Raw genomic sequence first — 56,809 nt, 5'->3', positions numbered from 1 at the left:
TCGTGGGCAGCCGCGGCGGCTACGTCATCGAGAATCTGGCCAATGTGGACAGATTGCATGCCCAGGCCGGCGACCGGACGTTCCTGGTCTGCACGGGATGGACCGGCTTCCAGGGCTCGACGGGACTGTCGTGCCGTGTCGTTGCCCACCTGGACTGAGACCGCAGGAGAAGCCCGCCATGACCTCGCATCCTGTTGCTCCCCCCCACCCCGACGGCAGCGCCTATCGCGCCGCCATGGCCCGCCTGGGCGCCTCGGTGCACATCGTCACCAGCGCGGGCCCCGCGGGCCGCGTGGGCCTGACGGCCTCGGCCGTCTGCAGCGTGACCGACGACCCGCCCATGCTGCTGGTGTGCCTGAACCGGCGCTCGTCGGCCCACGACGCGACGCTGGCCAACGGCGTACTGTGCGTCAACACGTTGGCCGCCGGCCACAAACCCCTGTCGCGCCGGTTCAGCGGCGGCGGGGACATGGACGGCCGGTTCGCGCAAGGCGCGTGGAGCCGCCTGGAAACGGGCTCGCCGGTCCTGGAGGACGCGATGGCCGCGTTCGACTGCCGCATCGTCGACACGACGCGGCAGGGCACGCACACCGTCATGTTATGCGAGGTCCAGGGCTTACGCACGGGAGAGGCGCCGGCCGGCCTGTTCTATTTTTCGCGGACGTATCACGCGTTGGGACCGGCAACCTAGGGACGAAAAAAAACCCTGGCGCCAAACCAGGGTTTCTCGTCACGAAGTGCGTGCGCCTTAGTTGACGGCGTCTTTCAGCGCCTTGCCCGGACGGAACTTCGGCACCTTGGCCTTCTTGATCTTGATGGCTTCGCCGGTGCGCGGGTTACGGCCGGTGCGGGCCGCGCGAGCGCTCACCGCGAAAGTGCCGAAACCGACCAGCGTCACCGTGCCGCCCTTCTTGAGCGTCGTTTTCACCGCTCCCACCAGCGCATCCAGCGAACGGCCGGCAGCCGCCTTGGAAATGTCGGCTTGCTTGGCGATGTGGTCGATAAGCTCGGTCTTGTTCATTAGGCCCCTCACAAGGTCTATCTGTGGAAAAAATTTTTGGTCCCGATGCGAGTCCGCAAGGGGCACCCCCGAAGAGCGACGTACCCCGCCGGGACTGCTCTTACGGGTACGAAACGCAGACGGCTATTTAATCCTCGGGCAGAAAGTCGTGTCAAGGGAAACCCGCTGGAAAACCGCGTAAAACCTCATGTTTCCGCATGTGACGAAAAAAAGAGGGCACTTGCGTGCCCTCTTCCATGCCCCGGACCTCGGGATCAGTGCTTCATGACGGGATCCGTGGCCGCTCCGCCTTCGGCGGCCACATGGGCCTCGACCTTGCCCTCGGCCTTCGCGGCCTCTTCCTCGGGCAATGGCTCGGGCAGCCGCTCCAGCGCGAGTTCGAGCACCCGGTCGATCCAGCGGACCGGCACGATCTCGAGGTGGTTCTTGACCGTATCCGGAATCTCCGCCAGGTCCTTGGCGTTCTCCTCCGGAATCAGCACGGTCTTGATACCGCCGCGGTGCGCCGCCAGCAGCTTCTCTTTCAGGCCGCCGATGGGCAGGACTTCGCCGCGCAACGTGATCTCGCCGGTCATCGCCACGTCGGCGCGCACCGGAATGCCCGTCAACGAGGAAACGATGGCCGTGGTGATCGCCGCGCCCGCGGACGGACCGTCCTTGGGCGTGGCGCCCTCGGGCACGTGCACGTGCATGTCCTTCTTCTCGAACACGGCGTGATCGATGCCCAGACGGCGGGCGCGCGAACGCACCACCGAGCGCGCGGCCTCGACCGACTCCTTCATGACGTCGCCCAGCGAACCGGTGCGCTGGATGGCGCCCTTGCCCGGCATGACCGCCACTTCGATCGTCAGCAGGTCGCCGCCCACCTCGGTCCATGCCAGACCGGTCACCTGGCCGATCTGGTTCTCCTTCTCGGCCACGCCGAAGGTGTAACGGCGCACGCCCAGATAGTCGTTCAGGTTGTCCGCCGTGACGACCACTTGCCGCTTGTCGCCCTTGAGCAGCAGGCCCTTGACCACCTTGCGGCAGATCTTGCTGACCTCTCGCTCCAGCGCGCGCACGCCCGCTTCCCGGGTGTAGTAGCGCACGATGTCGCGCAGGGCCGATTCCTCGACCTTGAGCTCTTCGGCCTTCAGCCCGTTGTTCTTCATCTGCTTGGGCAGCAGATGCTGCATGGCGATGTGCACCTTCTCGTCTTCGGTGTAACCCGACAGGCGGATGACCTCCATCCGGTCCAGCAACGCCGGCGGAATGTTCAGCGTGTTGCTGGTCGCCACGAACATCACGTCGGACAGGTCGAAATCGACCTCGACATAGTGGTCCTGGAAGGTGTGGTTCTGTTCCGGATCCAGCACCTCGAGCAGCGCCGACGCCGGATCGCCACGGAAATCCATGCCCATCTTGTCGACTTCGTCGAGCAGGAAAAGCGGATTGCGCGCGCCGACCTTGGAGAGGTTCTGCAGGATCTTGCCCGGCATCGAACCGATATAGGTACGGCGGTGGCCGCGGATCTCGGACTCGTCGCGCACGCCGCCCAGCGCCATCCGCACGAACTTGCGGTTGGTCGCCTTGGCGATCGACTGGCCGAGCGAGGTCTTGCCGACCCCCGGAGGGCCGACCAGGCACAGGATCGGCGCCTTGACCTTGTCCACGCGCTGTTGCACCGCAAGGTATTCAAGAATGCGTTCCTTGACCTTCTCGAGCCCGTAGTGGTCGTCGTTGAGCACCTCTTCCGCGTGCGGCAGGGAATTGTTGACCTTGCTCTTCTTCTTCCACGGCAGGCCGACCAGCGTGTCGATGTAGTTGCGCACCACGGTAGCCTCGGCCGACATGGGCGACATCAGCTTGAGCTTCTTGAGCTCGGCATCGGCCTTCTTCTTGGCCTCCTTGGGCATGTGGGCGGCGATGATCTTCTTCTCGAGTTCCTCGAAGTCGGCACCGTCCTCGCCTTCGCCCAGTTCCTTCTGGATGGCCTTGACCTGCTCGTTCAGGTAGTACTCGCGCTGGCTTTTCTCCATCTGCTTCTTGACGCGACCGCGAATGCGCTTCTCGACCTGGAGAATGTCGATCTCGGTCTCGAGCTGGGCCAGCAGCGCTTCCAGGCGCTCGGAGGTGGAGAACACCTCGAGCATCTTCTGCTTCTGTTCCAGCTTGAGCGGCAGGTGCGCCGCGATGGTGTCGGCCAGCCGGCCAGGCTCGTCGATGCCCGACAGCGAAGTCAGGATCTCCGGCGGGATCTTCTTGTTCAGTTTGACGTACTGGTCGAACTGCGACACGATCGCGCGCCGCAGGGCCTCGGTTTCCGAGCCCTGGCCCCGGTCGGGATCGATGGGCACCAGTTCGCAGGCGAAATGCGCGCCCAGGTCGTCGATGCGCGTGATACGGGCGCGCTGGGCTCCCTCGACCAGCACCTTGACGGTGCCGTCGGGCAGCTTGAGCATCTGCAGGATGCTGGCCAGGCAGCCGATCTCGTAGATGTCGTCGGCCGAGGGCTCATCCTTGGCGGCCGACTTCTGGGCCACCAGCATGATGCTCTTGCCGGCTTCCATCGCGGCTTCCAGCGCCTTGATGGACTTGGGCCGGCCCACGAACAGCGGGATGACCATGTGCGGAAATACGACCACGTCGCGCAGCGGAAGCAGCGGCAACTCGATCGGTTCGGGAGGGAGTATCTGGCTCGCAGACATGATTCGTCCTCGAATTTGAATGCAATCAGGATGAGGGCGTAAGCGTGGATTTCAAGCGTCGGCGGGCAACGTGGTCTGCTGGAACTGCCGGGCGCATGCCCTTTTCCCGCACAGCACGCCCGGGAAAAGCGTATGAACCCGAAGAGAGGCGCAGAGTCATCATTCGCCCACAGGCCATTGATTTACACGCCATGGCCCAATGTAGCATAGGTGGGGTCCCCCCCTACGCCCTTCGGGCGCCCCCCAGGGGGCGATGCGGGTGGACCGGCAAAGCCGGATCCACCGCATCCTGGGGTAACAACGGGCTGGCGGAGACTGGCGATACTGCCAAACGCCTGGCTGGATTGGAAAAGAACAACGGCCTTGCGCGCAAACAAGGCCGTTTTCTTTTCCTGATCGTTCCCCAGACCCAGGGCACAGCGGATCCGGCTTTGCCGGTCCGCCAGTGCCGCCCCCTGGGGGGCGCGCGTCAGCGCGTAGGGGGGGCCCTACTTATTGGCGACCTTGGGCTTGTCGCCGTAGATCAGGAGGGGGATGCCTTCGCCGGTGATGGCGTTTTCGTCCAGGACGACCTTGACGACGTTGCCCTGGGTGGGCAGTTCGTACATGGTGTCGAGCAGCGCGGCTTCGATGATGGAGCGCAGGCCGCGGGCGCCGGTCTTGCGCTTGAGCGCCTTCTGGGCGATGGCCAGGAGAGCCTGGGGCCGCACGTCCAGTTCGGCGCCTTCCATGGCCAGCAGCTTCTGGAACTGCTTGACCAGGGCGTTCTTGGGCTCGACCAGGATCTGGATCAGGGCCTCCTCGTTCAGCTCGTCCAGCGTCGCCACCACGGGCAGGCGGCCGACCAGTTCGGGGATGAGGCCGAACTTGATCAGGTCCTCGGGCTCGACTTCGCCGAACAGCGCGCTGACCGAGCGCTCCGACTCCGCCTTGACCGAGGCGCCGAAGCCGATGCCGGACTTTTCGGTGCGGCCGCGGATGACTTTCTCCAGCCCGTCGAACGCGCCGCCGCAGATGAACAGGATGTTGGTCGTGTCGATCTGCACGAAATCCTGGTTCGGGTGCTTGCGGCCGCCCTGCGGGGGAACGGAGGCGACGGTACCCTCGATCAGCTTGAGCAGGGCCTGCTGCACACCTTCGCCCGACACGTCGCGGGTGATGGACGGATTGTCGGCCTTGCGCGAGATCTTGTCGATCTCGTCGATGTAGACGATGCCGCGCTGGGCCTTTTCCACATCGTAGTTGCAGTTCTGCAGCAGCTTCTGGATGATGTTCTCGACGTCCTCGCCCACGTAGCCGGCCTCGGTCAACGTGGTGGCGTCGGCGATCACGAACGGCACGTTCAGCAGGCGGGCCAGCGTCTGGGCCAGCAGCGTCTTGCCCGAACCGGTGGGGCCGATCAGCAGGATGTTGCTCTTGGACAACTCGACGTCGTCCGTCTTGCCGCCGGCATGACGGATGCGCTTGTAGTGGTTGTACACCGCCACCGACAGGATCCGCTTGGCCCGGGTCTGGCCGATCACGTATTGGTCGAGGATCTCCTTGATCTCGGCCGGCGTGGGCAGTTCGGACTTGGCGCCGGTCTTGACGTCGGCGGCCACTTCGTCACGGATGATGTCGTTGCACAGGTCGATGCACTCATCGCAAATGAACACCGACGGTCCGGCGATCAGCTTGCGAACCTCATGCTGGCTCTTGCCGCAAAACGAGCAATAGAGCAGCTTCTCGTTCGACCCTTTCTTTTCCGACATGCTCAACCCTGTTCGGTACGACTGCTGAAGACTTTGTCGATCAAGCCATACGATAGCGCATCGGCCGCCGACATGAAATTGTCGCGCTCGGTGTCCACCGCGATGCGTTCGATCGGCTGGCCGGTGTTCTCGGCCAGGATCCGGTTCAGGCGCTCGCGCAGGTACAGGATCTCGCGCGCGTGGATTTCGATATCCGTCGCCTGGCCCTGGGCGCCGCCCGAGGGCTGGTGGATCATGATGCGGGAATTGGGCAGCGAGATCCGCTTGCCCTTGGCGCCGGCGGCCAGCAGGAAAGCGCCCATGCTGGCGGCCAGGCCGGTGCAGAGCGTGGCCACGTCGGGCTTGACGAACTGCATGGTGTCATAGATGGCCATGCCCGCGTACACCGACCCGCCGGGCGAGTTGATGTACAGCGAGATGTCCTTCTCGGGATTTTCCGACTCCAGGAACAGGAGCTGGGCCACGATCAGGTTGGCGGTGGCATCGGCCACCGGGCCCACCAGGAAGATGATCCGCTCTTTCAGCAGACGCGAGTAGATGTCGTACGCACGCTCGCCCCGGCCGGACTGTTCGATCACCATCGGCACGTAGCCGAGGGCCTTGGGGCCGAGAGACTCGGCCCCGTACATGGATGCGTAGAAATCTACGAAGCGTTGCATTAGGCAGTTCCCATCAATTCATCGAAGGAGACTTGCTCGTCCTTGACCTTGGCCTTGGACAGCACGTGCTGGACGACGTTGTCCTCGAGCACGATGGCCTCGATTTCGGCCAGGCGAGCCTTGTCCGTCAGATAGTAGCGCACGACTTCCTCGGGCTTCTCGTAGCTCTGGGCGAAGTCCTCGATGCGGGCGCGGATCTGGTCGGGCTTGGCCTTGAGGTTCTCGGCCTTGACCAGCTCCGAAACCAGCAGGCCCAGGCGCACGCGGCGCTCGGATTCCGAGGCGAAGGCCTCGGCCGGGATCGGCAGCTTGTCGGCGTTGGGCACGCCGCGCTGGCGCAGGTCCTCGCGGGCCGCTTCGATGCGGCGCTCGGTGTCGTCGTTGACCAGGGCCTTGGGAATGTCGAAGGTCGCGGCCTTGGCCAGCGCATCCATCACGCTCGACTTGGTGCGGGCCTGGGTGCGGCTGCGCACTTCGCGCTCGAGGTTGGCGCGGATGTCGGCACGCAGCTTCTCGACGTCGCCTTCGGCCTGGCCCAGTTGCTTGGCGAACTCGGCATCGACCTGGGGCAGCACGCCCTCTTCCACCTTCTTGACGGTGATGGTGAACTCGGCGGTCTTGCCGGCGACTTCGGCCGAACCGTAGTCGGCGGGGAACGTCAGCGGGAACACCTTGGTCTCGCCGGCCTTCATGCCGCGCGCGGCCGCTTCGAACTCGGGCAGCATGCGGCCCTGGCCGAGCACGAACGGGAAGTCCTCGGCGGTACCGCCCTGGAACGCGACGCCGTCGATGGTGCCGGCAAAGTCCAGCGTCACGCGGTCGTCGTCGCCCGCGGCCCGGCCTTCGCGCTCTTCGAACGTCACGCGCTGCTTGCGCAGGATGTCCACCGTGCGATCGACCTCGGCATCACCCACTTCGCTCTTGGCGCTGGTGACTTCCAGGGCGGTCAGGTCGGGAATGGCGACTTCCGGGTAGACCTCGAACGTGGCGCTGAAGGCCACCACGTCGTCGGCCACGCCTTCGGTCTTGGGCTCGACGGACGGCGAACCCGCCAGGCGCAGCTTGGACTCGGCCACGACCTTTTCCAGGGCGTCGCCGATCTTGGCGTTCAGCACTTCCATGCGCACTTCGGGACCGTAGGTACGGGCCAGCATGGGCAGCGGGACCTTGCCGGGACGGAAGCCCGGCATCTTGGCGGTGCGGGCCAGGCGCTTGAGGCGCGTCTCGACTTCTTTTTCGATGTCGGCCACCGGCACGGAAAGATCAACGCGGCGCTCAAGCCCCGACAGGGTTTCAACCACAGGCTGCATGCAAAAACCTATATTGAGTATGTGTAATCGACAGAACCGGACACCCGCGCCGCGAGAGGCACCGCAACCAGAGATCGATCCGGGCATTCGCGAATTGTGCCACAGCCCCCGTGCGGCGCCGCAGCGCCGCGCGGGGGCTCCGGAAGCCGCCTTGCCGGCTGCGGCCGGACACCACCAGGGTTGTTCAAACTTGTGGTGCGACCGAGAGGAATCGAACCTCCACAGGATTTCTCCCGACAGGACCTAAACCTGTTGCGTCTACCAATTTCGCCACGGTCGCACATCAGAAACCGGATTGTAACCCGAGTCTCCGAAAAGGCCCGGCGCCCCCCGCCTCCCGCCCGGGGGCGACGGCCCCGCCGGCCCGCCAACCATTGTTTTCGCTCGGCGCGCACGTAGCGGCCCCGGCGGGGCGCCCGTTTACCGTTATTGATCATCCTCACCAAAACGTTGGGATAGATTGCCATTGCAATCCCGCAACGCATTCTTACCCGCAATGATAGAAACCCATACGCCAGAAGTCGCCGTCCTGCTCGGGGAGACCGGCCGCGATTACGAAATCGCGGACGAGCTGATGCGTGCCGGCTTCAGCGTCTACGTCTGCACCAGCTCGCAGGAAGTGCATGCGCTGCTGCGAGCGGGCAAGAACCCGGTGGTGCTTGCCGACGCGGCGCGGGCGGCGGCGTTCGACAGCTATTCGCTGACCCGGCTCGTCTACATCCCGCCCGATCCCGGCCAGGCCGCCGACAAGCCCCATGTGGAAGTCCGCGTGCTGGGCGCCGATCCGAGCGCCGAGCTGCTGCCCATCCTGCGCGCCATGCGGCGCCATCTCGCCCTGGCCGCGCCGCGCCTGGCCGAACCGCCGCCCGAGACGCCCACGCCGGCGCTGTGGCTCCTGTCCACGCCCCCGCGCCGCCTGACGAGCCCCGAAGGCCGCAGCCTGCCGCTGACCCTGACCGAATGGCAGTTCATCAGCCATCTTTTCGGCGAGCGCAACCGTACCCTGACCTTCGCCCAATGGCAGGCCGTCTCGGCCAAGGACGGCGCCCGCCAGTTGCACAACGTCGCGGTCCTGGTCAGCCGGCTGCGCCGCAAGGCCCAGCGGCACGGCATCACCCTGCCCCTGGAGGCCGTCCGGGGCGTGGGCTACTCCTTCACGCAGCCCTGCGGGGACCTGGCGTCGGGAACCAGGCAGGCCGGCTAGCCGCTACGCGACCGCTGCCCCCCCCGGAGGGCGCTTGTTGCCTTGGGGCGGCCCCACGGCAAAATGCCCGCCCCGAGGTTACAATCGCGGCCATGAATCCACGCCTCGGGCTGCTGCAGCCCTATCCCTTCGAAAAACTGCGCGCGCTGTATGCCGATGTCGTGCCGCCCGCCAGCCTGCGTCCCGTCAGCCTGTCCATCGGCGAGCCCAAGCACGCCACGCCGGCTTTCATCGAGGACGCCATCCGGCAGAACCTGTCCGGGCTGTCGGGCTACCCCCCCACCAAGGGCTCGCCCGCGCTGCGCGCCGCCATCGCCGGCTGGCTGGAACGGCGCTACGGGCTGCCCGCGATCGATCCCGACACGCAGGTGCTGCCCGTGCTGGGCTCGCGCGAGGCCTTGTTCGCCTTCGCGCAGGTGGTGATCGACGGCGCGCGGCAGCCCCGCGTGCTGTGTCCCAACCCGTTCTACCAGATCTACGAAGGCGCCGCGCTGCTGGCCGGCGCCCGTCCCACCTTCGTCAACGCCGACCCGGCGCGCAACTTCGGCTGCGACTGGGCCTCGGTCTCGCCCGCCGAATGGGGAGAGACCCGGCTGGTCTACGTCTGCTCGCCCGGCAATCCGGCGGGCAACGTCATGGACCTGGACGAATGGAAGTACCTGTTCGAGCAGGCCGACAAGTACGGCTTCATCATCGCCTCGGACGAGTGCTATTCCGAGATCTACCTGGACGAGGCCGAGCCGCCGCTGGGCGCGCTCGAGGCGGCCCACCGCCTGGGCCGCGGCGACTTCCACAATATCGTGGTGTTCTCCAGCCTGTCCAAGCGCTCGAACGTGCCCGGCATGCGCTCCGGCTTCGTGGCGGGCGACGCCAGGCTGCTGGCCAGGTTCCTGCTGTACCGCACCTACCATGGCAGCGCGATGAGCGACGTGGTCTCGGCGGCCAGCATCGCGGCCTGGAACGACGAGGAACACGTGCGCGAGAACCGGCGCATGTACCGCGAGAAATTCGACGCTGTCCTGCCCATCCTGCAGGAGGCGATGGATATCCAGCGCCCGCAGGCCTCGTTCTACCTCTGGCCGCGCACGCCCATCGACGACGCCGAGTTCACCCGCGGCCTGCTGGCGCAAGAAAACGTCACGGCCCTGCCGGGCAGCTACCTCGCGCGCGAGACCCCCGCCGGCAACCCCGGGGCCAACCGCGTACGCCTGGCGCTGGTGGCGCCGCTGGACGAATGCGTCGAGGCGGCCCACCGCCTGGCCCGCTACGCCCGCTCGCTGCCGACCAGCCGCATCGCATGAACGACTAGAACACCCATACCGCATGTAAACACACCCCACCCAGGGCACAGCGGATCCGGTTCCGCCGGTCCGCCAGTGCCGCCCCCTCGGGGGACGCGCGCAAGCGCGTAGGGGGGTCCTTCTATTGGATATCCGACCATGAGCCAAGACCTCAAGACCGTCATCGAACAAGCCTGGGAAGACCGCGCCTCGCTGTCGCCCTCTTCTGCCCCCGCCGCCGTCCGCGAAGCCGTCGAGCACGTCCTTGCCGGGCTGGACAAGGGCGAACTGCGCGTGGCCGAGAAGCAGAACGGCGACTGGACCGTCCACCAGTGGATCAAGAAGGCCGTGCTGCTGTCCTTCCGCCTGGAAGACAACGTCGTGATGGGCACCGGCCCGGGCAGCGCCCTGCAGTTCTACGACAAGGTACCCAGCAAGTTCGCCGGCTACAGCGCCGAGGACTTCAAGCAAGGCGGCTTCCGCGTCGTGCCGCCCGCCGCCGCCCGCCGCGGCTCGTTCATCGCCCGCAACGCCGTGCTGATGCCCTCTTACGTGAACATCGGCGCCTACGTCGACGAAGGCACCATGGTCGATACCTGGGCCACCGTGGGCTCGTGCGCGCAGATCGGCAAGAACGTGCACCTGTCGGGCGGCGTGGGCATCGGCGGCGTGCTCGAACCGCTGCAGGCCAACCCCACCATCATCGAAGACAACTGCTTCATCGGCGCCCGTTCGGAAGTCGTCGAAGGCGTGATCATCGAGGAAAACTCGGTCCTGTCCATGGGTGTGTTCATCGGCCAGAGCACCAAGATCTACAACCGCGAAACCGGTGAGATCACCTACGGCCGCGTGCCCTCGGGCTCGGTGGTCGTGCCCGGCAGCCTGCCCTCGGCCGACGGCAAGTACAGCCTGAACTGCGCCGTGATCGTCAAGCGCGTCGATGCGCAAACCCGCGTCAAGACCAGCATCAACGACCTGCTGCGCGCCTGACCCCGGACTTTCCAACGCACTCGCCATGACCACTTCCGTCCTGTCCCTGGTTGAAGAACTGATCCGCCGTCCCTCGGTCACGCCCGAGGACGAAGGCTGCCAGGCCTTGCTGGCCCAACGCCTGGCGGCGCTCGGCTTCGCCTGCGAAACCATCGCGGGCGGCGGGGTGGTCAACCTGTGGGCGCGGCGCGGCGCCGAAGGGCCGCTGGTGGTCTTCGCCGGCCACACCGACGTGGTGCCGCCCGGCCCGCGCGAGCAATGGCATACCGACCCGTTCGTGCCCACGCAGGTCGACGGGAACCTGTACGGCCGCGGCGCGGCCGACATGAAAAGCTCGATCGCCGCCTTCGTGGTTGCGGCCGAGGAATTCATCGCGCACAACCCCGACCATCCCGGCTCGATCGGCCTCCTGATCACCTCCGACGAGGAAGGGCCGGCCACCGACGGTACCGTCAAGGTCTGCGAGCAGCTCGTGGCCCGGGGCGAGCGCCTGGACTACTGCATCGTGGGCGAACCCACGTCGTCCGTGCAACTGGGCGACACCATCAAGAACGGCCGCCGCGGATCGCTGTCCGGGCGGCTCGTGGTCAAGGGCATCCAGGGCCACGTCGCCTATCCGGAAAAAGCGCGCAACCCCATCCACCAGTGCGCGGGCGCGCTGGCCGAGCTGGCAGCCACCGAATGGGACCGGGGCAACGAATACTTCCCGCCCACCACCTTCCAGATTTCCAACTTCCACAGCGGCACGGGCGCCACCAACGTCGTGCCGGGCGAAGCGGTCATCGACTTCAATTTCCGCTTTTCCACCGCCAGCACCGCCGACGACCTGAAAACCCGCGTGCTCGCCGTCCTTGATCGCCACCAGCTCGAATACACGGTGGACTGGACCCTGAGCGGCCTGCCTTTCCTGACGCCGCGCGGAACGCTGTGCAGCGCGCTGGGCGACGCCATCGCCGCCGAGCTCGGCATCGAGGCCGAGCTGTCCACCACCGGCGGCACCTCCGACGGCCGCTTCATCGCCCGGATCTGCCCGCAGGTCGTGGAGTTCGGCCCGGTCAACGCCACCATCCACAAGGTCAACGAACACATCGCCGTGGATAGCCTGGAGCCGCTGAAGAACGTCTACCGCCGGACGCTGGAAGCGCTGCTGAGGTGATGCTTCCTCCTAGGCGCTTACGCGCGCGCCCCCGCGGGCGGCGCCGGCGGACCGGCAAGGCCGGATCCCCCGCGCCCTGAATCAGGATACCGATATGCCCACTGCCGATTTCCATTCCCTGCGCACCGTCCGCGACCTGATCCGCTATGCCGTGAGCCGCTTCAATGCCGCCGGCATCGCGCTGGGCCACGGCACGCTCGACGTCTACGACGAAGCCGTCTACCTGGTCCTGCACACGCTGCATCTGCCCATCGACCGGCTCGAGCCCTTCGTCGATGCCGCCGTGCTCGATGGCGAGCGCGAGGCCGTGCTGGCCATCATCGACCGCCGCATCGACGAGCGCCTGCCCGCTCCCTACCTGACCAACGAAGCGTGGCTGCGCGGCCGCCGTTTCTACGTCGACGAGCGGGTCATCGTGCCGCGCTCCTACATCGCCGAGCTGCTGGACGACGGCCTCGCGCCCTGGATCGACGACCCCTACGCCGTGGAATGGGCGCTGGACATGTGCACCGGTTCCGGCTGCCTGGCGATCGCGGCGGCGGAGACGTTCCCGCACGCGCAGGTGGACGCGGTGGACATCTCGAAGGACGCGCTGGACGTGGCCCGCATCAACGTCGACGACTACGGTCTGCAGGATCGCATCGCGCTGCATCAGTCGAATCTGTTCGAGGCGCTGCCGCCCGCGCAGTACGACCTGATCCTGTGCAACCCGCCCTACGTCAATACCGATTCCATGAATGCGCTGCCGGCGGAGTACCGGCACGAGCCCAGTCTGGCGCTGGCCGGGGGCGCGGACGGGATGGACCTGATCCGTCCGCTGCTGGCCCAGGCGGCTGAATTCCTGCAGCCCGACGGGATCCTGGTGCTGGAGCTGGGCCACGAGAAAGCTTATTTCGAGCAGGCCTTTCCCCATATCGACCCCGTATGGCTGAGCACCTCCGGCGGCGACGACAAAGTGTTGCTGCTCAGGCAGGACCAATTAGTATGAAGGCCCCTCCCTACGCGCTGACGCGCGCCCCCTATGGTGGACCCCCAGCCGCTACGCGGCAGCCCCCCATGGGGGCTGGGACCCGCCTTGGGGCGGCCCGGCGCCGGGTCCCGGGGGCGAAACTGGCGGACTGGCGGAGCCAGATCCGCGGTTTCCTGGGGTACAACCCGACGGCTGAAGAACGGCGATTTTGCCGAGCTGCACTGGAGAGCGTGCAAACAAGGCGGTTCCCGCGGTGATACGAGCATCAGGCATTACGCTTCGGCGCGGCACCAAGGTGCTGCTGGACGGCGCCGACTTCGTGGTCCATCCCGGCGAGCGCGTCGGCATCGTGGGCCCCAACGGCGCGGGCAAGTCCACGCTGTTCGCGCTGTTGAACGGCCAACTGGAATCTGACGCGGGCAACCTCGACATCCCGGCCGGTTGGCGCATCGCGTCGATCGCGCAGGAAATCCACGACACCGGCCGCGAGGCGCTGGACTTCGTCATCGACGGCGACACGCGCCTGCGCCGCCTGCAGGCCGAGCGCGCCGCGGTCGACGTCGACCGCGATGGCCTGCGCCTGGCCGAACTGGAAGCGGAACTGGCCGACGCCGGCGCGTTCTCGGCGCAGTCGCGCGCCGAGCAACTGCTGGTCGGCCTGGGGTTCTCGCAAGAAGAATTCCGCCAGCCGGTGGCGAGCTTCTCGGGCGGCTGGCGCATGCGCCTGAACCTGGCGCGCGCGCTGATGGCGCCGTCCGATCTCCTGCTGCTGGACGAGCCCACCAACCACCTGGACCTGGACGCCATGCTGTGGCTGGAACGCTGGCTGGCGTCCTACCCCGGCACCGTGCTGGTGATCTCGCACGATACCGAGTTCCTGGACGCGGTGGCCCGGACCATCCTGCATTTCGACCAGGGCAAGCTGGTGCGCTATAAGGGCGGCTACGAGGACTTCCTGACGCAGCGCGCCGAGCGCCTGCGGCAGAACCAGATCGCCTACGACAAGCAACAGCGCGAAGCTGCCCACCTGCAAAGCTTCATCGACCGCTTCAAGGCCAAGGCCAGCAAGGCCAAGCAGGCCCAGAGCCGGGTCAAGGCGCTGGCGCGGATGCAGGTATTGGCGCCCATGCGCGCGGCGGCGGGCATCGACATCAGCATCCCCTCGCCCGACCACATGCCCGATCCGCTGCTGTCGCTGGACGGCGTGCGCGCCGGCTATCCGGACGCGCCCATCCTGGACGGCGTCAAGCTGTCGGTGCGCGCCGGCGCGCGGGTGGGCATCCTGGGCGCCAACGGCGCGGGCAAGAGTACGCTGGTCAAGACCCTGGCGGGCGAAATCGAGCCGCTGGGCGGCGAGCGCAAGGAAGCCCGCGGGCTGGCCGTCGGCTACTTCGCCCAGCACCAGCTCGACATGCTGGATGCCGAGGCGACGCCGCTGCTGCACCTGGCCCGCCTCGCCCCCGAGGCGCGCGAACAGGACCTGCGCAACTACCTGGGCGGCTTCGGCTTCTCGGGCGACTTCGCGCTGGCCAAGGTGGGCCCCATGTCGGGCGGCGAGAAGGCCCGCCTGGCGCTGGCGCTGGTGGTCTGGAAAAAACCCAACCTGTTGCTGCTGGACGAACCCAGCAACCACCTGGACGTCGACACGCGCGAGGCACTGACCGAGGCGCTGGCCGAGTTCGAAGGCACCATGCTGCTGGTCTCGCACGACCGGCATCTGTTGCGGACCACCGTCGACAGCTTCTGGATCGTCGCCGACGGCGGCGTGCACGAATTCGACGGCGACCTGGAAGACTACCGCGACTGGCTGGCCAACCGCCAGGGCGGCAACGCGTCCGCCTCGTCCGCCACCGCTGCCTCCGCCGAAGGCGGCGTCGACCGCAAGACCCAGCGGCGGCTGGAAGCCGAGAGCCGGCAGCGCCTGTCCACCCTGCGCAAGCCGTTGGAGACCCGGCTCAGGAAGCTGGAAGAGGACATGCAGAAGCTGGAGGCGCGCAAGCGCGAACTGGACCAGCTCATCGCCGATCCCGGCTTGTACGAGGATGCCCGCCGGGACGAATGCCGCCGCGTGCTGGCCGAACACGGCGACCTGCAGAAGCGGCTGGGCGAGATCGAGGAGGCCTGGCTGGGCGTGCAGGAAGAACTCGACGCCATCCAGGCCTGAGGCGTCCGCGCGGACGCCTGAACGGAACGGCCCTAGACGTTCATCACGCTGACGGCGCGCGTGTTCAGGTACGCCTCGACCGCTTCCGGACCGCCTTCGGAGCCGAAGCCCGAATCCTTGATCCCGCCGAACGGCATCTCGGCCGTCGGAACGGCCGGCATGTTGACGAACAGCATGCCGACCTCGACCTTGCGGGCAATCAGGTCGGCGTTCTTCAGCGAGCTCGTGAAAGCGTAGCCGGCCAGGCCGTACGACAGCCGGTTGGCTTCGGCAATCGCCTCGTCCAGCGTGTTGAAGGAGCGGATGGCGGCAACAGGGCCGAAGGGTTCGTCGTTGAAGATGCGGGCATCGAGCGGCACGTCGGCCAGGACGGTCGGCTCCCAGAAATTGCCGACTTCGCCGATGCGCTTGCCGCCGGCCAGCACCTGGGCGCCCCTCTGGACCGCGTCGTCCAGGAAGCCGGACATGGCGACCAGGCGGCGGGGATTGGCCAAGGGACCCATCTGCGTGCCCTCGGCCAGGCCGTCGGCGACGCGCAGGCCCTTCGCCCACTTCGCCAGCTCGGCGGCAAATTCGGCGCGCACGCTTTCATGGACCAGGAAACGCGTCGGCGAGATGCAGACCTGGCCGGCATTGCGGAACTTGGCGCCGCCCGCGGACTTCACCGCCAGGGCGACGTCCGCGTCCTCGCAGACGATGACCGGCGCATGGCCGCCCAGCTCCATGGTCACGCGCTTCATGTGCTGGCCCGCCAGCCCGGCGAGCTGCTTGCCGACCGCGGTCGAACCCGTGAACGTGATCTTGCGGATGGCCGGATGCGGGATCAGGAAACCCGAGATCTCGGCCGGGTCGCCATACACCAGCCCCAGGACGCCAGGCGGCAGGCCGGCATCCTGGAAGGCGCGGATCAAGGCGGCCGGCGCGGCGGGGGTTTCCTCGGGCGCCTTGACCACCACCGAGCAGCCCGCGGCCAGTGCCGGCGCCAGCTTGCGCACCACCTGGTTGATCGGGAAGTTCCACGGCGTGAACGCCGCCACCGGCCCGACCGGGTCCTTGAGCACCATCTGGCGCTGCGCCAGGCTGCCGCGCGAGGGCACGATGCGGCCGTACACCCGGAAGCCCTCCTCGGCGAACCACTCGATGATGTCGGCGGCAGCTAGCGTCTCGCCCTTGGCTTCGGCCAGCGGCTTGCCGTTCTCCTGGGTCATCAGCGGCGCGATCTCGCCCGCGCGCTCGCGCATCAGCCCGGCGGCCTTGCGCATGATCTCGCTGCGCTTGGCGGCGGTCATGCCGTTCCAGGTGGCGAAGCCGCGCTGCGCCGCCTCGACGGCCTGCTCCAGGTCGGCCCGGCTGGCGTGGGCCACGCGGCCGATTTCCCTGCCGGTCGCGGGGTTGACCACGGCAAGGGTCTTGCCATCGGCGGCATCCCTCCACTTGCCGTCGATGAAGAGCTGGGTATCCGTATACGTCGTAGCCTGTGCCATCTCGATGGGTTCCTTTTGCGTGTCGCGGCAATACCGCCGTCCTGCGCCGATGGACGCAGGCGTACCTTCAAAGCATAAAGCGCAATGTCCGACGCGCCATAAATATCTTTACATTAAGATTCTTAATGATAAGATAACTGCACGTTCCACCCTTCCACAGGACATGCATCGTGCAAGCCAGGATCACCCGCCTAGAAGGCACCCCTTACCAGCAGCAACGCGCCTTTTCGCCCGCCGTCGTCTCGGAAGGCGGCCGCACCATCTGGCTGGCGGGGCAGACCACCACCGAGGACGCGCAGGGCCGCGACATCTCCGGCCAGTTCGAAGCCCAGGTGCGGGCCTGCTTCTCGCTGATCCAGGGAACCCTGGCCCGCTGCGACGCGGACCTGCGCAACCTGGTCTGGATGACCGTGTTCATCGACGATCCCCGGCACGGCGACCGCTTCGTCGACATCCGCGCCGAGCTGCTCGGCAGCACCGGCTTTCCCGCCAGTACCCTGATCACGGTGTCGCATTTCGCCCGTCCGGGCATCGTGGTCGAAATCCAGGCCATTGCCGTGGTCTGATCCCCCTCCCGCCCCTGCGCCACCCAGGAGACTTCCATGCCACGCCGCGCCTTGCTCGCTTTCTGCATCAGCTCGCTTTGCCTCGCCGCTCACGCGGACACCTATCCCAGCAGGAACGTCACGCTGGTCGTCACCAGCGGCCCCGGCTCCTCGGCCGACATCCTGTCCCGCATCATCGGCGTGGATCTGTCCCGCCGCCTGGGACACACCGTCGTCGTCGACAACCGGCCGGGCGCGGGCGGCAACATCGCCGGCGAACTGGTCGCCAAGGCGCCCGCCGACGGCCATACGCTGCTGCTGGCCTCGATCAGCACGCACGGCATCAACCCCTGGCTGTATGCCCGCATGCCCTTCGATCCCGTCAAGGACTTCAAGCCCATCGGCACGGTGGCCTCCAATCCCAACGTGCTGGTGGTGGCGGCCAGGTCGCCCATACGCTCCATTCCCGATCTTCTCGCCGCGGCCCGCAAGACACCGGACCTGGCGTACTCGTCCGGCGGCAGCGGCACCTCGCAGCACCTGGCGGGCGAAATGTTCGCGTCGCGGGCCGGCATCAAGCTGATGCACGTGCCCTACAAGAGCGCGCCACAAAGCATGAACGCGGTGCTGGCGGGCGACGTGGCCATGACCTTTCTGAGCGTTCCCGTCGCCGCCGGCCAGATCCAGGCCGGCCAATTGCGCGCGCTGGGCCTGACCTCGGCCCGGCGGCTGGCCAGCCTGCCTGACGTTCCCTCCATCGCCGAACAAGGCCTGCCGGGCTTCGACGTCTCGGCCTGGTTCGGTCTCGTGGCGCCGGCGGGCACGCCGCAGCCCGTGGTCGACCAGCTCAACCGCGCGTTGCAGGAAACCCTGCGCGAGCCGTCGGTGCGCGAGAAACTCGAGGGCCAGGGCATGGAAATCCTGGGCGGCACGCCCGAGGAGTTCGCGCGCCTGATACGCAGCGAGATCGACCGCTGGGGGCCGGTAGTACGCGCCTCCGGCGCCGCCGTCAACTGAGGCCGCCATGGCGATCGATACCCTGCGCGTGGCCGTGTTCGACGGCGGATGGAACCTGCCCCTGTGGGCCGGCATCGACCAGGGCTTCTTCGCAAGCCATGGGGTGCCCATCGAACTGCGTTATGTCGGCGGTTCGGCCGAACTGGTCGAGCGCCTGCTGCGCGACGAAGTCCAGGTCGCCATCGCCGGCATCGACAATCTCGTGGCCTACCAGGAGGGCCATGCCCGCATCCCCGGCACCCGCCCCGACCTGGTGGCCTTCCTGGGCGGCGACCGGGGCTTTCTGAGCCTGGTCGCCGGGCCCGGCATCCGAAGCTACGACGAGCTGCGCGGCCATACCTTGTCGGTGGACGCCCTTTCCACCGGATTCGCCTTCGTGCTGCGCGAACTGCTGGCCACGCACGGCATCTTGCCCGGCGAGGTCGAGATCGTGCCCGCCGGCGGCACCAGCCAGCGCCACGCGGCATTGCTGGCGGGCCGGCATGCGGCCACGCTGCTGCGCACCCCGTACGAATTGCTGGCGCAGGAAGCCGGCTGCCGTATCCTGCCGGGCGCGCACTGGCTGGACGACTACATGGGATCGGCCGCCTTCTGCCAACGCGCCTGGGCGGCCACGTCGGGCGAAACGCTCCGGGCATTCACGCGCGCCTACCGCGCCTCGCTGGACTGGCTGACCAGGCCGGACGCGGGCCCGCGCGCCGCCGCCCTGCTGCGCAGGCACGCGCCCGGCCTCGATCCGACCCTGAGCGAGCGCGCCCTGGACGTGTTGCTGGCCCCCGCCACCGGCCTCATCCGCGATCTGCGGCCCAGCATGACCGGCATCGCCACCGTGCTGGCGCTGCGCAACCGCCACGCTGGCCAGGCCGCGGCGCTAAGCGACCCCGCCCGCTATGTGGACCTGAGCTACCTGCCGCCGGCGTGAACCGGCCGCGCGGCTCGTGATAGAGTTCGACGCAATCGAAACGGCGTCGAGAATCAGTCCCTTGCCCCCTGCGTCCCCCCCTCCTCCGCGGCGCGACTCCGTCCAGCAACTGCTGGACGACTGGAAGCGCGAACGCCCCGATCTCGATCCCTGGCCACTGGGCATCATCGGCCGCCTGTCGCGCCTGTCCACGCACATGGTGCGGCATGCCGAGGAATGGCTGGCGCCCATGGGGCTGAGCTGGGAGACCTTCAGCCTGATCGTCACCCTGCGCCGCTGCGGCCCGGAATACGCGCTCAAGCCTTCGGACCTGATCAAGGTGTCGCTGCTGACCTCGGGCGCCGTCACCAACCGCATCGACCGCGTACAGGAGCGCGGCCTGGTGGTGCGCGAACCGGACCCCAACGATCGCCGCGGCGTGATCGTGCGGCTCACGCCCGAAGGCAAGGCGCTGGCCGACGAGGCCATCGCCCGCCACTTCGAGGCGATGGCGGAACTGCTGCGGCCCCTCGGCCGCCAGGAGGCGGACAAGCTGGCCGCCATGCTGGGCACGCTGCTGTTCGCCATCGAGGCGGGCGACTAGGGCCTCAAGCCCGCACCTCCGCCGCCTGGGCGGCCAGCAGCAGTTGCGCCGCCACCGAGACCGCGATGATGCCCGGCAGCTTGCCCTCGACCGCCGGCAGCCCGACCGGACACACCAGCGATTCGATGCTTGCCTCGGCCATGCCCCGCGCGCGCAGGCGCCGCTCGAAGGTCACGCGCTTGGTGGCCGAGCCGATCAGCCCGCAATAAGCGGCATCGCCGCGCGCGAGCACCGCGCGCACGATGTCGAAGTCCAGCGCGTGGCTGTGGGTCATGACCAGGTGCATGGCGCCGGGCGCGGCATCGGCGACCTCGGCCGCGAGGTCGTCGGCATGCACGGTTTCGACCTGTCCTGGCAGCGGCAGGGGAAAGACGTTCTCGCGGGTATCCAGCCACCGGATCCGGAACGGCAGCGGCAGCATCACGTGCACCAGCGCCCGCGCCACGTGTCCGGCTCCATACAGCCAGAGCTGGTGCGGCCGTGCCTCCAGCCCTTGCAGCAGCGGCAGGACATCGCCAGCGTCCGCCAGCACCGAGAAGCGCAGGTCGACGCTGCCGCCGCAGCATTGGCCCAGCGAGGGACCGAGCGCGAAGCGGCGCGTGCGCGCGGCCACGGAGCCCTCCTCGGCCTCCCGCAGCAGCGACCGCGCATGCGCGATGGCCTCGTATTCCAGGTGGCCGCCGCCTATGGTGCCGGCGAAGTCTTCGGCGCCGACCAGCAGCGCCGCGTCGGTGCCGCGCGGAACGCTGCCGCGCGCCTCCAGCACGCGGACCAGGCACACCGACCGGCCGCGCGCCGCGCGGGCGAAGTCGGCCAGCCCCTGGGGCAGCAGCGCGGCGGGAGTCATTGCTCCACGGCCCGCAGCACGGCCTCGGGCGTGGCGGGCGCCGACAGGGGCACGAGCGGACCACGCCCCTGTTCCCGCCGGGCCGCCGCCACCGCGTCGCGTATGGCGAAGAAGGCGGCGAAGCCCAGCATGAAAGGCGGCTCGCCCACGGCCTTGGAGCCGTAGACATTGTCCTCGCGGTTGGGCTCGGGCCAGAGTTCGACATGGAAGTCGGCGGGCACGTCGCCCGAAGTCGGGATCTTGTAGGTGGAGGGCGCATGCGTGGCCAGCGCGCCGTCCGGCTTCCAGACCAGTTCCTCCGAAGTCAGCCAGCCCACGCCCTGCACGAACCCGCCTTCGATCTGGCCGAGGTCGATCGCCGGGTTGATGGAGCGGCCCACGTCGTGCAGGATATCCACGCGCAGCACGCGCGTCTCGCCGGTCAGGGTGTCGACCGCGACCTCGGTGGCCGCCGCGCCGTAGGCGAAGTAGTAGAACGGACGGCCGCGCATGGTCTTGTGATCGTAGTGGATCTTGGGCGTAGCGTAGTAGCCGTCCGACCACAGCGACACGCGGGCGGCGTAGGCCGCCTTGGCCACGGCCGCGAAATCCAGCTCGGCGCCCGGCACGAGCACCTTGCCGCCGCGTATCGATACCTGGCCCACGTCCAGGCCGCGCGTGCCGGCCACATGGGCGCGCAGGCGGTCGCGCACTTCGCGCGCGGCGAACTCGGCCGCCCTGCCGTTCAGGTCGGTGCCGCTGGAGGCGGCGGTGGCCGAGGCATTGGGCACCCGGCCAGTGTCGGTGGCGGTGATCCGCACCCACGCCAGCGGCACGCCCAGGGTATCGGCCACGACCTGGCACACCTTGGTATGCAGCCCCTGCCCCATCTCGGTCCCGCCGTGGTTCACCGTGACGGAGCCGTCGGTATAGACGTTCACCAGCGCGCCGGCCTGATTGAACATCGTGGCCGTGAACGAGATGCCGAATTTCACGGGCGTCAGGGCCAGGCCGCGCTTGATCACCGGGCTGGCGGCATTCCAGCGCGCGATGGCCTCGCGCCGCCTGGCGTAGCCGCAATCGGCCGCCAGCCGCTCGATCAGTTCGGGCAGGATGTTGTCGGTGACCCGCATGCCGTAGGGCGTGCGGTCACGCGGCGCATCGCCGTACAGGTTGATCCGGCGCACGGCCAGCGGGTCCAGGCCGAGATGGCGCGCGATGTCGTCCAGGGCGGCCTCGATCATGCCCACGCCCTGCGGGCCGCCGAAGCCGCGGAACGCCGTATGGGACTGGGTATGGGTCTTGCAGCGATAGCTGTGGATGGCGGCGGCCGGCAGGTAGTAGGCGTTGTCGGCATGGAAGATGGCCCGGTCGGCGATCGGCCCCGACAGGTCGGCCGAGAAGCCGCAGGCCGCCGCCTGCGTCAGGTCGATGGCCAGGACGCGCCCCTGGCCGTCGAAGCCCACCGTCCAGCGTCCGAGGAAGGGATGGCGCTTGCCGGTGATCAGGAAGTCATCGTCGCGGTCGAGCCGCATCTTGCACGGCGCGCCGGCGATGCGCGCCGCCACCGCCGCCCACACCGCGATGTGGCCGGCCTGGGTTTCCTTGCCGCCGAATCCGCCTCCCATGCGGCGGCATTCGACCTGCACCGAATGGGCCGGCACGCCCAGTGCGTCGGCCACCCAGTGCTGTACCTCGCCCGGATGCTGGGTCGACGACAGCACCTTCATCGTGCCGTCCTCGCCCGGCATGGCCAGCGCGATCTGCCCTTCCAGGTAGAACTGCTCCTGTCCGCCCACCGCGAACTCGCCGTGCAGCCGGTGCGGCGCGGCGGCCATCGCAGCCTCGACGTCGCCCTCGACCAGGTGCACGGGAGGCAGCACCCAGGACTCGGCTTCCAGCGCCTGGGCTATCGTCAGGATGGCCGGCAGCGGCTCGACCTCCATCCGTACCGCTCGCGCGGCCACGCGCGCCGCCTTGGCGCCCGTGGCGATGACCAGCGCCACCGGCTGGCCCAGGTATTCGATCAGGTCCGCGGGCAGGATGGGTTCGTCGTGTCCCGCGCCCACCACGTTGGCCGCGGGCAGGTCGGCGGCAGTCACGACGCGGCGCACGCCGGGCATCGCCAGGGCGGCCGAGGCGTCTACGTTCATCAGCCGCCCGTGCGCGACCTTGGACAGCACGGGGGCGACGAACAGGGTGCCGCGCGGCTCGGGCACGTCATCCACGTACAGCGCGCGGCCGCTGACGTGCAGGTGCGCCGCCTCGTGCGGCGCGGCGACGCCGCAGGCCTGCGGCTCGGCCTCGATGTTCAGGATGCCGGGATGATCGGGTGCGTTCATGGTTGTATCGCCGCAAGTTCGCCCAGGCGCGTGGCCGGCGCCTGCCGCGCCAGTTGCAGGCAGGACCGCAGCAGCAGGTTGGCGGCGGCCTGGCGCCGGTAGGCCGCGTTGGCGCGCAGGTCGTCCAGGGGATCGAATTCATCGTGCATGGCCTGCCAGGCCGCCCGCATGCCGGCGCTGTCCCGCAGGGTCGCGGCGGGCACGTCCACCCGCAGGCCCAGCAGCGCCTGCTCGGTCCGCACGGCACGGCTGGATACCGCGGCCATGCCGCCCACGCCCACGCCGGCGGCGACGATGCGGCCCCGTTCCACGCGCAGCGCCGTGGCCACGGCCACGGCGCTGATGTCCTGCTCCACCCGCTTGGACAGCTTCCATGCATGGACCGAGACGTCGGCGCCGAGCAGGGGCACGCGCACGGCACGGATGAACTCCCCCGGACGCAGGTCGTTCTTCTGGTAGCCGTGATAGAAATCGGTCAGCGGCAGGATCCGCTCCTGGCCCTGCCGGTGCAGCACGACCGAGCCGCCCAGCGCGATCAGCAGCGGCGCGGTGTCGCCGATGGGCGAGCCGTTCGCGACGTTGCCGACCAGCGTGGCGCTGTTGCGTACCGGCACCGACGCGAAGCGGTCGAAGTAATCGATACAGGCGGCAAAGTGCGGCGCCAGCGCCCGCCAGGCGTCCTCGACGGTGACGGCCGCGCCGATCTCCAGGCACGGGAGCTCGCGCCCCCAGCGCGACGATGCCAGCGCATCCCGGCCGATGCGATCGATCGCGGCCAGCCCGGACACGCCGCCTATCCACAACACGTCGCCCAAGGCGCGATGATGCTTGGTGACCCACAGACCGACGTCGGTCGCGCCGGCCACGATGCGGCTGTCCGGATGGGTCGCGCGCAGCGCCGCCAGTTGCGCCAGCGTGCGCGGCGCCAGGAAGCGCCCGCGCGCATGGCCGTCGAACCCTCCGGCTGCTTCCCCCGGCGTCCAGGCCTGCGGTCCGGGCGCCACCCGGACCAGCCGCTCGCGCATCGCGTCGGCCGTCTCGCCCTGCCAGTCCGGCCCGCACATCGCCTGTGCCGCATCCAGGATGGGCCGGTACCCCGTGCACCGGCACAGGTTGCCCGACAGGGCCCGCACCGCGTCCTCGCGGCCGACTGCCGCATCGTCCGCCAAGCGCCGGCCCTCGTACATCGCATACAGCGACATCACGATGCCCGGGGTGCAGAAGCCGCATTGCGAACCATGGTGCGTCACCATGGCCGTCTGCACGGGATGCAGCGCATCCGGTTCGCCGATGTCGCCGGCGGTCGCCAGCAGCTTGCCGTCCAGCGCCGCCACCGGCTGGATGCAGGCGTTGATGGCGCGCACGCGAGGGTTGCCGGCGCCGTCCAGATCGGTCACCGCCACGGTGCAGGCGCCGCAGTCGCCCTCGGCGCAGCCTTCCTTGGCGGCATGGCAGCCCGCCTCCTCCCTCAGCCACTCCAGCACCGTGAAGGCGGGAGGCAGGCCTTCCAGTTCGACCAGCTTGCGGCCATGCCAGAAACGCACGGGGCGCACCCGCAGCTCGGGCGGCGTATCGGGGGAGGAAGGATCGGAAGCCATGTCGCTCTGCCAGGAGTACGCCCGCCGCGCCCGTCATGGGACGCCGGGACCATATCCGAAACATACGCGCCCTGGCCGGGGTTGTCATCTTCGGTGGAAGATGAGCATTATTCATTATTGTGAATGAACTCCCGGAGCCGCCATGCCCGCCTCCCCGCCCGCCGCAGCCTCCGGCGGCACCGGCCTGTCCCGCCTCAGCCTGACCGACATCCAGGCCTTCGTCACGCTGCTGGATACGCTGCACGTCTCGCGCGCCGCGATACGGCTGGGCATGGGCCAGCCCCAGCTGTCGGGCCGCCTGGCCCGGCTGCGCCGCCTGACCGGCGACCTGCTGTTCGTGCGCGGACCGGGCGGCGTCGTGCCCACCGCCACCGCCCTGTCGCTGGAAGCGCCCGCGCGGGAAATGCTGGCGCAGGCCGAGCACTTCCTGGCGCCGCCCGACGAGTTCGACCCGCGCAAGGCGCACGGCACCCTGCACCTGGCCGCGCCGGACTATCTCGATCCCATGCTGTTGCCGCGGCTGGCGGGCCGGCTGCGCGCGGCCGCGCCCGCCCTGGCGCTGAGCGTGCATCCGCTGACGGACGACCTGGACTACGCGCAGAAACTGGGCGACGGCCGCCTGGACCTGGTGATCGCCAACTGGCCCGACCCGCCGGCGCAGTTGCACCGGTTGCCGCTGATGGAGGACGAACTGGTGGTGATGATGGGCAGCCACCATCCCCTGGCGCGCCGCAGCCTGACCGCGCAGGCCTACCTGCAGGCGCGCCACGCGGCGCCGACCGCGATGCGGCCAGGCCTGCGCAGCACGGTCGACGCCATGCTCGCGCGGCAGGGGCACGCGCGCCACATCGCGCTCGAGTGCCCCGTGTTCAGCCTGATTCCCTATGTGCTGACGCAGACCGACCTGCTGCTGACCACCGGCAGGCGCTTCACCGACTTCTTCGCCAGCTCGCTGCCGGTCACGGTGATGCCGCTGCCCATCCCGTTGCCGTCATTGCAGTACTACCTGCTGTGGCACCCGCGCGCCCGTCGCGACGGGCCCGTGCGCTGGCTGCGCGAGCAGATCGCCGCCAGCGTGCGCGCCCCGGCCGTCAGCTCCCCCGATACGTACTCCAGCTCCAGGGGCTGACCAGCAGCGGCACGTGGTAGTGCTGGCCGGGCTGGGCGATGCCGAAGTCGAGCGCGACGCGGTCGACGAAGCGGGGTTCGGGCAACGCCAGGCCTCGCGCGGCGAAATAATCGCCGGCCTCGAACACCAGGCGATAGGCGGCGGCGACGAGCTCGTCGCCTTCGAGCAGGGCGCCGTCGACGCGCCCGTCGGCATTGGTGGACAGTTGCCGGAGCAGGACCGCCTGGCCGTCATCCATGCGGAAGAGTTCTATCCTCATGCCCGCGGCCGGGCAGCCATGGGCGGTATCGAGAACGTGGGTGGTCAGCTTTCCCATGGGGATCCTTTGGTGGAACGCGATGGCGCGGCAAGCGCCATCCGGCGCGCCGACAAAAGTGTATATAGTTTCGCTAGCGGCCACATCCCCGCGCACGGCCCCGCCGCCCGGCATGGGAGAATGTCCATGCGTGTCCGTTCCGTTTCCACTCCTGATTCGTTGCCCGCGCCATGACAGCATACCCCCGCGACATGATCGGCTACGGCCGCCATCTTCCCGACGCACGCTGGCCCAATCGCGCCCGCGTCGCCGTGCAATTCGTCCTGAACTACGAGGAAGGCGCCGAGAACCACGTCCTGCACGGCGACCCCGCCTCCGAGCAGTTCCTGTCCGAGATCGTGGGCGCGGCCGCCTACCCGGCCCGGCACATGAGCATGGACTCCATCTACGAATACGGCTCGCGCGCGGGGGTCTGGCGCATCCTGAACGAGTTCGAGCGGCGGCGCCTGCCGCTCACGGTGTTCGGCTGCGCCATGGCGCTCGAGCGCAACCTGGAGGCCACGGCGGCGTTCCTGGAACATGGCCACGAAATCGCCTGTCACGGCTGGCGCTGGATCCACTACCAGAACGTGGACGAAGCCACCGAGCGCGAGCACATGCACCGCGGCACGGAGATCCTGCGCAGGCTGACCGACGGCGCCTGGCCCCTGGGGTGGTACACGGGGCGCGACAGTCCCAACACGCGCCGCCTGCTGGTCGAGCAAGGCGACTACCTGTACGACAGCGACTACTACGGCGACGACCTGCCCTTCTGGACCGAAGTCGAAACCTCGTCCGGCGCGCGCAAGCCCCACCTGATCGTCCCCTACACGCTGGACGCCAACGACATGCGCTTCGCGACGCCGCAGGGGTTCAACACCGCCGGCCATTTCTTCGACTACCTGCGCGATACCTTCGACGTGCTGTACACGGAAGGCGCCGACAAGCCGCGCATGATGTCGGTGGGCATGCATTGCCGGCTGCTGGGCCGGCCCGGCCGCTTCACCGCCCTGCAGCGCTTCCTGGATCACGTCGAGAAGCACCAGGACGTCTGGGTGTGCCGCCGCGTCGACATCGCCCGCCACTGGAAGCAAGAACATCCGTACACGCCGGCTGCCGGCTCCGCCTCCTGATCCCGCCATGACCTCCTCGCTCACGCTCGACGTCCTGAATACCGCCGACCCCGTCCGCTTCGTCCAGTTCCTGGACGGGCTGTACGAGCACAGCCCCTGGGTGCTGGAGCGGACCGCCGCGCGGCGGCCGTTCGCCTCGGCCGCCGCGCTCAAGTACGCGCTGGCGCAGACCGTGCGGCAGGCCAGCCGGGACGAACAGCTGGCGCTGATCCGTGCCCATCCCGAGTTGGCCGGCCGCGCCGCCGTGGCGGGCCAGCTGACCGAGGATTCGGCCGGCGAACAGGCGCGCGCCGGACTCACCCAGTGTTCGCCCGAGGAGTTCGAACTGCTGCAGCAATTGAACGCGGCCTACAACAGCCGCTTCGGATTCCCGTTCATCATCGCCGTGCGGGGGCCCACCGGCGCCGGCCTGAGCCGCTACGACATCATCGCCGCCCTGGAACGCCGGCTGCGCCACGCGCCCGACCAGGAGTTCGCCGAAGCCCTGCGGCAAATCGACCGGATCGCCGAGATCCGTCTGGCGGACCGGCTCTCGCTCGCCCGGCCCTATGGCGATGCCGTCATGGACTGGGCCGAGACGCTGGCCAGCTACTCCGATTCCCCCGACCATCTGACCTGCACCTACCTGTCCGCCGCCCACCGCGCGGTGGCGGCCCGCCTCCAGAGCTGGATGCTGGAAGCCGGGTTCGACTCCGTCTACCAGGACGCGGCCGGCAACGTCGTGGGCCGCTACCGTGCCGCTCCCACCGTGGCCGAGCCGCAGCTGGTGGCCACCGGCAGCCATTACGACACGGTCCGCAACGGCGGAAAATACGACGGCCGCCTGGGAGTCCTGCTGCCCATCGCCGTCGTGGCCGACCTGAAACGGCGCAACCGCCGCCTGCCCTTCGACCTGGACGTGGTGGCCTTCGCCGAGGAGGAAGGCGTGCGCTACGGCAGCACCTTCCTGGGTTCGTCGGCCTACATCGGCCGCTTCGACCCCAGCGTGCTGGATGCGCTGGACGCCTCCGACATCAGCATGCGCGAGGCCATGCAGCTCGCGGGCCTCGATCCGGAACAACTGGGCAAGGCGGCGGCCGAGGCGGCGCGCCTGCGGCACTACTTCGAGATCCACATCGAACAGGGGCCGGTGCTGCTGGAACGCAACCTGCCGGTGGGCGTGGTCACCTCCATCGCCGGCAGCGTGCGGCGGCTCATGACCCTGGGCGGCGTCGCCAGCCACGCCGGCACCACACCCATGGACATGCGCCGCGACGCCGCCTGCGCCGCGGCCGAGATCGTGCTGGCGGTGGAACGGCGCTGCGCGCAGGTGCCGTCGCTGGTCGGCACGGTGGGGATATTGAACGTGCCCCACGGCTCGATAAACGTCATTCCCGGCGCCTGCACCCTGTCGCTGGACCTGCGCGCCGCCGACAACGCCGTGCGCGACGCGGCGCTGGCCGACATCGAGCGGGAGATATCGGCCATCTGCTCGCGGCGCGGCATCACGGTCACGACCGAGGAACTGATGCGCGCCGCCGCCGCGCCCTGCGCCCGGGAGCAGATGGCCATGTGGTCGCGCGCCATCGCCGAACGCGGCCTGCCCGCCTTCGAACTGCCGTCGGGCGCCGGCCACGATGCGATGAAGCTGGCCGAGGCCACGTCCATCACCATGCTGTTCACCCGCTGCGGCAACGGCGGCATCAGCCACAACCCGCTGGAGACCATGACGGCCGACGATGCCCAGCTGGCCGGCGAACTGATGCTGGACTTTCTGGAACAGATGGCGGCGGCCCTCAGCCGCTGACCAGGCGCGCCAACACCGGCGCACCGTCGACGAACACCATCAGCTCGCCCGGTTCGAAGCGGCGCCAGACTTCGTTCGTGGTCAGGGGCTCGGTCACGATGACCGCGACCCGGTCGTCAGGCGTGGTCACCTGGGCGAAATCCACGCTGACCTCGTCGTCCGACAGGCTGGCGGTGGCGAAGGGGTGCTGGCGCACCAGGTAGTGCAGGCGCGTGGAGCAATGGACGTACAGCGCCTCGCCGTCCGACAGCATGAAATTGAAGGTGCCGTGCTGGGCGACCCCGGCGCTCAGCTCGCCCAGCGCATCGGCCAGGGCCTCGACGCCCGGGTGGCAGGCGAAGCGCGCCCGCAGGGATTGCAGCATCCAGCAGAAGGCCCGCTCGCTGTCCGTGTCGCCCACCGGCCGGTAGGGGCCGTCCAGCGTGGGAAGATAGTTCACCAGGTCGCCGTTGTGCGCGAACACCCAGTAGCGCCCCCACAGTTCGCGTACGAACGGATGGCAGTTCTCCAGCGCGACGCGCCCCACCGTCGCCTTGCGGATGTGCGCGATCACGTTCCGCGACTTGATCGGATAGTGCCGGATCAGGTCCGCCACCGGAGACAGCAGAGCCGGTTCGTGGTCCACGAAGTGGCGCACTCCCGCTCCCTCGAAGAAGGCGATGCCCCAGCCGTCGACGTGCTCGCCGGTGCGGCCGGCCCGTGTGGCGAAGCCGGTGAAGCTGAACACGATGTCGGTCGGCGTGTTGCCGTTCATGCCTAGCAATTGGCACATGGGGAACCTTCGCGGTGCAGGAAAGCAGGCATGGATCCTGCTTTTGATACGGGTGGAAACCGATGCGCCCCAATCTGGGGAAACGCCGCACCAATGCGGGTTTACCTCGCATTGTTGAGGCGCAAAACCGGGATGTATTCTCCCCACAAAACCCAGGACGGCACAACCGTCCCCACTCACCTGAGGAAACCCCCAGCATGAAGACGACACTTCGCACTCCGGGTCGCCGTGCCGTGCTCGCCGGCCTGGCGCTGTCCCTGGCCACGGCATGGGCCGCTCCCGCCGCCCACGCCCAGGATACCAAGATACGCTTCCAGCTCGACTGGCGGTTCGAGGGGCCGAGTGCGATTTTCCTGGTCGCGGCCAAGAAGGGGTATTTCAAGCAGGAGAAGCTGGACGTGACCATCGACGCCGGCAGCGGCTCGGGCGCGGCGGTGAACCGGGTGGCCTCGGGTTCGTACGAAATGGGTTTCGCCGACCTGGCGGCGCTGATGGAATTCCAGGGTAACAATCCCGGCGCTCCCAACCAGCCCACCGGCGTCATGATGATCTACAACAACACGCCGGCGGCGGTGTTCTCGCTCAAGAAAAGCGGCATCAAGACACCCAAGGACCTCGAAGGCAGGAAGCTCGGCTCCCCCTCGTTCGACGGCGGCCGCCGCTCCTTCCCCATCTTCGCCCAGGCCAACAAGATCGACGACGCCAAGGTCACCTGGGTCAGCATGGACCCCGCCCTGCGCGAGACCATGCTGGCGCGCGGCGACGTCGACGCCATCACCGGCTTCTACTTCACCTCGCTGCTGAACCTGAACGCGCGCGGCGTCAAGGACCAGGACATCGCCATCATGTCCTATCCCGAATACGGCGTGAAGCTGTACGGCAACGCCATCATCGCCGACCGCAACTTCGCCAGGAACCACCCCGAGGCCGTCAAGGGCTTCCTGCGCGCGGTGGCCAAGGCCACGCGCGACGTGCTGGCCGACCCCGCCGCCTCGATCGCCACCGTCAAGGAACGCGACGGCATCATCGATGCACCGCTGGAGCTCAAGCGCCTGCGGCTGGCGATCCAGACCGCCATCGACACGCCCGACGCGCGCGCCGACGGATTCGGCGATATCGACCCCGCCCGCATGGCGCTGATGGCCGCCCAGGTCACCCGCACCTACGGCACCAAGACCTCGGTCAATCCCGAGGCGGCGTTCGACCGTTCGTTCCTGCCGGAGAAATCGTTGACGGCTTCCGTGCTTCGCGGCAAGTGACATGGCGGCCTTCGTCGATTTCCAGCGGGTCTCGCTGGCCTACACCGCCGCGCTGGAGCGGGCGGGCGAATACGCGGTCGAGGACATCAGCCTCTCGATGGACAAGGGCGAGTTCGTCGCCATCGTCGGCCCTTCGGGTTGCGGCAAGTCCACCTTCATGAAGCTGACGACCGGCCTGAAATCGCCCACCCGCGGCACCGTGACCGTGGGCGGCGCCAAGGTCACCGGGCCCCTCAAGATCGTGGGCATGGCGTTCCAGGCCCCCAACCTGCTGCCCTGGCGCACCACGCTCGACAACATCCTGCTGCCGCTGGAGATCGTCGAGCCCTATCGTTCCAGCTTCCGGGCCCGCCGCGCCGAATACACCGAACGCGCGCGGGCGCTGCTGGCGACCGTCGGGCTGGACGGCTACGAGCACAAGTTTCCCTGGGAGCTGTCGGGCGGCATGCAGCAGCGCGCGTCGCTGTGCCGGGCGCTCATCCACGAACCCGAGATGCTCATGCTGGACGAGCCCTTCGGCGCGCTGGACGCGTTCACGCGCGAGGAGTTGTGGTGCGTGCTGCGCGATCTCTGGAGCGCCCGCCGCTTCAACGTGGTGCTGGTCACCCACGACCTGCGCGAAGCCGTGTTCCTGGCCGACACGGTGTACGTGATGAGCAAGCGCCCCGGCCGCATCCTGTCCCGCCGGGACATCGAGCTGCCGCGCCCCCGGGAACTCGAGACCACCTATTCCGACGACTTCAACGCCCTGGTGCTCGAACTGCGCACCCAGATCGGACATTGAGCCTCCACCCGCCGACTCGCCCGATGAACAACAAATTCGCCGAACGTCTTGCCCCGATCGCCTTGCTGGTCGCCGTCATCATCCTCTGGGAAATCATCTGCCGGGTCTTCGAGGTCTCGGAATTCATCTTTCCCAGCCCCTCCCAGATCCTGCAGGCCACCATCGACTACGCGCCCGTGATCGCGATGCATGCCTGGCGCACCTTCTGGGTCACGATGGCGGGCTTCGGCATCTCCATCGCGGTGGGCGTGGTCCTGGGCTTCGTCATCGGCAGCTCGCGGCTCGCCTACACGGCCGTCTATCCCCTGATGACGGCCTTCAACGCGTTGCCCAAGGCGGCGTTCGTGCCCGTGCTGGTGGTGTGGTTCGGCATCGGTATCGGCCCCGCCGTGCTGACGGCCTTCCTGATCTCGTTCTTTCCCATCATGGTCAACATCGCCACCGGGCTCGCCACGCTCGAACCCGAACTCGAGGACGTGCTGCGGGTGCTGGGCGCCAAGCGCATGGACGTGCTGCTCAAGGTCGGACTTCCCCGGTCGCTGCCGTATTTCTATGCGTCGCTGAAGGTCGCGATCACGCTGGCCTTCGTCGGCTCGACGGTGTCCGAGATGGCCGCCTCGAACGAGGGGATCGGCTACCTGCTGGTATCGGCCGGCTCGGCCATGAAAATGCCGCTGGCCTTCTCCGGCCTGATGGTGATAGGCGTGATGGCCATGGCCATGTACGAGCTGTTCGCGCTGGTGGAAAAACGCACCACGGCCTGGGCCCACCGGGGCAACCAGGGCACTTGAGGCCATGCCGGCGGCCCCGTCTCCGAATTGAGACGTGCTGTAAGTATCGCTACATAATCCGGCCGATGCGGAGGGCGCGCGCACGGACGTGCATACTATGAGGGTTCGCTCCCTTCGACCTCGAACCAGGTGCACCTCCCGAGTCCCGCGTCCGGCAAGGACATTCCGGCCGCGCGCGCGAGCGGGTCCACCCGCCCGCCGCACGCCATCCAGCCCCACGGCTTCCTGCTCGTGCTCGACCGTGCCCGCGGCACGATCCTGCAGGCCAGCGCATCCGTACGGCAACACCTGAACGCACCGCCCGCCGAGCTGCTGGGCCAGAGGCTGGCCTACCTGGTGCACCCCGCCGACGGCCGCTTCCACGAACGGCTGCGCGCGGCGACCCAGGCCGAACGCATTCCCCACCATCTGGGCACCGTGGCTTTCATCGCCGTGGGCGGCCGCTTCGACCTGGTGGTCCACCGGCACGGCGAGTCCATCGTGGCCGAGTTCGAACCCGCGGCGCCGCAGGTCCGGCCGTCCGACCTGGGGGGGTTCGTCGACCAGGCGCAGCGCTGCCAGACCGCCGACGAGCTATGCGAGCTGGCGGTCGAACGGATCCGCAGGATGACCGGCTTCGGGCGCGTGGTTTCCCTGGAACTCGACCCCGACGGCCACGGCCGTGTCAATGCCGAACGCCGCGGCCGCGGCTATGCCTCGCTGCTGGGCCGGCATTTTCCGGCCGTGGGGCAGCCGCTCCAGGCTCGCGCCGACGCCCGGGCCCAAGGCCTGAACTACATTCCCGACACCGGCAGCGAACCTTCGCCGCTGGAACCGGCCCGCCACCCCGCCACGGGCGCGTGCACGGACCTGAGCCTGGCGAGCCTGCGCGCGGCACCACCCACACTGCTGCATTGCCTGGAAGACGTAGGAGCCCGCGCGGCGATGTCGCTGCCGCTGATGTCGCAGGGCCGGCTCTGGGGCATGATCGCGTGCCACCATGCCCAGCCCCGGACCATGCCGCAGGCCGTACGCTCCCAATGCGACCTGCTCGCGCAGGTCGTCGCGCTGCAGATCGAGGCTCGCCAGGCCCAGGCCGAGGCGGACCGGCGGCACGAATTGCAGCGCCTGACGGGCATGCTGCTGGCCGCGATGTCGCGGCACGACAGCGTGCCCGCCGGGCTGGCCAGCGTACCGGAGGCCCTGCTCGAGTTCGCGGACGCCACCGGCGCGGCCATCGTGCATGGCAACGAATGCCAGACCTTCGGCCAGGCTCCCAGCCGCCGGGTCGTGCAGGCCCTGTCGGCCCGGCTTGCGCGCACGGGCGGCACGGGGCTCTTCCATACAGCCAGCCTGCCCGGCGAGGCCCCCGAGTTCGCTTCGCTGCGGGACGTGGCCTGCGGCGTGCTGGCGCTGCCGATCTCGGAACTGCATGCCAACTACGTGCTCTGGTTCCGGCCGGAATGGACGCGCGGCCGCGCCCGTCCCTGGCAGGCGTGCGAGCTGGAAAGCGCGGCGGAACTGCGCACCGCCATCACCGGCATCGTGCTGCGCAAGGCCGAGGAGCTGGCAGGCCTGGCCGACGAACTCGGCCGCATCAACCAGGAACTCGAGGCCTTCTCGTACAGCGTGTCGCACGACCTGCGCGCGCCGTTGCGCCATATCGCGGGCTACGCCGACCTGCTGCGCGAATACGAGGGGCCTCGCCTGTCTGACCGGGGCGCGCGCTACCTCGACAACATCGGCGATTCGGCCCGCTTCGCCGGCAGGCTGGTCGACGCGCTGCTGACCTTCTCGCAGATGGGCCGCTCGGCCCTGCGGCCCTCGCAAATCGATCTGTCGCAGGCGCTCGAGCAGATACGCCGGGAACTCGCCCCCGACCTGGACGGCCGACAGGTGGACTGGATCATGGGCGAGCTGCCGTCCGTCCACGCAGACGCCGCCTACATGCACCTGGCGCTGCGCAATCTGTTGTCCAACGCCATCAAGTACACGCGCGGCCGCGATCCCGCGGTCATCGAGATCGGCGCCTGGCCTCGGCATGGGGGCCATGTCATCTACGTGCGCGACAATGGTGTGGGTTTCGACATGAAATATGTCGGCAAACTATTCGGCGTATTCCAGCGGCTGCATCGCATGGAAGAATTCGAGGGCACCGGCATAGGCCTGGCCAACGTCCGCCGCATCGTCGAACGCCACGGCGGCCGCGTGTGGGCCGAAGGCACTCCCGGCCAGGGGGCGACCTTCTACGTGTTCCTGCCCGGCGCCCAACCCCCTGCCGCAACCGCGGCCGCCATGAAGGAGTGAGATCCCCGTCATGCTCAAGCCCATTCTGTTGGTCGAAGACAGTCCCCAGGACCTCGAATTGACCCTGATCGCGCTCGAGAGAAGCCAGCTCGCCAACGACGTGGTGGTGGCGCGCGATGGCGAGGAGGCGGCCGATTACCTGTGCCGCCGCGGGCACCATCAGGACAGGCCGGTCGGCAACCCCGCGGTCATCCTGCTGGATCTGAAGCTGCCCAAGATGGATGGACTGGAACTGCTCCAGTTCATACGCGGGGATCGCGGGCTACAGAACGTTCCCGTGGTCATGCTGACCTCGTCCAGCGAGGAAAGCGACCTCGTTCGCGCCTATGACCTGGGCGTCAACGCCTACGTGGTCAAACCGGTGAATTTTCCGGATTTCGTGCGCGCGATCGGGGAACTGGGCGTATTCTGGGCAGTGTTGAACGAGCCCCCTCCAGGCTCTCTGCGACGCACCGCCGCCCGCAGCAACCGCGATTCCCGGAGCCAGCCAACGTGAACCCGTCTCCCATGCGCGTCCTGCTTGCCGAGGACGATCCTCACGACGCGGAACTGACACTGGAACGCCTGTCGAGCTCGGGGCTCGATGTGGAGAGCGTCATCGTCAACAACGAAGCCGACTTCACCCGGGCCCTGGACGCCGGCAACTTCGATCTCGTGCTGTCCGACTTCCACATGCCGGGCTTTCCCGGCAGCGAGGCGCTGCGGATCGCGCGCAGCCACCCCACGGCCCTGCCCTTTATCTTCGTCTCGGGTGTCCTGGGAGAGGAACACGCGGTCGACATGCTCAAAGAAGGCGCGACCGACTACGTGCTCAAGCAACGCCTGGAGCGCCTGCCCATCGTCGTGAGGCGGGCGCTGGATGAAGCCCGGGAGCGGCGGTCCCGGCACGATGCCGAGCGCCGGCTGCGCGAGAGCGAAACCTATTTCGGCCAGTTGATAGATGCGCTGCGGGACTACTCGGTGGCCACGCTGTCGCTGGAAGGTACGATAGAGAGCTGGAACCGCGCGTCGGAATGGCTGTTCGGCTATCCGGCCGAAGAGGTGATCGGGCGCCCGGGCGACATGTTCAATCTCCCGCCCGAGCCAGGCCAGCCCGAGCCCGTGCCGCTACGCCAGCAGCTCGCCGACATCGGCACCGGCAACAGCCTGGCCGAGGAACGATGGCTGATGCGCAAGAACGGCGCCACGTTCTATGCCTCGGTCGTGACGACCGCCATTTTCGGCAATGGCGGCGCCGTGCGCGGCTTCTCGCGCATCGTGCGCGACATGACCGACAGCCGGGTCGCGGCCGATCTGCTGCAGGTGGCCAAGGAACAGGCCGAGGCCGCCAACCGCGCCAAGGACCGCTTCCTGGCCGTGCTGTCGCACGAGCTGCGCACGCCGCTGGGCCCGATCTACGCGGCGGCGCAGGCGCTGGACCTGCGCCAGGACCTGTCCCCCGAATGCCGCCGCAGCGTCGAACTCATCAAGCGCAACGTCGAGGTCGAGGCACGCCTGATCGACGACCTGCTCGACATCTCCAAGATCGTCAACGACAAGCTCAGCCTGCGCCTCGAACCCACCGACCTGGTCGGCATCCTGAACGGGATCGCCGAGATCTTCCGCGAGGAAGCGGCCGCGCGGCACATCGAGCTGCACTACACGCCGCTGCCCTATCCGGTCATCGTGCAGGCCGACCCGGCCCGCTTGCAGCAGATCGTCTGGAACCTGCTGAAGAACGCCATCAAGTTCACGCCGCGCGGCGGCGAAATACGCGTGACCGTGTATCAGCCGATACCCGGCAAGATCGCCGTCGACGTCTCGGACACCGGCATCGGGATTCCCCCGCAGGCGCTCAAGCGCATCTTCGACGCCTTCGACCAGGGCGAGGAAGATGCCGCCCAGTCGCGCGGCGGCCTGGGGCTGGGGCTGGCCATCGCCAGTTCCCTGGCGCAGCGCCATGGCGGCACCCTGAGCGTGCGCAGCGACGGCCAGGGCAAGGGCACGACCTTCACGCTGACGCTGGACGATCCGGCCAGCGGGGCTCCGGACGCCCCGGTCGAGCAAGCGCAGCCAGTCTCCGCGCCGCTGGTCCGCCCCGCCAGCATCCTGCTGGTGGAGGACAACGTCGATACCGCCGAAGCCATGCAGTTCCTGCTGAGCGAATACGGCTACGAGGTCGAGGTCGCGGAAAACGTGGCGGCAGCCTGCCGCTGCGTCGACGCCAAGCGCTACGACGTCCTGGTCAGCGACATGGGGCTGCCCGATGGCGATGGCATCGACGTGCTGCGGCACTATGCCCCTCAGGCCGACCAGATCGCGGTCGCGCTCACGGGCTACGGCATGGAGTCCGACGTGCGCCGCTGCCTGGATGCCGGGTTCGCCTTTCACCTGACCAAGCCGCTGGATATCGATCAGTTGATCCGCGTCCTGCAACGCGAACCTCAGGGTTGATGCGCCGGCCCCTCCGGTTTTTAAGAATAGGCTAAAATCGGGCGCAAATTATTTACTAATTTGCATAAATCGCCCGGCCTCCCATGGACCGCTTCAAGCAGATCGAATCCTTCGTCTCGGCCGTCGTGCGCGGAAGCCTGTCGGCCGCGGCACGCAGCGAAGGAGTCGCTCCCGCCGTCATCGGCAGGCGCATCGACGCGCTGGAAGCCAGGCTGGGCGTCAAGCTGCTGATCCGTACCACGCGCAAGATCTCGCTCAGCGCCGAGGGCACGGAATTCTTCGAGGAATGCCAGCAGATCCTGCAGTCGCTCGAGAACGCCGAAAACAGCGTGGCGGCGGGCGGCGAACATCCCAAGGGGCACTTCCGCGTCACGGCCCCGGGCGGATTCGGCCGGCGCCACGTGGCGCCCCTGCTGCCCCGGCTGCTGGACGCCTATCCCGGCATCACGGTGACGCTGGACCTGAGCGACCGGCTGGTGGACCTGGTCAACGAAGGCTATGACTGCGCCATCCGGATCGGCGATCTGGCCGACTCCAGCATGGTCAGCGTGCGCCTGGCCGACAACCGCCGGATGGTGGTCGCCTCGCCCGCCTACCTGCGCCGGCACGGCACGCCCGAACACCCCGCCGACCTGGCGCGCCACAACTGCCTGTCCTTCGGCACCGGCGTCAACCAGGCACGCGGCTGGCTCTTCACCATCGATGGCAAGACGACGCCGCAGCGCATATCGGGTACGCTGGAATGCACCGACGGCGCCGTGCTCCATGCCTGGACTCTGGACGGGCGGGGACTGGCATGGCGATCGCTGTGGGAAATCGAGGACGACCTGAAGGAAGGCCGTCTGGTGACGGTGCTGGACCAGTTCGCCGCGCCCCCCAACGCCATCTATGCCGTGTATCCTCAGCGCAAGCACCTGCCGCTGCGCGTCCGGGTATTCATCGACATGCTGCGGCAGAGCTACGCCAAGCGCCTGCCTTAGGGCAGACGCCGCCCAGGCCGCTGCGGCCGGCCCAGAACAAAGACCAGCCATGACCAAACGCATTCCGCTTACCCTCGACTCCATACGCTGCTCGACCTGCGGGCTGGGGCAGTTCTGCCTGCCTGTCGGCATGGCCGCCGAGGATGCCGGGCGAATGGACGAACTGGTGCAGCAGCGCGTGCGGCTCGCCCGGGGCGAATCCCTCTTTCGCTTCGAGGACGGCCTGGACGCCGTCTATGGCATCCGCTTCGGCACCCTGAAGACCTATCTGGAACTGGCGGACGGCCGCCAGCAGATCACCGGCTTTCACCTGCCCGGCGAAATCGTCGGGCTGGACGGACTGGGCCGCAACAGCCATGCTTCGACCGCCATCGCGCTGGAAGACAGCGAGGTCTGCGTGATCCCGGTGCGCGACCTGTCCTCGCTGGCCAACCACCTGCCCTCGCTGCAACGCCAGCTCATGCGGCTGATGAGTCGCGAGATCGAACAAGACCAGCAGATGCTGCTGTCCCTGGGTACCATGCGCGCCGAGGAACGGCTGGCCGTCTTCCTGGTCAGCCTGTCGGAGCGCCTGGCCGCGCGCGGCTATTCCTCGTCCGCGTTCGTGCTGCGTATGAGCCGCGAGGAAATCGGCAACTTCCTGGGACTGACCCTCGAGACCGTCAGCCGTCTGTTCTCGCGTTTCGCCAAGTCCGGCGTGCTGCGCATCCAGCAGAAGCAGGTCGAGATCGTGGACATGGCGGCGCTGCGGCGCCTGGCCGGCCCCCATTGCTAGCAGGATACCGATGACCACCTCTCCCCAGGCGGGCGCCAACGCCCCCATGTTCGCCCAGGCCCGCGCGCTGGACCCGCAACGGCATGCCCACCTGCGGCTCGACCGCCAGGCCGGCTACGCCTTCTCGCGCGGCCAGACCGCCGTGCCGCTGGTGGCGACGGAGTTCGCGATGGCGGCGCGGGACCTGCCCATCGTGTTCGCCGGCGAAGAACAGATGCCCATGGCGGTACTGGGCCTGCGCAGCGCGCAGAACCTCCTGGTGGATGCCGCCGGGCGGTGGCGGCCCAACCGCTACATTCCCGCCCATTTGCGGCGCTATCCGTTCATCCTGCAGGAAGACCCGGCCAGCCAGCGCTACGCGCTGTGCGTGGACGAGGATGCCGCCCACCTGCGCAGTGCCGCCGACGACGCCCAGCCCCTGTTCGAGGATGGCCAACCCTCTCCTGTCGTCGGGGAAATGCTGCAATTCCTGGGGGAACTCCAGGCCGGGCTCGCGATGACCCGCGACTACGTCGCGGCCCTGCGGGCCGAGAACCTGCTGATCCCGCGCCAGGTGGCCGTGGACCTGCAAGGCGGCGAGCGCGTCACGCTGGACGGCTTCCTGGTGGTGGACGAGACCCGCTTCGACCAGTTGCCCGACGCCACGGTCACCGCGTGGATGCGCAAGGGCTGGCTGGCCATGACCTACTTCCATCTGCAATCGCGGCTGAACTGGGGCCACCTGGTCGCGCTGGCGCAATAGCCGCGCGGCCGTTCATGCCGCCTCGGGACACGCCGGCGGCGTCGGGCCGGCCCCCACCTTGCGCAGGCTGGCGCCTATGTGCAGGTCGGCGATCTGCCGGCGCAGCCAGGTATTGGCGCTGTCGTGGTGGTAGCGCGCATGCCAGAACTGGCGGATGTGGGTATGCGGGGTCTGGAAGGGCAGCCGCGACCAGGTCGCTCCGGCGGCATCGTCGGTAATGGCCTGGGCGATGACCTCGGGCACCGTGACGATCAGGTCCGTCTGCGCCAGGATCTTGGGCAGCACCAGGTAGTTGGGCACGCGCAGCGCCACTTCGCGCCGGTGCCCCTGCTTGCCCAGCTCCTTCTCTATCTGCAGGTCGGTCTTGTTGGCCGTGACCACCAGGTGCCGCGCCGCGAGGTACTCGTCCAGCGTGATCGCCTCGCCCGCCTTGAGGAAACCGCTGCCCATCACGCACACGTGCTGGTCGACGAACAGGCCCTGCTGGTAGAAACCGCTTTGCAGCTCCTGCAGGTTGCCGACGGCGAGATCGGCGTCGCCGCTTTCCAGGGCCGCCCGGTAGTGTTCCCTGCTCAGGCTGCTGACCTCCAGGCTGATGCCCGGCGCGGACGACTTGAAGCGCGCCACGAGCTGCGGCAACACCAGGAACTGGGAAAAATCGGACATCAGGAGCGTGAAGCTGCGCTGGCTGGAGCCCGGATCGAATCCGCTGGCCTGCTCGAAGCCATTGCGCACCAGTTCCAACGCCCGCAGCACGCTGCCCGCCAGCTCGGACGCGTACGAAGTGGGCTCCATGCCGCCCTGCGTGCGAACGAACAGCGGGTCGTTGCATTGGTTGCGCAAGCGCAGCAGGGCATTGCTCATGGACGGCTGGGACAGTCCGACGCGTTCCCCCGCGCGAGTCACGTTGCGCTCGAGATAGAGCGCCTCGAATACCAGCAGGAGATTCAGGTCGAGCTTGTTGATGTCCATGGCAGCATGACTATATCCGCCGGGTCCCGAATAGACAATGCACGGCCAGGCGGCCCTACTGGCCGAACTCCAGCGCCACCTTGGAGCGCTTGGCGATGGCGTCCCAGCGCGCCAGTTCGGACTGGTTCACCCGCGCGAATTCCACCGAATCCAGCGGCCGCGGCTCGAACGCGGCCGCTTCCAGCCTGGCCGTCATGTCGGGTTGGCGCAGCCCTTCGGCGATGTCCCGCCCCAATTGCTCGACGATGGCCGCCGGCATCTTCGCCGGGCCATAGATGCCCAGCCAGCTGGTGACGACGAAGTCCTGCACGCCCGCCTCGGCCATGGTGGGCACGTCGGGCAACTGCTTGATGCGATACGAACTGGTCACCGCCAGCGCGCGCAGCTTGCCGCTCTTGAGCAGGGGCATCACCGGCGGCAGGTTGGAGAAGCAGAAATCGAGATTGCCGTTCACCGTATCGACCAGCGCTTCGTTGCTGCCCTTGTAGGGGACGTGCATGAGGTCGATTCCCGCGGTCGAGGCGAACAGTTCGCTGGTCAGGTGCACCGAGGTGCCCAGTCCGTTCGAACCGTAGCTGAGCGGCTTGGACGAACGCTTGGCATACGCGATCAGCTCGCGCACCGAGGTGGCGGGATGTTGCTGCGGCACGACCAGGATGTTGACGAATTCCGCGACCTGGGCAATGGGCACGAAGGACCGCACCACGTCCAGGGGCAGGTTGCGCACCGTGACGGGCGGAATCACGTTGCCGCCCAGGCCGCCGGTGATGAGCGTGTAGCCGTCGGGTGGCAGGCCGGCGACGTACTGCTGGCCGATGATGCCGCTGGCCCCGGCGCGGTTCTCGATGACCACGGGCTGGCCGTACTTGCGGGTCAGCACCTCGCCCACCAGGCGGGCGGCGACGTCGGTCACGCCCCCCGGCGGATACTGCACCACGATGCGCACGGGACGGGAAGGATATTTGTCCTGGGCGTGCAGCGCCCGCGCCCACGGCAGGGCCACCACGCCGCCCGCCGCCTTCAATGCTGTTCGACGATCCATAGTGCCTCGATACGATACGAAGAGAACGACGCGGCGCGGGATGGATTTTCCGCCGCCATTTATACTATAAATAAATACTACTTATTGACGCCCCGGACAGGAATTCATGCAAACCCTAGGACGGCTAGCGGATGAACTGCCGCACGTAGTCCTCGCCCAGTCCGACTTCCCGATAGTGGCGCCTGCACATCTCGATCTTGCTGAACACATCCTCGTAGCCGATCTGCATGCCGCGCTCGTCCAGATAGACCATGGCGCCGCTGACGTTGAAGAAGGTGATCATTTCGTCGTCCTTGCCATCCGCGTCCACCGTCAGGGTATGGATCTCGCCCGGCGGCTCGAACACGAAGCGGCCGGCCGAGGCCACCCAATCGTGTTCCAGGTAGCGCCAGGATCCCTTGATGACGTAGCCGAACACCGGCGCGGGATGGATGTGCCGGCTCAGGACGCCCGAGCGCCGTACCCGCAGCAGGTTGCACCAGCCGCCCCCCAGGGTGTTGAAGAACAGCGGACGGAACCAGACGTTGGGCGCCTGCGGCACCCATACGCGCTCGTCGTCGGGGATGGCGTCGATCGCGATCTCGGGCAGGATGCCCGGCAACTGGGCCAGGGGTTGGGCAAACACGGTTCCGGTCATGCGGGGTCTCCTTGCCGGCCGCCGCCGGCATCGTCGGGGCGCGCCGGCGCGCGCAGGAAGTCGAAGTCGCAGCCGTGCTCGGCCTGCATCACGTGCCGCTGGTACAGCCATCGGTAGCCGCGCTGCGCGGCCGGCCGCGCGGACGTCCATGCGGCGCGGCGGCGTTCCAGCTCGGCCTCGTCCACCAGCAGGTCGATCGCGCGGCGCGCAACCGACAGGCGGATCAGGTCGCCGTTCCTGACCAGGGCCAGCGGACCGCCTGCCGCGGCTTCCGGCGAAACGTGCAGCACCACCGTGCCGTACGCGGTACCGCTCATCCGCGCGTCCGAGATGCGCACCATGTCGCGCACGCCCTGTCGCGCCAGCTTGGCCGGGATGGGGATGTAGCCCGCTTCGGGCATGGCCGCCGCCAGCGGTCCGGCGTTGCGCAGCACCAGCACGTCGTCGGGCCGCACGTCCAGGTCCTCGGCATCGAGCCGCTCGGCCATGTCTTCCAGCGTATCGAACACCACCGCCCTGCCGGTGTGCTCGAACAGCGCCTCGTCCGCCGCGGCGCGCTTGATCAGCGCGCCATTGGGCGCGAGCGAGCCGGACAGGGCCAGCAGCCCGCCCTCGGGCTTGAGCGGTTCGGCGCGCGGCCGGATCACCGCGCGGTCCACCCAGGCGTCGCCCTGCTCGTCCAGCAGTTCGCCTACCGTGCGGCCGGTCACGGTCAGGCAGTCCAGGTGCAGCAGGTCGCGCAACTCGCGCAGGATGGCCTGCACGCCGCCGGCCGCGTACAGGTCTTCCATGTAGTGCGAGCCCGTGGGCTTGAGGTCGACCAGTACCGGCGTCTCTTCCGACAACCGGTTCAGCCGCGCGGCGTCCACCGGCAGCCCGAGCCTCCCGGCGATCGCCGTCAGGTGCAGGACCGCATTGGTCGAACCGCTGATCGCCAGCAGCACGCGCAGCGCGTTGTCCACCGACTTGCCGGTCACGATGGCATCGGGCCTCAGGCCTTCCCGCGCCAGGCGGACCGCCTGCGCGCCCGTGGCCTCGGCGGCCCGCAGGCGGTCGGCGTGGACCGCCGGGATCGCCGCCGTATGCGGCAGCATCATGCCCAGCGCCTCGGCCACGCAGGCCATGGTGCTGGCCGTACCCATGACCGCGCAAGTCCCTGCCGTGGTCGCCAGATTGCCTTCGATCGCGCCGATCTCGTGCGCGTCGATGGCACCCGCGCGATAGCGGCCCCAGTGGCGCCGGCAGTCGGTACAGGCGCCCAGGCGCTCGCCCCGGTGGCGCCCGGTCATCATGGCCCCCCCCACCAACTGGATGGCGGGACATCCGGCCGACAGCGCCCCCATCAGCTGCGCGGGTACCGTCTTGTCGCAGCCCCCCACCAGCACCACCGCATCCATGGGCTGGGCGCGGATCATCTCCTCGACGTCCATCGACATCAGGTTGCGGAACATCATGCTGGTCGGATGCAGGAACGGCTCGCCCAGCGAGATGCTGGGGAATTCCATGGGTAGCCCGCCCGCCGCCAGCACGCCCCGCCTGACCGCCTGGACCAGCTCGGGAAAATGCCGGTGGCAGTTGTTGAAATCGCCGCCCGGATGCGCGATGCCGATGACGGGCCGTGCCAGCGCCTCGCGCGTGTGCCCCATGGACAGGGCGAACGAGCGACGCAGGAAGCGCGCGAATTCGGTGTCGCCGTAGTGGGTCAGGCCCCGGTCCAGGCCCCTGGGCGGATCGTCATGCATGGGCCGCTCCCATGCCATCGCGCACGGCCGGGTTCACCATGGCGCGCGGCTGTCGTCCCGCCAGGGCATCGAGCAGATTGGCCACCGCCAGTTCCATCATCGCGCGCCGCGTCTCCACCGTCGCGCTGCCCGCATGCGCCTGCAGCACCACATTGGGCATCGCGCACAGCGGACTGGCCGGGTCCAGCGGTTCGCGCTCCATCACGTCCAGTCCCGCGCCCGCGATGCGGCCTTCCTGCAGCGCGCGGATCAGCGCGGCCTCGTCCACCACCGGTCCACGCGACGTATTGACCAGATAGGCCGAACGCTTCATCGCCGCGAATTCGCGCATGCCTACCGAGCCGCGCGTCTCGGCGGACAGGGGGACATGCACGCTCAGGAAATCGGCCTCGGCCAGCAGTTCATCGCGCGAACGGTAGGCCGCCAGCCCCAGTTCCTCGGATGGCGTGTCGCGGTTGCGATTGTGATAGACCACCCGCATGTCGAAGGCCTGCGCGCGCCGCGCCACCATGCGGCCGATGCGCCCCATGCCCAGCAGCCCCAACGTCTTGCCCGCCAGGTCAGCGGTCAGCGGCGCGGGTCCCTTCAGCCAATCGCCCCGGCGCACGTAGGCATCCCCCTGCACCATATCCCGCGCCAGGCAGATCACGAACCCCATGGTGAGATCGGCCACCGCGCGATCGAGCACGCCTGGCGTATTGCAGACCAGCACGCCGCCGCGCGTGGCGCGTGGCACGTCGATGTTGTCGTAGCCCACGGCGAAGTTGGACACCACCGATACGGCCGGCAACGCGTCCAGCGCATCGGCGTTCATCGGGGTGCGTACCGTGCACAGCACACCGCGCGCCGCCTCGCGGTCGGCGGCGGACACGGCCTGGTCCAGGCGCTGGCCGATGGGGACGTCGACGATCCGGCAGGCCGCCTCGATGGCCGAACGCAGGTCGGGCGGCACGGGTGCGCTGACGATGACAGTAGGTAGGGATTGCGGCATGGCACTTCTCCGGATCAGACGGACGAACGAATGCCGTGCTCGCGCGCGCACGCGCGGACACGAGTGAAAATGGAACGGCAGGGATGGAACGAGCGGGCGTAGCCGGCCCGGGTCAACGCGCGGGCTTTTCCTGGATGGCGCTGCGCAGGCGCGTTTCGGTGTTCTCGACGTGGACCCGCGCGCATTGCCGCGCCGCTTCCGGATCGCCCTTCTCGATGGCGGCCAGCAACCGGGCATGCTCTTTCTGCGCCAGGGCGCCGCGCCCCGATACCTTGGCCGACCGGCTGCGCGAGACCTCCAGGTTCTTGCGCAGCAGGACCGCCAGGAAATCGAAGAACATGATGTAGTTGCGATTGCGGGTCGCACGCGCCACCGCCCGGTGAAAACGCAGGTCCGCGTCCACCCCGCGCGCGATCTCGCCGCTGTCGATGGCCTTGCCCATCTCCGACAGCGCGGCACGCATCTCGGCCAGGTCCTCGGACGTGCGGCGCTCGGCGGCCAGCGCCGCCGCTTCGATCTCGAACCCCCGGCGCAACTCGACGATGCCCAGGGTCTGCTCGACGTCCTCCTCGCTGGCCGCATGCATGCGCAGCACCGACAGGGGCGTATTCGCGATCACCGCCAGGCCACGGCCTTGCTTGCTGCTGACGATGCCTTCGGCCTTCAGGCGCGAGACGGCCTCTCGCAGCACGGTGCGGGATACGCCCAGCCGGTCGGCGATCACCTGCTCGGGCGGCAGGACTTCGCCAAGCTGGTATTGCCCGCCGGTGATCTCGTCCATCAGCATCCGTGTGATGCGCTCGGTCAGGTTGGGTTCGGCGCGCGCGGGCTCTGGCGTGTCTTTGAGCAGGGCCATGGGAGTCTCCTTTGTACGATAATAGCATTAGACTCCCTCCTCCCATTCGAAGCAGAACCCCTGGCGGCGCAATGCCGGGCCAACGCCGCCATAGGCATCGGCGGCGTAGCGGCTGGATACCGCATCCGACCAGCTCTGCGCGCCTTCGCGCCCCAGGCCGCGCGAATAGGCGTCCATGTCCGCGTCCAAGGCATCGATGGCCCCCGCCACCCGGTCGCGGTCATAGGCTTCCGCATGCCAGCTCGCTTCCAGCGCCATGCGGGGCTTGCGGACCTCGGACGCCGTGTTCAGGTATCCCAGGCACACCCCGGCCAGCGGCGCGACCAGGCGCGGCAGGCGCAGCAGTTCGATGACTTCGAGCATGCCGCGGCGCACGCCGCCGATCGGGCAGACCCCCAGCCCGGCGGCGCGCGCGGCCGCCATCATCGTGCCCATCAGGATGCCCGTGTCCAGCGCGCCGATCAGCACGCTGTTGACGTTGTCCAGGACGGCCTGGCGGCGGCCATGGCGGCCGGCCGCCAGCTCGGTCTTGTAGAAATCCATCAGCAGCACGACGAACACCGGCGCGCGCGCTATCCAGGCCTGGTTGCCGCTGCAGCGCGCCAGCGCTGCCTTGGTCCGCGGGTCCCGCACCGCGACCCAGGACACGTTCTGCGCATTGTTCCAGGTGGGTGCCCGGCGGGTGGCCTCGAACACGGCGGCCAACGTGTCGTCGCCCACCGGGCGGTCGGAAAAATCGCGCTCGCTCCGGTGCGCGCAAAGATGTTCCAGCACGGGATTCATGGTGTTCTCCATGGATATGATTATAGTATAATCATATTTAATCTTGCCACCGATGTTTTTCTTCAGGAGCCGTTCCGCCATGCCGCATGCCGATTTCATCCACATTCCCGTGCCCCAGGGCAAGTCCCCCATCAGCCGCGCGGTTGGCGTTCCGCCCGGCGCCATCACCTACTACCTCAGCGGGCAGATGCCCACCGTGGTGGATCCCGCCGCTCCCGCCGACAGCCGCCAGGCCTATGGCGATACGCGCACGCAGACGCGCACCACGCTCGAACGGCTCGACGGCATCCTGCGCGACCTGGGCATGTCCATGCGCAACGTGGTCCACGTCCGCGCCTGCCTGGTCGCCGATCCCGACAAGGGCAACCGGATGGACTTCGAGGGTTTCAACGCCGGCTATGCCGACTTCTTCGCCAGCCAGCCGGACGGGCATCCGGCGCGCATGGTGTACCAGGTGGCTGGACTGGTGAATCCCGGATGGCTGCTGGAAATCGAGGCCATGGTCGCCCGCTGAGCGCGTGGCCGGCCGGTAGGCCGGCCATCGCGGGCCGCTCAGGCCAGGGTGTAGGCCGTCTTCACGGTGGTGTAGAACTCGGCCGCATAGGTCCCCTGCTCGCGCGGTCCATAGCTCGATCCCTTGCGGCCGCCGAACGGCGCATGCGGATCCACCCCGGCCGTCGGGCAGTTCACCATCACCATGCCGGCCTGGGCATGCCGCTTGAAGTGCGTGGCATGCTTGAGCGAGGTCGTGCAGATCCCTGCCGACAGGCCGAACTCGGTATCGTTGGCCAGGGCCAGCGCCTCGTCATAGTCCGCCACGGGAATCACCGCCGCGACCGGTCCGAAGATTTCCTCGCGGCAGATGCGCATGTCGTTGGAACAATCGGTGAACAGCGCCGGCTCCAGGTAGTAGCCCTCCCTGGCGCGCGCCACCCGCCGGCCGCCCTGGGCCAGCGTGGCGCCTTCGTCGCGGCCGATGCGCAGGTATTCCTCGTCCTGCTGCAACTGGCGCGCATCCACCACCGGCCCGATGTCGGTGCCGGGCGCCAGCGCGTCGTCCACGCGCAGCGCGGCCATGCGTTCCTTCATCGCCCGCACGAAGCGCTCGTGGATGCCGCGCTGGACGATCAGCCGGCTTGACGCGGTGCAGCGCTGTCCGGTCGAGAAAAAAGACCCCTGGACGGCGCACTCGACGGCCTGGCCCAGATCGGCATCGTCCAGCACGACCAGCGGATTCTTGCCGCCCATTTCCATCTGCACCTTGGCCAGCCGCCGCGTGGCGGCCTGCGCCACCTGCCTGCCGGTCGCCACCGACCCGGTGAAGCTCAGCGCGTCGATGCGCGCGTCGTCCAGCATGGCCTGTCCGACCACGGCGCCGCGTCCCATGACGAGATTGAAGACCCCCTCGGGCAGGCCGGCGCGGCTGATGATCTCCGCCAGCGCCCACGCGCTGCCGGGCACCAGGTCAGCCGGCTTGAAGACCACCGTGTTGCCGTACGCCAGTGCCGGGGCGATCTTCCAGGCGGGGATGGCCAGCGGAAAATTCCATGGCGTGATCAGCCCCACGACGCCCACGGGTTCGCGCGTGACCTCCACGTCCACGCCGGTCCTGGCCTGGGGCAGCCGGTCGCCCCGCACCCGCAGCGCCTCGCCGGCGAAGAAGCGGAAGATGGCGGCCGCGCGCACCGTCTCGCCCACGGCCTCGGGCAGGGTCTTGCCCTCCTCGCGGGCCAGCAGCCGCCCCAGTTCGTCCTTGCGCCGCAGGAGCTCGACGCCGATCGCATCCAGGCATTCGGCGCGCTGCGTGGCGCTGGCCAGGCCCCATCGGTGGGCCGCGTCGCGCGCCGCGGTGATCGCCAGGTCCACCTGCGCCGGGGTGGCGTGCGCGTATTCGCCGACCAGGTCGGCCACGTCGGAAGGATTGATGTCGCGCGTGGCGCCGTCGCCTTCCAGCCATTGTCCCGCTATGTAGTTCGCATGCATGTCTTCGATTCTTCCGTGGCTGGCGCCGCTCAGGGCAGCATGACCTCGATCAGTCGCGGTCCGCGTTCGGCCATGGCGCGCCGGAACGAGCGCCGCAATTCGCTTACCGTCGTGGCGCGTTCGGCATGGACGCCGAAACCCGCGGCCATGCCCAGCCAGTCCAGGTCGGGGCGCGAGAGCTGCAGCAGGTCCCGCACCGGCGGCGAAGCGAGTTCATAGCCGTTGCGGCGCATCTCGTCGATCAGGATGTTGTAGCGGCGGTTGGACGCGATGAGGATGGTCACGTCGGCGTTCTCGCGCGCCATCGACCACAGGGCCTGTACCGTGTAAAGCGCGCTGCCGTCCGATTGCAGGCCCACGACCTTGCGGTCCGGCGCGGCGATGGCGGCGCCGAACGCGGCCGGTATGCCCTGGCCGATCGCGCCGCCGGTCAGCACGATGCTGGCATGGCGCGCGGTCCGCGCGGCAATGGCGTTGAAGGGGAAGGCCAGGGTCTTGCCCTCGGCCGAGATGATGGCCTGTTCCGGCAGCCAGGCGGCCACCACCCGCGCGGCGCTTTCGGGCGTCAGGTCCTCGCCCAGGTCCTGGTCGCTCACGCGCTCGGCCGGCGCCAGGCCGCGCCGGGCCAGCTTCAGGTCGTCGGCCAGGGCCGCCAGCGTGGCGGAGCCGCCCCGCCCTTCCTGGCACAGCTCGACCATGCGCGCCGGATCGCCCAGGTAGCTGGGATAGCCCTCCACGCCGAAGAAGGCCACCGGCCGCCTGGCGCCGACCAGCGCCACGAGCTCGAAGCCCAGCAGATAGGCGTGGGCCTGCTCGGCAGCGGGATTGAAGCGGCGGATGGCCGGCAGGCCGCCGCCGTGTTCGCTGCGCGCGGGAAAAGTCTCGCCCACGACCTCGACGTTGGCCAGGCCCTGGAACCGCAATGCTTCCATCAGCGCCGGCTCGTGCAGGGCGTCGCCGCCCAGCAGCAACAGGGTCTTCCTGCCCGCGGCGACATGTGCCGCCACCTGTTCGACCAGGCTGGCTTCCAGCACCGCCGGAGAGTCCGGCACGCGGGCGGCGAACACGGGCTCGTCCATCGCCGCCGCCTGCAGGTCCATGGGCAGGATCAGGGTATGGATGCCTCCTTGCGGCGCCATCGCATTGGCCAGGGACTGGCGTACCGACATCACCAGCGACGCGGGCGAATCGGCCCGGTAGACGCCGGCCGATACCGGCCGCGCCAGCGACTCGATATCGCTGGCCAGCGGCGGATCGGCCTCGACGTGCCAAGACATGTGCTCGCCGATCACGTTGTAGACCGACGAGCCGGCTCGCCGGGCGTTGTGCAGGTTGGCGATGGCGTTGGCGAACCCGGGTCCCAGGTGGGTCAGCGTCATCGCCGGCGTGCCGCGCATGCGGTAATAGCCGTCGGCGGCGCCGGAACATACGCCTTCGAAGGCGCACAGGATGGGCCGCACCTGCGGCACGGCATCCATCGCGCCGACGAAGGGCAGTTCGGTTGTGCCGGGATTGGCGAAACAGACCTCGATGCCGGAGGCGGCGGCGCTGCGCAGCAGCCATTCGGCACCGGTCTGCCGGGTGGGAACGTTCATGCCACCAGCTCCTGCCGGGTCGCCTCGACCAGCGCGGCGTCGATGATGTCCATGCCCCGTTCGAACAGGGGCATGGGCGTGTTGAGCGGGAACAGGAAACGGATCACGTTGCCGTAGCTGCCGCATACCAGCAGGATCAACCCGCGCGCCAGCGCGTGCTCGCGCACGGCCTGGGCCAGCGCGGCCGAGGGCCGCCCCTGTTCGTCCAGCAGTTCCATGGCCAGCATGGGACCGAGGCCGCGTACCTGGCCGATGCAGCCATGCCGGGCCCGCGCCGCCTCCAGGCGCCCACGCATCACGCGGGCCAGCTCGTTGCCGGACTCGAGCAGGTTTTCCTGCTCGAACACATCCAGGACGGCATGCGCGGCGGCGATCGCCAGCGGCGCGCCCGCGTAGGTGCTGCCCAGGCCGCCGGGCGCCACGGCATCCATGACCTCGGCACGCCCGACCACGGCCGACAGCGGCATGCCGCCGGCCAGGCTCTTGGCCACCGTCGTCAGGTCCGCCGCCACGCCGAAGTGTTCCATCGCGAACATCTTCCCGGTACGCCCCATGCCGCACTGGATCTCGTCGGCGATAAGCAGCATGCCGTGCCGGTCGCACAGCGCGCGCAGTCCGCGCATCAACGCCTGGGGCGCCGGATGGAAGCCGCCCTCCCCCTGCACGGGCTCGATCACGATGGCGGCCACGCGGGCGGCTTCGACGTCGTAGCGCAGCAGGTCCTCGAGCGCGGCCAGGGACCGGGCCACCGCCTCGGACGTGTCGGCGGACGGAAACGGCACGCGATAGACGTCTCCCGGGAATGGACCGAAACCCGTCTTGTAGGGCGCGACCTTCCCGGTCAGCGCCAGCCCCATCATCGTGCGTCCATGGAAGGCGCCGGTGAAGCCGATGACGGCGGTCCTGCCCGTGGCCGCGCGCGCGATCTTGACCGCGTTCTCCACGGCTTCCGCCCCGGTGGTGAAGAACACCGTCTTCTTGTCGAAATCGCCCGGCACCAGCGCGTTCAGGCGCTCGGCCAGCCTCACGTAGGATGCGTAGGGCACGACCTGATAGCAGGTGTGCGTGAAACGCCGCGCCTGCTCGACGATGGCGGCCTCCACCCGGGGATGCCTGTGGCCGACGTTCAGCACGCCGATGCCGCCGGCGAAGTCGATGTAGCGGCGCCCCGTCTCGTCGGTCAGTTCGCTGCCCGCCGCCTGCGCGGCGTAGATTTCCGTCACCAGGCCCACGCCTCGCGGGCAGGCCGCATTCTTCCTGTCGGTCCAGCTCGCGGTCACGACCCTTCTCCCTGTTGGTTGGCGTCGGCCAGGCCGACGATGTCCTGCGCGAACACGGTCTGTTCGGCATCGCCGACCAGTTCCGGCTCGGACGGATGCTCCACGTAGCGGCAGATCAGCCAGACGCCGTCCTGCGGGTTCTCGACCAGCTCCACGACCGCCCCTTCGTTGGTACGCAGCCGGGCTCCCGGCTTGATGTGGATCAGATTCAGCGCATTGTGTCCGCTCATGCTTCACCCTTCGGCGCGGATGTTGGCCAGCCGCGCCACCTCTTTCCACCGCGCCAGCTCGGCGCGGTTGAAGGCGGCATAGGCGGCCGCATCCTTGGTCGAGACCTGGAATCCCACGGTCTCGAAACGCTGCACGTTCTCGGGCTGCTGCGCGCCGCGCACGATGACCTCGCCCAGCTTCCTGACGACGTCGGCCGGCGTGCCGGCGGCCGCGTAGGCGCCCAGCCAGCTGGTCACGACGAAGTCCGGCATGCCCGACTCCACCATGGTCGGCACGTCGGGCAGTTCCTTGGTGCGGTTGGCGCTGGTCACCGCGATGGCGCGCAGCGTGCCTGCCTTGACCAGCGCGTTGACCGCGGGCGCGTTGGCGAATGCCATGTGGACGTCGCCGTTGCGCAGGCCCGAGATGACCTCGCCGCTGGACCGGTAGGGAATGTGGATCACCTTCGTGCCGGCCTGGAGGTTGAACAGCTCCGAGGTGAAGTGGGCCGAGGTGCCTACGCCGTTCGTGGCGTAGTTCAGCTTGCCGGGATTGGCCTTGGCGTACGCGATCAGTTCGCTCACGTTGCGCGCTTTCACGTCGCGCCCCACCAGCAGCACATTGACGAACTCCGCCACCTGCGCCACCGGCGTGAAGCTCGCCTGCGGGTCCACCGGCAGGTTGGGATTCAGGATGACCGGCAGGATCAGGCCCCCCAGCCCGCCCGACAGCAGCACGTGGCCGTCGTGCGGCTGTTGCAGCACGTATTGCTGGGCGATGGTGCCCGTGCCGCCGCCCTTGTTCTCGACGATGGCGGGCTTGCCGAATTCCTTGCTCAGGATTTCCGCCATCAGCCGGCCGGCGATGTCGGTCACGCCCCCCGGCGGATAAGCGACCACGACCTTCATCATGCGCGACGGAAAGCCGTCCTGGGCCCACGCGGGACAGCCGCCCAGCGCCGCGGCGCCGGCCAGCATCTTCAGCACATCTCGACGATCCATGTTTCGTTACCCCCAGTCAGAAGAAGACGGTCAGCGCCTTGCCCAGCAGCACGGTCTGGTCCAGCAGGATCTCGCGCCGCAGGACCTTCCAGCCCGAGTCGGTGCGGCGCAGCGTGTCGTTGCGCTTGCCGACGAACCAGGCGACCTCGGTATCCAGGCGGTTCTGGTAGACGATGAAGCGCGACCGGGTCCGGACTTCCTCCTCCAGCCCGGCGCCGGAGGTCTCCAGGATGCGCACGTTGGTCAGGAGGTGCGAGGTGCGCGAGGCCGGCTCCTCGGCCCAGTGCATGCCAGTGTTGATCTGCTCCACGCGCTGGCGCAGCGTCTGGATGCCTTCGTCGAACCACGCCGCTTCCACGCCCTCGCGGGTGCGTTCGCGCTCGCGGTTGTCACGCCTGACGTTGCGCGCGATGGGCATCCAATAGCGGATGTCCTCGTGCAGCAACGTCAGCCATTCGTCGAAGCGGCGCTCGTCCAGCAGGTCGGCCTCGCGGTAGAAGAACTGCTCGATCTCGCGCAACAGGAAGGCATGGTCGGTATTCAGGTGAGTGTCGGTCATGGCGCGCTCCGCTTATTCGTCGTAGGTGGGCATGAGTTCGTCCCACGAGCGCCCTTCCATGAACTGCGCCCATCTCGCGTAATAGTTCCGGTTGTTCTCTTCGGTGAACTCGCCCGTCGTCACCGCGCCGCGCAGGCCGGGCACGGGCTTGGCGTGTCCGATGCCCATCTGGTAGTTGTAGTGCAGCGTGCGGGCGATGGTCCCGGTGCTCGACTCGGTGGCGTAGCACCAGTTCTCCATGTCGTCGGACTCGGTCATGCCGCCCGGCCCCGAATAGCGCAGGTAGTAGGCGCGCGCCGCGTCCTTCACCTCCTGCGGGGCGTCCTTGTCCACGAGATAGATGCGCCACATCTCGGTCTCGGTCGCGCTGACCGGGTGGAATACCGCGATGGTGCGCGGCTGGCGGCCGTGCACCGCCATGTTGGGAAATATGGTGCCCACGCTGTGCAGCACGCGCATGGTGCCGGCCAGGTTCTTCTCGCGCTCCTCGTATACCTTGCGGTAGTACTGCTCCACCTCGGGATAGTTCGCGAAGATCGGCGTGTACGGGTTCTCTTCGTAGTACGGCGCGCGGCCGACCAGCCCGTGCCCCAGGTCCTTGAAGGAGATCGACACGCGATGGGGCGTGGGATCGCGCCGGCCCTTGCCGCCCGGTCCGATGCCCACGACGTCCACCGAGCGGTGGCTGATGTCGTGGTAGAGATCGGCGTTGAAGTTCTCGGCCGCGGTCTTCCAGTTGCAGGGAATGCGCCACTTCTGCACGCCGCCTATCATCTCCGATCCGCCGGGACTGCCGTCACGGTGGTCCAGGGCGAAATCCAGGTACAGCTTCATGTCGCCCAGGTACTCTTCGAACGACGGCGCGTTCTCGTCCCAGGTGGCCCAGATCGTGCCCTTGTAGTTGACCAGCTTGGCCACCGACTTCAGGCCCCAGTTCTTCTTGTCCAGCTCGCCGTAGTAATGGGTCTTGAAGCCCGGTACGCCCACCAGCTCGCCAGCCCGCTCCACCAGCTTGCCGTCGGTGGAATAGCTCCAGCCGTGGTAGGGACAGGTGAAGGTGCGATTGTTGCCCTGGTCGTAGCGGCACAGCCGCATGCCGCGATGCAGGCAGCTGTTGAGCAGGACCTGGAGCTGCCCCTGCCGGTCCCGGGTCAGGATGACCGAATCATTGCCCATCCGGCTGACGAAGTAATCGTCGGGATTGGGCACCATGCTCTCGTGCCCGACGAACAGCCAGGCTCGGGAGAAGATGCGCTCCAGTTCTTCCTGGAAGATGTCTTGGTTGACATAGACTTCGCGGCTGACCGTGCCCTGCTCGGCATCGACCAGTTGCTGCGGGGACCACTTCCGACTCATGTATCGTTCTCCGGAATGCGTGAACGGCGGCTGGAATGCGGGCGCGGCCGGATGGCGCGCCGGCATCCTGCCGGACATGTGTCAAAGGTAGAGGCGAGGCCTTCGGGTGTCTACGCAGCCCCAGCCATACCGGGTATGGCTGACGTGAATATCGGCCCCGCGCCCGCGCGGCGGGGCGTCCTCAGCGCAGGACCATTTGCGCGCCGTAGCGGGACAGCAGGCCCCGCGCGGCCCGGACTTCCCACAGCCCGTCGCCGCCCTGCACGCGCGCCATCATGCGGGCCATCAGGGCCAAGTGCCCGGCATCGGGGACGGGACAGGCGTAGCGCACCAGGTTGGTCAGCGCACGCAGCGCCAGCAGCGGAGAATCCAGCGCGCAGGCGGTTTCCAGCGCCCGCTCCAGCCATGGCCGGAACACGCTGGCCGGCTGTCCCTGGCGGAACAACTGCTTGCCCTTGATGCGCTCGAACTCGGACTGGAGGTAGCGGGCCTGGGTCTGCGTGACTTCGCGCAGCCCATGCGTGGTGGCGTCCAGCCCGGCACCGACGTCCTCCACCAGGTCGCATGCATCGGTCCACCGCGCGACCAGCAGGGGCGCGATCCCCTTCATGATGGCGGGAATCCGCTGCACGCACGAGGCCATCTCCGCCAGCGCCGTGGCGTCTCCGCGCACGGCCTTGACCCAGGCCTCGCTGGTCTCGGCGCAGACGGCCCACAGCGGCGTTCCCATCTCGCGCGCGATCTGCAAGGCTTCGGACGACAGGGTGGCGACCTCGTCGACCTCGCGGTTCAGCCGGTGCAGCTCGGTGGCCGACACCAGCGCGTACAGCAGCGAATAGCGGTGGCCGATGCGCCGCGCATGCGCCACCGATTCACGCGAGGCCTGCAAGGCGTCCTCGACCCTGCCGGTATGCCAGCAGGCGATGGACAGGACGGCCAGGTTCGTGACGCGGGCGTCCTCGCCCAGGGCCAGGTTGGCATGCTGGGGCTGGTAGGCCTTGGCGCCGTGTTCGAGATCCGCCACCGCCTCGGCAAAGCGCCCCAGGAAGAAATGACTGTAGCCCCGCGCATAGTAGGCGTGGGACAGCAGGTTGGGATCCCCGGCGGTGCCCGCCATCCGCAGCAGCGTTTCCGCCAGCGTCAGCGTCATCGAGAAATTGGCCCATGAGCTGGCGCTGGTCCACAGCCCCCAATAGATCGGGAACAGCCGGGGGTCGTCGCCCAGCGGCTGCGCCAGGGTCAGCGCCGAGCGGAAGGTCTCCACCGCCTGCTCGGAACCGAAACCGTAGAGCGCGCACAATTGGATGCCGAACTCCATCCGGATGCGCAACTCCTCCATGATGGCGTCGATGCCCTCGCCCTGCCGCTCGAACCATTCCAGCGCGCTGCGATAGTAGCTGACCGCCTCGCGATATGCGCATTGCGCGGCCGCCTTGCGCGCGGCCTCCAGCAGGTACTTGACGGCGGGCGCGCGGCTGCCGGCGCCGGAGTAATGCCAGGCCAGCACCTCCGGGTTGCCCTCGGCCAGGCTGGATTCGAGCCGCCGGGCCAGACGCGCGTGCGCCTGGACCCGCGCCACGCGCGTCTGCGACTGGTAGGCCGCCTCGCGCAGCAGGGTATGGCGGAAGGCGTAGGCCTTTTCGTCGCAGCGCACGATGATGTTCTGGCGCAGCATGATGGCCAGCGCCTCGGCCAGCTCGGCGCGAGGCTCGCCCGTGGCGTCGGCCAGCAGGTCCAGCGTGAACTCGCCGCCCACTACCGAGGCGAATTGCGCGACGGGGCGCGCGCGGCCCACGCTGTCGATGCGAGCCATCAGCAAGTCCTGCAGCGAAGCGGGCAGCGACCACGGCGCGGACGGATCCCGCCGGTCCGCCAGCACGTCGCGGGTCAGTTCCTCGGCATACAGCGGAATCCCTTCCGAGCGCTTGATGATGTCGCGCAACAGCTCCGCGTCGATGTCCTCGCCATCGGCCACCGCGTGCACCAGGTCCACCACGGCGAAATCGTCCATGGGCCCCAGGTCCAGATGATCGACCGCGACCGTGTGCTTCCACGGCGGCACGAACTCGGGCCGGGCGGTAATGAGCAGCATCCGGTCGGGCAAAGGATGCTCCACGAGCAGGGCCAG

The 56,809-nt window shown here is 68.4% G+C and carries 51 protein-coding genes and 1 tRNA gene (2 of these 52 only partly in view); 25 read left to right on the top strand and 27 right to left on the bottom strand.

What is annotated here, in order from left to right; translation table 11 throughout:
- Together CDO46_RS21400 and CDO46_RS21395 are read left to right on the top strand one after the other, a co-directional pair.
- Positions 1-158: the end of a cyclase family protein gene (locus tag CDO46_RS21400; protein ID WP_087840618.1), read on the top strand. It extends 421 nt beyond the left edge of the window; only the last 158 of its 579 coding nucleotides appear in the window; its start codon lies beyond the left edge, outside the window; it ends in the stop codon at positions 156-158.
- Positions 159-178: 20 nt separating this feature from the next.
- Entirely contained in the window at positions 179-691 is a 513-nt protein-coding gene (locus CDO46_RS21395) for a flavin reductase (RefSeq protein WP_087840617.1), read from the top strand.
- Between the two features lie 57 nt (positions 692-748).
- Here CDO46_RS21395 and CDO46_RS21390 read toward each other — a convergent pair whose 3' ends face one another.
- The 6 genes from CDO46_RS21390 to CDO46_RS21365 all read right to left on the bottom strand — a co-directional run bounded on the left by CDO46_RS21390 (position 749) and on the right by CDO46_RS21365 (position 7,708).
- Positions 749-1,087 (bottom strand): HU family DNA-binding protein, encoded by a 339-nt coding sequence (locus CDO46_RS21390; RefSeq protein ID WP_165404624.1) that lies wholly within the window; start codon positions 1,085-1,087, stop codon positions 749-751.
- A gap of 188 nt (positions 1,088-1,275) precedes the next feature.
- Positions 1,276-3,708 carry an endopeptidase La gene (lon, locus tag CDO46_RS21385; protein ID WP_087840615.1) on the bottom strand — a complete coding sequence of 811 codons (2,433 nt, stop codon included), beginning with the start codon at positions 3,706-3,708 and terminating at the stop codon, positions 1,276-1,278.
- Positions 3,709-4,196: 488 nt separating this feature from the next.
- A complete protein-coding gene (gene clpX / locus CDO46_RS21380) occupies positions 4,197-5,459 on the bottom strand; it encodes an ATP-dependent Clp protease ATP-binding subunit ClpX (protein ID WP_087840614.1) in 1,263 nt (420 codons plus the stop codon).
- 2 nt (positions 5,460-5,461) lie between these two features.
- Positions 5,462-6,118, bottom strand: a complete 657-nt coding sequence (gene clpP / locus CDO46_RS21375; RefSeq protein ID WP_087840613.1) for an ATP-dependent Clp endopeptidase proteolytic subunit ClpP — start codon at positions 6,116-6,118, stop codon at positions 5,462-5,464.
- Positions 6,118-7,428, bottom strand: a complete 1,311-nt coding sequence (gene tig / locus CDO46_RS21370) for a trigger factor (protein ID WP_087840612.1) — start codon at positions 7,426-7,428, stop codon at positions 6,118-6,120. The genes clpP and tig overlap by 1 nt, the downstream gene beginning before the upstream one ends.
- Before the next feature lie 193 nt (positions 7,429-7,621).
- Positions 7,622-7,708: transfer RNA gene (locus tag CDO46_RS21365), tRNA-Leu, on the bottom strand.
- Positions 7,709-7,924: 216 nt separating this feature from the next.
- On the opposite strand from CDO46_RS21365, the gene CDO46_RS21360 reads away from it, so the two are divergent.
- The 6 genes from CDO46_RS21360 to CDO46_RS21335 all read left to right on the top strand — a co-directional run bounded on the left by CDO46_RS21360 (position 7,925) and on the right by CDO46_RS21335 (position 15,192).
- On the top strand, positions 7,925-8,632 hold the full coding sequence (locus CDO46_RS21360) for a helix-turn-helix domain-containing protein (RefSeq protein WP_087840611.1): 708 nt from the start codon (positions 7,925-7,927) through the stop codon (positions 8,630-8,632).
- 92 nt (positions 8,633-8,724) lie between these two features.
- Complete coding sequence (gene dapC, locus CDO46_RS21355) at positions 8,725-9,933, top strand: succinyldiaminopimelate transaminase (RefSeq protein ID WP_087840610.1); 1,209 nt, start codon at positions 8,725-8,727, stop codon at positions 9,931-9,933.
- A 138-nt stretch (positions 9,934-10,071) separates the two neighbouring features.
- Positions 10,072-10,902: a 2,3,4,5-tetrahydropyridine-2,6-dicarboxylate N-succinyltransferase gene (gene dapD / locus CDO46_RS21350; protein WP_087840609.1), complete on the top strand. Its 831-nt coding sequence runs from the start codon at positions 10,072-10,074 to the stop codon at positions 10,900-10,902.
- A gap of 25 nt (positions 10,903-10,927) precedes the next feature.
- Positions 10,928-12,058: a succinyl-diaminopimelate desuccinylase gene (gene dapE / locus CDO46_RS21345; RefSeq protein WP_087840608.1), complete on the top strand. Its 1,131-nt coding sequence runs from the start codon at positions 10,928-10,930 to the stop codon at positions 12,056-12,058.
- Between the two features lie 94 nt (positions 12,059-12,152).
- Positions 12,153-13,046: a 50S ribosomal protein L3 N(5)-glutamine methyltransferase gene (gene prmB / locus CDO46_RS21340; RefSeq protein WP_087840607.1), complete on the top strand. Its 894-nt coding sequence runs from the start codon at positions 12,153-12,155 to the stop codon at positions 13,044-13,046.
- Positions 13,047-13,281: 235 nt separating this feature from the next.
- Positions 13,282-15,192 carry an ABC-F family ATP-binding cassette domain-containing protein gene (locus CDO46_RS21335; RefSeq protein WP_087840606.1) on the top strand — a complete coding sequence of 637 codons (1,911 nt, stop codon included), beginning with the start codon at positions 13,282-13,284 and terminating at the stop codon, positions 15,190-15,192.
- Between the two features lie 32 nt (positions 15,193-15,224).
- Here CDO46_RS21335 and CDO46_RS21330 read toward each other — a convergent pair whose 3' ends face one another.
- Positions 15,225-16,676 carry an NAD-dependent succinate-semialdehyde dehydrogenase gene (locus CDO46_RS21330; RefSeq protein WP_087840605.1) on the bottom strand — a complete coding sequence of 484 codons (1,452 nt, stop codon included), beginning with the start codon at positions 16,674-16,676 and terminating at the stop codon, positions 15,225-15,227.
- Between the two features lie 170 nt (positions 16,677-16,846).
- Here CDO46_RS21330 and CDO46_RS21325 point away from each other — a divergent pair, with 170 nt between their 5' ends.
- From CDO46_RS21325 to CDO46_RS21310, 4 genes are all read left to right on the top strand, one after another.
- Positions 16,847-17,242: a RidA family protein gene (locus CDO46_RS21325; RefSeq protein ID WP_238160008.1), complete on the top strand. Its 396-nt coding sequence runs from the start codon at positions 16,847-16,849 to the stop codon at positions 17,240-17,242.
- 36 nt (positions 17,243-17,278) lie between these two features.
- On the top strand, positions 17,279-18,238 hold the full coding sequence (locus CDO46_RS21320; RefSeq protein WP_087840604.1) for a tripartite tricarboxylate transporter substrate binding protein: 960 nt from the start codon (positions 17,279-17,281) through the stop codon (positions 18,236-18,238).
- Positions 18,239-18,245: 7 nt separating this feature from the next.
- Positions 18,246-19,160, top strand: a complete 915-nt coding sequence (locus tag CDO46_RS21315) for an ABC transporter substrate-binding protein (RefSeq protein ID WP_087840603.1) — start codon at positions 18,246-18,248, stop codon at positions 19,158-19,160.
- 61 nt (positions 19,161-19,221) lie between these two features.
- Positions 19,222-19,743 (top strand): MarR family winged helix-turn-helix transcriptional regulator, encoded by a 522-nt coding sequence (locus tag CDO46_RS21310; protein ID WP_087840602.1) that lies wholly within the window; start codon positions 19,222-19,224, stop codon positions 19,741-19,743.
- A 4-nt stretch (positions 19,744-19,747) separates the two neighbouring features.
- On the opposite strand, the gene xdhC is transcribed toward CDO46_RS21310, so the two are convergent.
- From xdhC to xdhA, 3 genes are read right to left on the bottom strand one after another with little or no spacing between them, the layout of a single operon-like run.
- Positions 19,748-20,590, bottom strand: coding sequence for a xanthine dehydrogenase accessory protein XdhC (xdhC, locus tag CDO46_RS21305; RefSeq protein ID WP_087840601.1), 843 nt, complete (start codon positions 20,588-20,590; stop codon positions 19,748-19,750).
- Positions 20,587-22,911, bottom strand: coding sequence for a xanthine dehydrogenase molybdopterin binding subunit (xdhB, locus tag CDO46_RS21300; protein ID WP_087840600.1), 2,325 nt, complete (start codon positions 22,909-22,911; stop codon positions 20,587-20,589). The genes xdhC and xdhB overlap by 4 nt, the downstream gene beginning before the upstream one ends.
- Positions 22,908-24,509, bottom strand: a complete 1,602-nt coding sequence (xdhA, locus tag CDO46_RS21295; protein ID WP_087840599.1) for a xanthine dehydrogenase small subunit — start codon at positions 24,507-24,509, stop codon at positions 22,908-22,910. The genes xdhB and xdhA overlap by 4 nt, the downstream gene beginning before the upstream one ends.
- A gap of 142 nt (positions 24,510-24,651) precedes the next feature.
- Here xdhA and CDO46_RS21290 point away from each other — a divergent pair, with 142 nt between their 5' ends.
- Complete coding sequence (locus CDO46_RS21290; protein WP_087840598.1) at positions 24,652-25,638, top strand: LysR family transcriptional regulator; 987 nt, start codon at positions 24,652-24,654, stop codon at positions 25,636-25,638.
- Here CDO46_RS21290 and uraH read toward each other — a convergent pair.
- The gene (uraH, locus tag CDO46_RS21285) at positions 25,601-25,954 is read right to left on the bottom strand and encodes a hydroxyisourate hydrolase (RefSeq protein WP_087840597.1); all 354 of its coding nucleotides are present in this window, start codon (positions 25,952-25,954) and stop codon (positions 25,601-25,603) included. The genes CDO46_RS21290 and uraH overlap by 38 nt on opposite strands.
- A gap of 170 nt (positions 25,955-26,124) precedes the next feature.
- Between uraH and puuE the strand changes: the two genes are divergently transcribed.
- Both puuE and uraD read left to right on the top strand, forming a co-directional pair.
- Positions 26,125-27,066 (top strand): allantoinase PuuE, encoded by a 942-nt coding sequence (puuE, locus tag CDO46_RS21280; protein WP_087840596.1) that lies wholly within the window; start codon positions 26,125-26,127, stop codon positions 27,064-27,066.
- Positions 27,067-27,073: 7 nt separating this feature from the next.
- A complete protein-coding gene (gene uraD / locus CDO46_RS21275; RefSeq protein WP_087840595.1) occupies positions 27,074-28,852 on the top strand; it encodes a 2-oxo-4-hydroxy-4-carboxy-5-ureidoimidazoline decarboxylase in 1,779 nt (592 codons plus the stop codon).
- On the opposite strand, the gene CDO46_RS21270 is transcribed toward uraD, so the two are convergent.
- Positions 28,842-29,624 carry a class II glutamine amidotransferase gene (locus tag CDO46_RS21270; protein ID WP_087840594.1) on the bottom strand — a complete coding sequence of 261 codons (783 nt, stop codon included), beginning with the start codon at positions 29,622-29,624 and terminating at the stop codon, positions 28,842-28,844. The two genes, uraD and CDO46_RS21270, sit on opposite strands and share 11 nt — an antisense overlap.
- A gap of 197 nt (positions 29,625-29,821) precedes the next feature.
- Between CDO46_RS21270 and CDO46_RS21265 the strand changes: the two genes are divergently transcribed.
- The 9 genes from CDO46_RS21265 (at position 29,822) to CDO46_RS21225 (ending at position 39,674) form a co-directional block, all read left to right on the top strand.
- Positions 29,822-30,883 (top strand): ABC transporter substrate-binding protein, encoded by a 1,062-nt coding sequence (locus CDO46_RS21265; RefSeq protein WP_087840593.1) that lies wholly within the window; start codon positions 29,822-29,824, stop codon positions 30,881-30,883.
- 1 nt (position 30,884) lies between these two features.
- Positions 30,885-31,667: an ABC transporter ATP-binding protein gene (locus CDO46_RS21260; RefSeq protein ID WP_087840592.1), complete on the top strand. Its 783-nt coding sequence runs from the start codon at positions 30,885-30,887 to the stop codon at positions 31,665-31,667.
- 23 nt (positions 31,668-31,690) lie between these two features.
- Positions 31,691-32,458 (top strand): ABC transporter permease, encoded by a 768-nt coding sequence (locus CDO46_RS21255; RefSeq protein WP_087840590.1) that lies wholly within the window; start codon positions 31,691-31,693, stop codon positions 32,456-32,458.
- Positions 32,459-32,587: 129 nt separating this feature from the next.
- The gene (locus CDO46_RS21250; protein WP_217896327.1) at positions 32,588-34,744 is read left to right on the top strand and encodes an ATP-binding protein; all 2,157 of its coding nucleotides are present in this window, start codon (positions 32,588-32,590) and stop codon (positions 34,742-34,744) included.
- Positions 34,745-34,754: 10 nt separating this feature from the next.
- Complete coding sequence (locus tag CDO46_RS21245; RefSeq protein WP_087840589.1) at positions 34,755-35,240, top strand: response regulator; 486 nt, start codon at positions 34,755-34,757, stop codon at positions 35,238-35,240.
- On the top strand, positions 35,237-37,177 hold the full coding sequence (locus CDO46_RS21240; protein ID WP_254914649.1) for a response regulator: 1,941 nt from the start codon (positions 35,237-35,239) through the stop codon (positions 37,175-37,177). Before CDO46_RS21245 ends, CDO46_RS21240 begins: the two co-directional genes overlap by 4 nt.
- Before the next feature lie 83 nt (positions 37,178-37,260).
- The gene (locus tag CDO46_RS21235; protein WP_087840585.1) at positions 37,261-38,157 is read left to right on the top strand and encodes a LysR family transcriptional regulator; all 897 of its coding nucleotides are present in this window, start codon (positions 37,261-37,263) and stop codon (positions 38,155-38,157) included.
- Between the two features lie 49 nt (positions 38,158-38,206).
- A complete protein-coding gene (gene fnr, locus CDO46_RS21230; RefSeq protein WP_087840583.1) occupies positions 38,207-38,932 on the top strand; it encodes a fumarate/nitrate reduction transcriptional regulator Fnr in 726 nt (241 codons plus the stop codon).
- 10 nt (positions 38,933-38,942) lie between these two features.
- Positions 38,943-39,674 (top strand): SapC family protein, encoded by a 732-nt coding sequence (locus CDO46_RS21225; protein ID WP_087840582.1) that lies wholly within the window; start codon positions 38,943-38,945, stop codon positions 39,672-39,674.
- 12 nt (positions 39,675-39,686) lie between these two features.
- On the opposite strand, the gene CDO46_RS21220 is transcribed toward CDO46_RS21225, so the two are convergent.
- From CDO46_RS21220 to CDO46_RS21190, 7 genes are all read right to left on the bottom strand, one after another.
- Entirely contained in the window at positions 39,687-40,646 is a 960-nt protein-coding gene (locus CDO46_RS21220) for a LysR family transcriptional regulator (protein ID WP_087840581.1), read from the bottom strand.
- Between the two features lie 55 nt (positions 40,647-40,701).
- Positions 40,702-41,688, bottom strand: a complete 987-nt coding sequence (locus CDO46_RS21215; RefSeq protein ID WP_087840580.1) for a tripartite tricarboxylate transporter substrate binding protein — start codon at positions 41,686-41,688, stop codon at positions 40,702-40,704.
- Between the two features lie 124 nt (positions 41,689-41,812).
- Positions 41,813-42,325, bottom strand: a complete 513-nt coding sequence (locus CDO46_RS21210; RefSeq protein ID WP_087840578.1) for a 2,4'-dihydroxyacetophenone dioxygenase family protein — start codon at positions 42,323-42,325, stop codon at positions 41,813-41,815.
- Positions 42,322-44,067 carry an IlvD/Edd family dehydratase gene (locus tag CDO46_RS21205; protein WP_087840658.1) on the bottom strand — a complete coding sequence of 582 codons (1,746 nt, stop codon included), beginning with the start codon at positions 44,065-44,067 and terminating at the stop codon, positions 42,322-42,324. Before CDO46_RS21205 ends, CDO46_RS21210 begins: the two co-directional genes overlap by 4 nt.
- Positions 44,060-45,058: a 2-hydroxyacid dehydrogenase gene (locus CDO46_RS21200; protein ID WP_087840576.1), complete on the bottom strand. Its 999-nt coding sequence runs from the start codon at positions 45,056-45,058 to the stop codon at positions 44,060-44,062. The genes CDO46_RS21205 and CDO46_RS21200 overlap by 8 nt, the downstream gene beginning before the upstream one ends.
- A gap of 112 nt (positions 45,059-45,170) precedes the next feature.
- Positions 45,171-45,914 (bottom strand): FadR/GntR family transcriptional regulator, encoded by a 744-nt coding sequence (locus tag CDO46_RS21195; RefSeq protein ID WP_087840575.1) that lies wholly within the window; start codon positions 45,912-45,914, stop codon positions 45,171-45,173.
- A 27-nt stretch (positions 45,915-45,941) separates the two neighbouring features.
- Positions 45,942-46,697, bottom strand: coding sequence for a nitroreductase family protein (locus CDO46_RS21190; protein WP_165963298.1), 756 nt, complete (start codon positions 46,695-46,697; stop codon positions 45,942-45,944).
- A gap of 79 nt (positions 46,698-46,776) precedes the next feature.
- Between CDO46_RS21190 and CDO46_RS21185 the strand changes: the two genes are divergently transcribed.
- Entirely contained in the window at positions 46,777-47,211 is a 435-nt protein-coding gene (locus CDO46_RS21185; protein ID WP_165963297.1) for a RidA family protein, read from the top strand.
- 38 nt (positions 47,212-47,249) lie between these two features.
- Here CDO46_RS21185 and CDO46_RS21180 read toward each other — a convergent pair whose 3' ends face one another.
- The 8 genes from CDO46_RS21180 to CDO46_RS21145 all read right to left on the bottom strand — a co-directional run.
- Positions 47,250-48,680, bottom strand: a complete 1,431-nt coding sequence (locus CDO46_RS21180; RefSeq protein WP_087840571.1) for an aldehyde dehydrogenase family protein — start codon at positions 48,678-48,680, stop codon at positions 47,250-47,252.
- 29 nt (positions 48,681-48,709) lie between these two features.
- Positions 48,710-50,275: an acetolactate synthase large subunit gene (locus CDO46_RS21175; protein ID WP_087840569.1), complete on the bottom strand. Its 1,566-nt coding sequence runs from the start codon at positions 50,273-50,275 to the stop codon at positions 48,710-48,712.
- On the bottom strand, positions 50,272-51,555 hold the full coding sequence (gene gabT, locus CDO46_RS21170) for a 4-aminobutyrate--2-oxoglutarate transaminase (protein ID WP_087840567.1): 1,284 nt from the start codon (positions 51,553-51,555) through the stop codon (positions 50,272-50,274). Before gabT ends, CDO46_RS21175 begins: the two co-directional genes overlap by 4 nt.
- On the bottom strand, positions 51,552-51,785 hold the full coding sequence (locus tag CDO46_RS21165; RefSeq protein ID WP_087840565.1) for a hypothetical protein: 234 nt from the start codon (positions 51,783-51,785) through the stop codon (positions 51,552-51,554). The genes gabT and CDO46_RS21165 overlap by 4 nt, the downstream gene beginning before the upstream one ends.
- 3 nt (positions 51,786-51,788) lie before the next feature.
- Positions 51,789-52,766: a tripartite tricarboxylate transporter substrate binding protein gene (locus CDO46_RS21160; protein ID WP_087840563.1), complete on the bottom strand. Its 978-nt coding sequence runs from the start codon at positions 52,764-52,766 to the stop codon at positions 51,789-51,791.
- Between the two features lie 16 nt (positions 52,767-52,782).
- Positions 52,783-53,325 carry a 3-phenylpropionate/cinnamic acid dioxygenase subunit beta gene (locus CDO46_RS21155; RefSeq protein WP_087840561.1) on the bottom strand — a complete coding sequence of 181 codons (543 nt, stop codon included), beginning with the start codon at positions 53,323-53,325 and terminating at the stop codon, positions 52,783-52,785.
- Between the two features lie 12 nt (positions 53,326-53,337).
- Positions 53,338-54,681 carry an aromatic ring-hydroxylating dioxygenase subunit alpha gene (locus CDO46_RS21150; RefSeq protein ID WP_087840656.1) on the bottom strand — a complete coding sequence of 448 codons (1,344 nt, stop codon included), beginning with the start codon at positions 54,679-54,681 and terminating at the stop codon, positions 53,338-53,340.
- 181 nt (positions 54,682-54,862) lie between these two features.
- Positions 54,863-56,809, bottom strand: the 3' portion of a protein-coding gene (locus tag CDO46_RS21145) for an AAA family ATPase (protein WP_176400812.1). Its footprint extends 1,746 nt past the window's final position; only the last 1,947 of its 3,693 coding nucleotides appear in the window; the start codon falls outside the window, past its right edge; the stop codon is at positions 54,863-54,865.

The organism is Pigmentiphaga sp. NML030171, assembly GCF_002188635.1.
In the GTDB taxonomy this organism is placed as follows: domain Bacteria; phylum Pseudomonadota; class Gammaproteobacteria; order Burkholderiales; family Burkholderiaceae_B; genus Pigmentiphaga; species Pigmentiphaga daeguensis.
Note: the sequence above shows the minus strand (reverse complement) of the source record. Positions and strands in the feature narration are given on the sequence as shown.

Excerpts from the sequence above, each read along its gene's own strand:
- CDO46_RS21395 (WP_087840617.1), top strand. The coding sequence starts at position 179 with ATGACCTCGCATCCTGTTGCTCCCCCCCACCCCGACGGCAGCGCCTAT.
- lon (WP_087840615.1), bottom strand. The coding sequence starts at position 3,708 with ATGTCTGCGAGCCAGATACTCCCTCCCGAACCGATCGAGTTGCCGCTG.
- clpX (WP_087840614.1), bottom strand. The coding sequence starts at position 5,459 with ATGTCGGAAAAGAAAGGGTCGAACGAGAAGCTGCTCTATTGCTCGTTT.
- clpP (WP_087840613.1), bottom strand. The coding sequence starts at position 6,118 with ATGCAACGCTTCGTAGATTTCTACGCATCCATGTACGGGGCCGAGTCT.
- tig (WP_087840612.1), bottom strand. The coding sequence starts at position 7,428 with ATGCAGCCTGTGGTTGAAACCCTGTCGGGGCTTGAGCGCCGCGTTGAT.
- CDO46_RS21360 (WP_087840611.1), top strand. The coding sequence starts at position 7,925 with ATGATAGAAACCCATACGCCAGAAGTCGCCGTCCTGCTCGGGGAGACC.
- dapC (WP_087840610.1), top strand. The coding sequence starts at position 8,725 with ATGAATCCACGCCTCGGGCTGCTGCAGCCCTATCCCTTCGAAAAACTG.
- dapD (WP_087840609.1), top strand. The coding sequence starts at position 10,072 with ATGAGCCAAGACCTCAAGACCGTCATCGAACAAGCCTGGGAAGACCGC.
- dapE (WP_087840608.1), top strand. The coding sequence starts at position 10,928 with ATGACCACTTCCGTCCTGTCCCTGGTTGAAGAACTGATCCGCCGTCCC.
- prmB (WP_087840607.1), top strand. The coding sequence starts at position 12,153 with ATGCCCACTGCCGATTTCCATTCCCTGCGCACCGTCCGCGACCTGATC.
- CDO46_RS21330 (WP_087840605.1), bottom strand. The coding sequence starts at position 16,676 with ATGGCACAGGCTACGACGTATACGGATACCCAGCTCTTCATCGACGGC.
- CDO46_RS21320 (WP_087840604.1), top strand. The coding sequence starts at position 17,279 with ATGCCACGCCGCGCCTTGCTCGCTTTCTGCATCAGCTCGCTTTGCCTC.
- CDO46_RS21315 (WP_087840603.1), top strand. The coding sequence starts at position 18,246 with ATGGCGATCGATACCCTGCGCGTGGCCGTGTTCGACGGCGGATGGAAC.
- xdhC (WP_087840601.1), bottom strand. The coding sequence starts at position 20,590 with ATGACTCCCGCCGCGCTGCTGCCCCAGGGGCTGGCCGACTTCGCCCGC.
- xdhB (WP_087840600.1), bottom strand. The coding sequence starts at position 22,911 with ATGAACGCACCCGATCATCCCGGCATCCTGAACATCGAGGCCGAGCCG.
- xdhA (WP_087840599.1), bottom strand. The coding sequence starts at position 24,509 with ATGGCTTCCGATCCTTCCTCCCCCGATACGCCGCCCGAGCTGCGGGTG.
- CDO46_RS21290 (WP_087840598.1), top strand. The coding sequence starts at position 24,652 with ATGCCCGCCTCCCCGCCCGCCGCAGCCTCCGGCGGCACCGGCCTGTCC.
- uraH (WP_087840597.1), bottom strand. The coding sequence starts at position 25,954 with ATGGGAAAGCTGACCACCCACGTTCTCGATACCGCCCATGGCTGCCCG.
- puuE (WP_087840596.1), top strand. The coding sequence starts at position 26,125 with ATGACAGCATACCCCCGCGACATGATCGGCTACGGCCGCCATCTTCCC.
- uraD (WP_087840595.1), top strand. The coding sequence starts at position 27,074 with ATGACCTCCTCGCTCACGCTCGACGTCCTGAATACCGCCGACCCCGTC.
- CDO46_RS21270 (WP_087840594.1), bottom strand. The coding sequence starts at position 29,624 with ATGTGCCAATTGCTAGGCATGAACGGCAACACGCCGACCGACATCGTG.
- CDO46_RS21265 (WP_087840593.1), top strand. The coding sequence starts at position 29,822 with ATGAAGACGACACTTCGCACTCCGGGTCGCCGTGCCGTGCTCGCCGGC.
- CDO46_RS21260 (WP_087840592.1), top strand. The coding sequence starts at position 30,885 with ATGGCGGCCTTCGTCGATTTCCAGCGGGTCTCGCTGGCCTACACCGCC.
- CDO46_RS21255 (WP_087840590.1), top strand. The coding sequence starts at position 31,691 with ATGAACAACAAATTCGCCGAACGTCTTGCCCCGATCGCCTTGCTGGTC.
- CDO46_RS21245 (WP_087840589.1), top strand. The coding sequence starts at position 34,755 with ATGCTCAAGCCCATTCTGTTGGTCGAAGACAGTCCCCAGGACCTCGAA.
- CDO46_RS21235 (WP_087840585.1), top strand. The coding sequence starts at position 37,261 with ATGGACCGCTTCAAGCAGATCGAATCCTTCGTCTCGGCCGTCGTGCGC.
- fnr (WP_087840583.1), top strand. The coding sequence starts at position 38,207 with ATGACCAAACGCATTCCGCTTACCCTCGACTCCATACGCTGCTCGACC.
- CDO46_RS21225 (WP_087840582.1), top strand. The coding sequence starts at position 38,943 with ATGACCACCTCTCCCCAGGCGGGCGCCAACGCCCCCATGTTCGCCCAG.
- CDO46_RS21220 (WP_087840581.1), bottom strand. The coding sequence starts at position 40,646 with ATGGACATCAACAAGCTCGACCTGAATCTCCTGCTGGTATTCGAGGCG.
- CDO46_RS21215 (WP_087840580.1), bottom strand. The coding sequence starts at position 41,688 with ATGGATCGTCGAACAGCATTGAAGGCGGCGGGCGGCGTGGTGGCCCTG.
- CDO46_RS21210 (WP_087840578.1), bottom strand. The coding sequence starts at position 42,325 with ATGACCGGAACCGTGTTTGCCCAACCCCTGGCCCAGTTGCCGGGCATC.
- CDO46_RS21205 (WP_087840658.1), bottom strand. The coding sequence starts at position 44,067 with ATGCATGACGATCCGCCCAGGGGCCTGGACCGGGGCCTGACCCACTAC.
- CDO46_RS21200 (WP_087840576.1), bottom strand. The coding sequence starts at position 45,058 with ATGCCGCAATCCCTACCTACTGTCATCGTCAGCGCACCCGTGCCGCCC.
- CDO46_RS21195 (WP_087840575.1), bottom strand. The coding sequence starts at position 45,914 with ATGGCCCTGCTCAAAGACACGCCAGAGCCCGCGCGCGCCGAACCCAAC.
- CDO46_RS21190 (WP_165963298.1), bottom strand. The coding sequence starts at position 46,697 with ATGAATCCCGTGCTGGAACATCTTTGCGCGCACCGGAGCGAGCGCGAT.
- CDO46_RS21185 (WP_165963297.1), top strand. The coding sequence starts at position 46,777 with ATGCCGCATGCCGATTTCATCCACATTCCCGTGCCCCAGGGCAAGTCC.
- CDO46_RS21180 (WP_087840571.1), bottom strand. The coding sequence starts at position 48,680 with ATGCATGCGAACTACATAGCGGGACAATGGCTGGAAGGCGACGGCGCC.
- CDO46_RS21175 (WP_087840569.1), bottom strand. The coding sequence starts at position 50,275 with ATGAACGTTCCCACCCGGCAGACCGGTGCCGAATGGCTGCTGCGCAGC.
- CDO46_RS21165 (WP_087840565.1), bottom strand. The coding sequence starts at position 51,785 with ATGAGCGGACACAATGCGCTGAATCTGATCCACATCAAGCCGGGAGCC.
- CDO46_RS21160 (WP_087840563.1), bottom strand. The coding sequence starts at position 52,766 with ATGGATCGTCGAGATGTGCTGAAGATGCTGGCCGGCGCCGCGGCGCTG.
- CDO46_RS21155 (WP_087840561.1), bottom strand. The coding sequence starts at position 53,325 with ATGACCGACACTCACCTGAATACCGACCATGCCTTCCTGTTGCGCGAG.
- CDO46_RS21150 (WP_087840656.1), bottom strand. The coding sequence starts at position 54,681 with ATGAGTCGGAAGTGGTCCCCGCAGCAACTGGTCGATGCCGAGCAGGGC.